The organism is Maritalea porphyrae, assembly GCF_027213965.1.
GTDB lineage: Bacteria > Pseudomonadota > Alphaproteobacteria > Rhizobiales > Devosiaceae > Maritalea > Maritalea porphyrae_A.
The window spans coordinates 514,154-571,824 of sequence record NZ_JAPWGX010000003.1 but is presented as its reverse complement, the minus strand read 5'-3'; the positions used below and the strand labels follow the sequence as shown (position 1 = coordinate 571,824).

The 57,671-nt window shown below is 49.2% G+C and carries 49 protein-coding genes and 3 tRNA genes (2 of these 52 running past the window's edge); 15 read left to right on the top strand and 37 right to left on the bottom strand.

The features are described from left to right. The 8 genes in view from nuoG to O4H47_RS11650 are tightly spaced (at most 10 nt apart) and all read right to left on the bottom strand, a layout consistent with a single transcriptional unit that may run on beyond the window. Window positions 1-1,719, bottom strand: partial view of an NADH-quinone oxidoreductase subunit NuoG gene (gene nuoG, locus O4H47_RS11685; protein ID WP_269394155.1) — the 5' portion only. It extends 378 nt beyond the left edge of the window; the window shows 1,719 of its 2,097 coding nt (coding positions 1-1,719); its start codon is at window positions 1,717-1,719; the stop codon falls past the left edge of the window. Between the two features lie 10 nt (window positions 1,720-1,729). Next, window positions 1,730-3,037 carry an NADH-quinone oxidoreductase subunit NuoF gene (gene nuoF / locus O4H47_RS11680; protein ID WP_269394154.1) on the bottom strand — a complete coding sequence of 436 codons (1,308 nt, stop codon included), beginning with the start codon at window positions 3,035-3,037 and terminating at the stop codon, window positions 1,730-1,732. Window positions 3,038-3,040: 3 nt separating this feature from the next. Continuing rightward, window positions 3,041-3,235 carry a hypothetical protein gene (locus O4H47_RS11675; protein WP_269394153.1) on the bottom strand — a complete coding sequence of 65 codons (195 nt, stop codon included), beginning with the start codon at window positions 3,233-3,235 and terminating at the stop codon, window positions 3,041-3,043. Next, a complete protein-coding gene (gene nuoE, locus O4H47_RS11670; RefSeq protein ID WP_269394152.1) occupies window positions 3,235-4,272 on the bottom strand; it encodes an NADH-quinone oxidoreductase subunit NuoE in 1,038 nt (345 codons plus the stop codon). The genes O4H47_RS11675 and nuoE overlap by 1 nt, the downstream gene beginning before the upstream one ends. After that, on the bottom strand, window positions 4,272-5,462 hold the full coding sequence (locus tag O4H47_RS11665; RefSeq protein WP_269394151.1) for an NADH-quinone oxidoreductase subunit D: 1,191 nt from the start codon (window positions 5,460-5,462) through the stop codon (window positions 4,272-4,274). Before O4H47_RS11665 ends, nuoE begins: the two co-directional genes overlap by 1 nt. 8 nt (window positions 5,463-5,470) lie before the next feature. Continuing rightward, window positions 5,471-6,073, bottom strand: coding sequence for an NADH-quinone oxidoreductase subunit C (locus O4H47_RS11660; RefSeq protein ID WP_269394150.1), 603 nt, complete (start codon window positions 6,071-6,073; stop codon window positions 5,471-5,473). A gap of 9 nt (window positions 6,074-6,082) precedes the next feature. Then, window positions 6,083-6,661: a NuoB/complex I 20 kDa subunit family protein gene (locus O4H47_RS11655; protein ID WP_269394149.1), complete on the bottom strand. Its 579-nt coding sequence runs from the start codon at window positions 6,659-6,661 to the stop codon at window positions 6,083-6,085. Next, complete coding sequence (locus O4H47_RS11650; RefSeq protein ID WP_269394148.1) at window positions 6,652-7,017, bottom strand: NADH-quinone oxidoreductase subunit A; 366 nt, start codon at window positions 7,015-7,017, stop codon at window positions 6,652-6,654. The genes O4H47_RS11655 and O4H47_RS11650 overlap by 10 nt, the downstream gene beginning before the upstream one ends. 410 nt (window positions 7,018-7,427) lie before the next feature. Here O4H47_RS11650 and O4H47_RS11645 point away from each other — a divergent pair, with 410 nt between their 5' ends. Further along, window positions 7,428-7,772, top strand: a complete 345-nt coding sequence (locus O4H47_RS11645; protein WP_269394147.1) for a hypothetical protein — start codon at window positions 7,428-7,430, stop codon at window positions 7,770-7,772. Between the two features lie 86 nt (window positions 7,773-7,858). On the opposite strand, the gene O4H47_RS11640 is transcribed toward O4H47_RS11645, so the two are convergent. The 8 genes from O4H47_RS11640 to O4H47_RS11605 all read right to left on the bottom strand — a co-directional run bounded on the left by O4H47_RS11640 (window position 7,859) and on the right by O4H47_RS11605 (window position 15,923). After that, the gene (locus O4H47_RS11640) at window positions 7,859-8,386 is read right to left on the bottom strand and encodes an outer membrane protein (protein ID WP_269394146.1); all 528 of its coding nucleotides are present in this window, start codon (window positions 8,384-8,386) and stop codon (window positions 7,859-7,861) included. 286 nt (window positions 8,387-8,672) lie between these two features. Then, window positions 8,673-8,749 (bottom strand) — tRNA-Asp (locus O4H47_RS11635). 233 nt (window positions 8,750-8,982) lie between these two features. After that, a tRNA-Val gene (locus tag O4H47_RS11630) sits at window positions 8,983-9,058 on the bottom strand. Between the two features lie 100 nt (window positions 9,059-9,158). Next, window positions 9,159-9,437 carry an HU family DNA-binding protein gene (locus O4H47_RS11625; RefSeq protein WP_269394145.1) on the bottom strand — a complete coding sequence of 93 codons (279 nt, stop codon included), beginning with the start codon at window positions 9,435-9,437 and terminating at the stop codon, window positions 9,159-9,161. A 174-nt stretch (window positions 9,438-9,611) separates the two neighbouring features. Then, on the bottom strand, window positions 9,612-12,044 hold the full coding sequence (gene lon / locus O4H47_RS11620; protein ID WP_269394144.1) for an endopeptidase La: 2,433 nt from the start codon (window positions 12,042-12,044) through the stop codon (window positions 9,612-9,614). Window positions 12,045-12,231: 187 nt separating this feature from the next. Further along, entirely contained in the window at window positions 12,232-13,512 is a 1,281-nt protein-coding gene (gene clpX / locus O4H47_RS11615; RefSeq protein ID WP_269394143.1) for an ATP-dependent Clp protease ATP-binding subunit ClpX, read from the bottom strand. 176 nt (window positions 13,513-13,688) lie between these two features. Further along, on the bottom strand, window positions 13,689-14,321 hold the full coding sequence (locus O4H47_RS11610; RefSeq protein ID WP_269394142.1) for an ATP-dependent Clp protease proteolytic subunit: 633 nt from the start codon (window positions 14,319-14,321) through the stop codon (window positions 13,689-13,691). Window positions 14,322-14,414: 93 nt separating this feature from the next. Next, entirely contained in the window at window positions 14,415-15,923 is a 1,509-nt protein-coding gene (locus O4H47_RS11605; RefSeq protein ID WP_269394141.1) for an NAD(P)H-hydrate dehydratase, read from the bottom strand. Between the two features lie 91 nt (window positions 15,924-16,014). Between O4H47_RS11605 and O4H47_RS11600 the strand changes: the two genes are divergently transcribed. Next, window positions 16,015-16,350, top strand: coding sequence for an MmcQ/YjbR family DNA-binding protein (locus tag O4H47_RS11600; protein WP_269394140.1), 336 nt, complete (start codon window positions 16,015-16,017; stop codon window positions 16,348-16,350). Between the two features lie 13 nt (window positions 16,351-16,363). Here the strand turns inward: O4H47_RS11600 and O4H47_RS11595 are convergent, their stop codons facing one another. The 3 genes from O4H47_RS11595 to O4H47_RS11585 form a co-directional block, all read right to left on the bottom strand. Next, window positions 16,364-17,017 carry a HEAT repeat domain-containing protein gene (locus O4H47_RS11595; protein WP_269394139.1) on the bottom strand — a complete coding sequence of 218 codons (654 nt, stop codon included), beginning with the start codon at window positions 17,015-17,017 and terminating at the stop codon, window positions 16,364-16,366. 182 nt (window positions 17,018-17,199) lie between these two features. Next, entirely contained in the window at window positions 17,200-18,582 is a 1,383-nt protein-coding gene (gene tig / locus O4H47_RS11590) for a trigger factor (protein WP_269394138.1), read from the bottom strand. A 60-nt stretch (window positions 18,583-18,642) separates the two neighbouring features. Next, a tRNA-Leu gene (locus O4H47_RS11585) sits at window positions 18,643-18,727 on the bottom strand. 342 nt (window positions 18,728-19,069) lie between these two features. On the opposite strand from O4H47_RS11585, the gene O4H47_RS11580 reads away from it, so the two are divergent. Both O4H47_RS11580 and glnA read left to right on the top strand, forming a co-directional pair. Next, on the top strand, window positions 19,070-19,408 hold the full coding sequence (locus O4H47_RS11580) for a P-II family nitrogen regulator (RefSeq protein WP_269394137.1): 339 nt from the start codon (window positions 19,070-19,072) through the stop codon (window positions 19,406-19,408). Window positions 19,409-19,456: 48 nt separating this feature from the next. Beyond that, window positions 19,457-20,866 carry a type I glutamate--ammonia ligase gene (gene glnA / locus O4H47_RS11575; RefSeq protein ID WP_269394136.1) on the top strand — a complete coding sequence of 470 codons (1,410 nt, stop codon included), beginning with the start codon at window positions 19,457-19,459 and terminating at the stop codon, window positions 20,864-20,866. A gap of 93 nt (window positions 20,867-20,959) precedes the next feature. Here glnA and O4H47_RS11570 read toward each other — a convergent pair whose 3' ends face one another. After that, window positions 20,960-22,204 carry an MFS transporter gene (locus tag O4H47_RS11570; protein ID WP_269394135.1) on the bottom strand — a complete coding sequence of 415 codons (1,245 nt, stop codon included), beginning with the start codon at window positions 22,202-22,204 and terminating at the stop codon, window positions 20,960-20,962. A 67-nt stretch (window positions 22,205-22,271) separates the two neighbouring features. On the opposite strand from O4H47_RS11570, the gene O4H47_RS11565 reads away from it, so the two are divergent. Beyond that, on the top strand, window positions 22,272-22,685 hold the full coding sequence (locus tag O4H47_RS11565) for a helix-turn-helix domain-containing protein (RefSeq protein ID WP_269394134.1): 414 nt from the start codon (window positions 22,272-22,274) through the stop codon (window positions 22,683-22,685). 155 nt (window positions 22,686-22,840) lie between these two features. Here O4H47_RS11565 and O4H47_RS11560 read toward each other — a convergent pair whose 3' ends face one another. From O4H47_RS11560 to O4H47_RS11545, 4 genes are all read right to left on the bottom strand, one after another. Continuing rightward, complete coding sequence (locus O4H47_RS11560; protein ID WP_269394133.1) at window positions 22,841-23,749, bottom strand: sulfotransferase domain-containing protein; 909 nt, start codon at window positions 23,747-23,749, stop codon at window positions 22,841-22,843. 98 nt (window positions 23,750-23,847) lie between these two features. After that, the gene (locus tag O4H47_RS11555) at window positions 23,848-24,636 is read right to left on the bottom strand and encodes an aminoglycoside 6-adenylyltransferase (RefSeq protein ID WP_269394132.1); all 789 of its coding nucleotides are present in this window, start codon (window positions 24,634-24,636) and stop codon (window positions 23,848-23,850) included. Window positions 24,637-24,654: 18 nt separating this feature from the next. Beyond that, window positions 24,655-26,175, bottom strand: a complete 1,521-nt coding sequence (locus tag O4H47_RS11550; protein WP_269394131.1) for an ATP-binding cassette domain-containing protein — start codon at window positions 26,173-26,175, stop codon at window positions 24,655-24,657. Window positions 26,176-26,452: 277 nt separating this feature from the next. Then, on the bottom strand, window positions 26,453-26,617 hold the full coding sequence (locus tag O4H47_RS11545; protein ID WP_269394130.1) for a hypothetical protein: 165 nt from the start codon (window positions 26,615-26,617) through the stop codon (window positions 26,453-26,455). Between the two features lie 310 nt (window positions 26,618-26,927). On the opposite strand from O4H47_RS11545, the gene parE reads away from it, so the two are divergent. The 3 genes from parE (at window position 26,928) to O4H47_RS11530 (ending at window position 31,745) form a co-directional block, all read left to right on the top strand. Beyond that, on the top strand, window positions 26,928-29,000 hold the full coding sequence (gene parE, locus O4H47_RS11540; protein ID WP_269394129.1) for a DNA topoisomerase IV subunit B: 2,073 nt from the start codon (window positions 26,928-26,930) through the stop codon (window positions 28,998-29,000). Between the two features lie 198 nt (window positions 29,001-29,198). Then, window positions 29,199-30,572 (top strand): DEAD/DEAH box helicase, encoded by a 1,374-nt coding sequence (locus O4H47_RS11535; protein ID WP_269394128.1) that lies wholly within the window; start codon window positions 29,199-29,201, stop codon window positions 30,570-30,572. A 111-nt stretch (window positions 30,573-30,683) separates the two neighbouring features. Continuing rightward, entirely contained in the window at window positions 30,684-31,745 is a 1,062-nt protein-coding gene (locus O4H47_RS11530) for a GGDEF domain-containing protein (protein ID WP_269394127.1), read from the top strand. Between the two features lie 41 nt (window positions 31,746-31,786). Here O4H47_RS11530 and O4H47_RS11525 read toward each other — a convergent pair whose 3' ends face one another. From O4H47_RS11525 to O4H47_RS11490, 8 genes are all read right to left on the bottom strand, one after another. Then, window positions 31,787-32,176, bottom strand: coding sequence for a HesB/IscA family protein (locus O4H47_RS11525; protein WP_269394126.1), 390 nt, complete (start codon window positions 32,174-32,176; stop codon window positions 31,787-31,789). A gap of 4 nt (window positions 32,177-32,180) precedes the next feature. Continuing rightward, entirely contained in the window at window positions 32,181-32,573 is a 393-nt protein-coding gene (locus tag O4H47_RS11520) for an SUF system Fe-S cluster assembly protein (RefSeq protein WP_269394125.1), read from the bottom strand. 12 nt (window positions 32,574-32,585) lie between these two features. Next, window positions 32,586-33,803: a cysteine desulfurase gene (locus O4H47_RS11515; RefSeq protein ID WP_269394124.1), complete on the bottom strand. Its 1,218-nt coding sequence runs from the start codon at window positions 33,801-33,803 to the stop codon at window positions 32,586-32,588. Window positions 33,804-33,808: 5 nt separating this feature from the next. Then, complete coding sequence (gene sufD / locus O4H47_RS11510) at window positions 33,809-35,014, bottom strand: Fe-S cluster assembly protein SufD (RefSeq protein WP_269394123.1); 1,206 nt, start codon at window positions 35,012-35,014, stop codon at window positions 33,809-33,811. Between the two features lie 14 nt (window positions 35,015-35,028). After that, the gene (sufC, locus tag O4H47_RS11505; RefSeq protein ID WP_269394389.1) at window positions 35,029-35,784 is read right to left on the bottom strand and encodes a Fe-S cluster assembly ATPase SufC; all 756 of its coding nucleotides are present in this window, start codon (window positions 35,782-35,784) and stop codon (window positions 35,029-35,031) included. A gap of 112 nt (window positions 35,785-35,896) precedes the next feature. Further along, window positions 35,897-36,058: a hypothetical protein gene (locus O4H47_RS11500; protein ID WP_269394122.1), complete on the bottom strand. Its 162-nt coding sequence runs from the start codon at window positions 36,056-36,058 to the stop codon at window positions 35,897-35,899. Window positions 36,059-36,062: 4 nt separating this feature from the next. Further along, a complete protein-coding gene (sufB, locus tag O4H47_RS11495; protein WP_269394121.1) occupies window positions 36,063-37,532 on the bottom strand; it encodes a Fe-S cluster assembly protein SufB in 1,470 nt (489 codons plus the stop codon). Between the two features lie 31 nt (window positions 37,533-37,563). After that, complete coding sequence (locus O4H47_RS11490; protein WP_269394120.1) at window positions 37,564-38,718, bottom strand: cysteine desulfurase family protein; 1,155 nt, start codon at window positions 38,716-38,718, stop codon at window positions 37,564-37,566. Window positions 38,719-38,985: 267 nt separating this feature from the next. Here O4H47_RS11490 and O4H47_RS11485 point away from each other — a divergent pair, with 267 nt between their 5' ends. Together O4H47_RS11485 and tyrS are read left to right on the top strand one after the other, a co-directional pair. Continuing rightward, window positions 38,986-39,648, top strand: a complete 663-nt coding sequence (locus O4H47_RS11485; protein WP_269394119.1) for an alpha/beta hydrolase — start codon at window positions 38,986-38,988, stop codon at window positions 39,646-39,648. 25 nt (window positions 39,649-39,673) lie between these two features. Further along, a complete protein-coding gene (tyrS, locus tag O4H47_RS11480; protein ID WP_269394118.1) occupies window positions 39,674-40,924 on the top strand; it encodes a tyrosine--tRNA ligase in 1,251 nt (416 codons plus the stop codon). A gap of 51 nt (window positions 40,925-40,975) precedes the next feature. Here the strand turns inward: tyrS and O4H47_RS11475 are convergent, their stop codons facing one another. Next, window positions 40,976-44,416, bottom strand: coding sequence for an AsmA-like C-terminal domain-containing protein (locus O4H47_RS11475; RefSeq protein ID WP_269394117.1), 3,441 nt, complete (start codon window positions 44,414-44,416; stop codon window positions 40,976-40,978). 205 nt (window positions 44,417-44,621) lie between these two features. On the opposite strand from O4H47_RS11475, the gene O4H47_RS11470 reads away from it, so the two are divergent. The 3 genes from O4H47_RS11470 to O4H47_RS11460 all read left to right on the top strand — a co-directional run bounded on the left by O4H47_RS11470 (window position 44,622) and on the right by O4H47_RS11460 (window position 47,121). Then, window positions 44,622-45,095 carry a peroxiredoxin gene (locus O4H47_RS11470; protein WP_269394116.1) on the top strand — a complete coding sequence of 158 codons (474 nt, stop codon included), beginning with the start codon at window positions 44,622-44,624 and terminating at the stop codon, window positions 45,093-45,095. Further along, window positions 45,095-45,907 (top strand): ferritin-like domain-containing protein, encoded by an 813-nt coding sequence (locus tag O4H47_RS11465; protein WP_269394115.1) that lies wholly within the window; start codon window positions 45,095-45,097, stop codon window positions 45,905-45,907. Before O4H47_RS11470 ends, O4H47_RS11465 begins: the two co-directional genes overlap by 1 nt. Window positions 45,908-45,978: 71 nt before the next feature. Further along, window positions 45,979-47,121, top strand: a complete 1,143-nt coding sequence (locus tag O4H47_RS11460; RefSeq protein WP_269394114.1) for a M23 family metallopeptidase — start codon at window positions 45,979-45,981, stop codon at window positions 47,119-47,121. A gap of 6 nt (window positions 47,122-47,127) precedes the next feature. Here O4H47_RS11460 and prfB read toward each other — a convergent pair. The 3 genes from prfB to O4H47_RS11445 all read right to left on the bottom strand — a co-directional run bounded on the left by prfB (window position 47,128) and on the right by O4H47_RS11445 (window position 52,145). Then, a protein-coding gene (prfB, locus tag O4H47_RS11455) for a peptide chain release factor 2 (protein WP_269394113.1) occupies window positions 47,128-48,244 on the bottom strand; the annotation gives its coding sequence in 2 pieces (ribosomal slippage) (window positions 47,128-48,174 and window positions 48,176-48,244; 1,116 coding nt in all). 102 nt (window positions 48,245-48,346) lie between these two features. Next, window positions 48,347-50,764 (bottom strand): penicillin-binding protein 1A, encoded by a 2,418-nt coding sequence (locus O4H47_RS11450; RefSeq protein ID WP_269394112.1) that lies wholly within the window; start codon window positions 50,762-50,764, stop codon window positions 48,347-48,349. 157 nt (window positions 50,765-50,921) lie between these two features. Then, on the bottom strand, window positions 50,922-52,145 hold the full coding sequence (locus tag O4H47_RS11445; protein ID WP_269394111.1) for an N-acetylmuramoyl-L-alanine amidase: 1,224 nt from the start codon (window positions 52,143-52,145) through the stop codon (window positions 50,922-50,924). Between the two features lie 620 nt (window positions 52,146-52,765). Between O4H47_RS11445 and O4H47_RS11440 the strand changes: the two genes are divergently transcribed. After that, window positions 52,766-55,555 (top strand): Rne/Rng family ribonuclease, encoded by a 2,790-nt coding sequence (locus O4H47_RS11440; protein ID WP_269394110.1) that lies wholly within the window; start codon window positions 52,766-52,768, stop codon window positions 55,553-55,555. Between the two features lie 33 nt (window positions 55,556-55,588). Here O4H47_RS11440 and O4H47_RS11435 read toward each other — a convergent pair whose 3' ends face one another. Continuing rightward, complete coding sequence (locus O4H47_RS11435; RefSeq protein ID WP_269394109.1) at window positions 55,589-56,749, bottom strand: pyridoxal phosphate-dependent aminotransferase; 1,161 nt, start codon at window positions 56,747-56,749, stop codon at window positions 55,589-55,591. A gap of 103 nt (window positions 56,750-56,852) precedes the next feature. On the opposite strand from O4H47_RS11435, the gene O4H47_RS11430 reads away from it, so the two are divergent. Continuing rightward, window positions 56,853-57,671, top strand: the 5' portion of a protein-coding gene (locus O4H47_RS11430; RefSeq protein ID WP_269394108.1) for a M48 family metalloprotease. 522 nt of this gene lie beyond the right edge of the window; 819 of the gene's 1,341 nt are visible here — the first part of the coding sequence; it begins with the start codon at window positions 56,853-56,855; its stop codon lies beyond the right edge, outside the window.

Here is a 57,671-nt window from a genome sequence, read left to right as displayed (position 1 = left end):
GTTTTTCTCGGTATATGTCACACCCGGCAAAATCACGTCAGCTGCATGTGCGCCAACATCACCGTGTGAACCGATATAGACAACAAAAGCGTCTTTATAGGCTTCAGCGTCAATATTGTCGGCACCGAGCAAGAACACAATGTCCAATTCGCCTTTTGCCGCCGCTTTGTCCATGCCCGCACGGTCAAGACCGCCCTTGGCTGGTACAAATCCAACGTCCAAGCCGCCAACCCGCGCTGCAGCATTGTGCAAAACAGCAAAGCCATTCCAGTCCGCACTCAATGCGCCGCTATCTTTGGCAATGGTTGAGGCCAAGCCCAAAACATCTTTTGCAGCAGGTCCGGTCAAAGCCCCCTCGCCCACAATAATCAACGGACGTTTTGCTTTTGCTAGCGTTTTTGCAAACTTCACATCACCAGCAGCTACAGCTGCAAGGCTTTCTGTGCCAGCACCTAGATACTCATAGTCAAACTTGAGATCTGCTTGCTCGCCAATCACACCGATCGGCATGCCTGTGGCGCGCCAAGCTTTGCGGATCCGCGCGTTCAAAATCGCTGCTTCTTTACGCGTGTTCGACCCGACGATCAAAATCGCGTCTGCATCTTCAATGCCAGCAATGCCGGGGTTGAAGATATAACTTGCGCGACCATTTGAAGGATTGAGCACAGAACCTGCAGGACGGCAATCAAGACTTGGAGCACCCAATTGGCTCATAACGCCTTTAAGCGCGAACATTTCCTCAACGGCTGCGAGATCGCCAGCGATAGCTGCAATCTTATCGGCAGAGGATTTTTTGACAGCACGAGCAATTGCTGCAAACGCATCGTTCCAGCTCGCAGCTTGCAGCTTGCGACCTTTCTTGACGTACGGCTTGTCTAAACGCTGTGATTTCAGACCATCCCAAATGAAACGAGATTTATCGGAAATCCACTCTTCGTTTACTGCTTCGTTGATCCGCGGCATAATCCGCATCACTTCACGACCACGGCTATCAACACGGATGTTTGAACCAACTGCATCCATCACGTCGATGCTTTCGGTTTTATTCAATTCCCAAGGACGCGCTGTAAATTCGTATGGTTTTGAGGTCAAAGCGCCAACTGGGCAAAGGTCAATCACATTGCCTTGCAACTCAGAGGTCATCGCGCTTTCAAGATAAGTGGTAATTTCCGCATCTTCACCGCGGCCAATAAGACCAAGTTCAGAAATGCCCGCCACTTCGGTTGTAAAGCGCACACAACGTGTACAGTGAATGCAACGGGTCATGATGGTTTTCACCAACGGCCCGATATATTTGTCTTCCACGGCGCGCTTATTTTCTTGGTAGCGCGAGTTGTCCACGCCATAAGCCATGGCCTGGTCTTGCAGATCACACTCGCCAGCTTGGTCACAAATTGGACAATCGAGCGGGTGATTGATCAGAAGGAATTCCATCACCCCTTCACGCGCTTTTTTGACCATTGGCGTATTGGTGAAGACTTCAGGTGCTTCGCCATTTGGCCCGGGGCGCAAATCGCGCACACTCATCGCACAAGATGCGGCAGGCTTTGGCGGCCCGCCCTTCACTTCAACAAGGCACATGCGACAGTTACCTGCCACAGAAAGCCGCTCGTGATAACAAAAACGAGGAACCTCAGCGCCCGCTTCCTCACACGCCTGCATTAGCGTGTAGTGGTCGGGGACTTCGATTTCCTGTCCGTCTACTTTAATATTGGCCATACTTGCCGCCCTATTCCGCTGCGATGGATGGAACAGCCCCATCCGCTTTGGCATTGTGGGTGTATTGATCGATCCGCTCTTCAATTACAGGGCGGAAGTTCTTAATGAGACCTTGGATCGGCCACGCGGCCGCATCGCCAAGCGCACAGATTGTGTGGCCTTCGACCTGCTTAGTGACTTCAAACAGCATGTCGATTTCACGCTTTTGCGCTTCCCCGCGCACCATGCGTTCCATCACTCGGTTCATCCAGCCAGTACCCTCACGACAAGGAGTGCACTGCCCGCAGCTTTCATGCTTGTAGAATGCTGAAAGGCGTGCAATCGCCGCAATAATGTCGGTGGACTTGTCCATAACAATAACCGCAGCTGTACCGAGCGAAGAACCAACGTCACGCAGCCCGTCAAAATCCATAATGGCATCGCGCATCTTGTCGCCTGGCACACATGGAACCGAAGAACCACCGGGGATAACAGCCAGCAGATTGTCCCAACCACCGCGAATGCCACCGCAATGCTTGTCGATCAACTCACCAAATGGAATGCCCATTTCTTCTTCAAATGTGGCCGGCGTATTCACATGGCCAGAAACGCAGAACAGTTTTGAACCTGTGTTGTTTTCCCGGCCCAAACCGGCAAACCAAGAACCACCGCGTCGCAGAATTTCTGGCACAACAGCAATTGATTCAACGTTGTTCACGGTCGTTGGGCAACCATAAAGGCCCATGCCCGCAGGAAACGGTGGTTTCAACCGTGGTTGACCCTTTTTGCCTTCAAGGCTTTCAAGCAGCGCTGTTTCTTCACCACAAATGTAAGCACCGGCACCGTGATGGACGATGATATCAAAGTCCCATCCGTGCACATTGTTCTTACCGATAAGGTTCGCGTCATAGGCTTGATCAACAGCTGCTTGCAGCGCTTCGCGCTCGCGAACAAACTCGCCACGCACATAAATGTATGCGTGATGCGCGTCCATTGCGCGGCCAGCCAACAAACACCCTTCAACAAGATGATGCGGATCATGGCGCATGATTTCGCGGTCTTTACAGGTGCCTGGCTCTGATTCATCAGCATTCACCACCAAATAGTGAGGACGACCGTCGCTCACCTTTGGCATAAATGACCATTTCAAACCTGTTGGAAAACCCGCGCCACCACGGCCACGTAGGCCCGAGGATTTCACCTCGTCTGTGATCCAATCGCGACCCCTATCGATAAACGATTTGGTTTGCGACCAAGAACCACGGCTAAGCGCGCCCTTAAGGCCCCAATCGCCCTGATTGTAAAGGTTTGTGAAAATACGGTCTTGATCTGACAACATATCTTAGCGCCCCCGCATGTAAGCTGCGAACAGCAAGAAACCGACAACAGCACTCACCACAAACCCCAAAAAGCCTGAGGTTAGAACAAGTGCAAACATGCCTACGACCCGAATGGCAAGATAAGTGGCAACCATGAACGCAATCGCGATCACAATGTTTTTGCCACTCATTTCAACGCCCAAAATCTTTTGTGCCATCAGCGTGGATCCTTACCAAAGACTTTGCGATATTCTTCGGCACCACCTTTGGCCAAGGCCTTGGCTTGTGCTTTCCAATCATCGCGCTCGATCCGGCCTTTAAAGCTCAACCGATCATCGACTTCTGTGATTTGTTTCTTGGTGAGTTTGGCCACTTGCGCGAATTGGGTGATGCCCAATTCGTTCAACTTGCGCTCAAGCACAGGGCCAACACCAGAAATCAACTTCAGATCATCCTTGTCACCAGCTGGTGCATCAAACAAAGGCGCATTTGCATCCGCGGGCTTTACTGCAGCTTTCGCTACAGGTTTTTTCACTGCCACCTTAGGCGCTTCAGCTTTTGCAGCTTTGGTCGCCTTTGGCTTTGATGCCGCAGCCTTGGCTGGTGCTCTCTTGGCAGGAGCTTTAGCAACCTTTGTTTCTTTGCGCGTAGGAACTTCCGTCAAAGTGACCATGCCACCTTCAGGAGCGGAAAACTGACGGTCAATCTGGGGGCCAACTTTTACGTCTTTGCCAGCTTCAAACTCGTTAATAATCTCTTCTAACCGCTCAGGGGTCAGGTCTTCATATGTATCTTTAAAGACCATCATCATGGGCGCATTCACACATGCACCAAGACACTCAACCTCTTCCCAAGACAAAGTGCCCGAGGCGTTGGTTTCAAACGGCTTATCGTTGATCTTGGATTTACAAACCTTGATCAAATCCTCAGAGCCACGCAACATGCACGGTGTGGTGCCACACACTTGAATATGGGCTTTCGTACCAACTGGCTTCAGCTGGAACTGCGTGTAAAAAGTCGCAACTTCTAATACCCGGATGTAGGGCATTTCAAGCATATCTGCCACATGCTCGATACAACGTTTGGTTACCCAACCATCTTGATCTTGCGCCCGCATCAACAACGGGATGACAGCCGACTGTTGTCGGCCTTCAGGATATTTAGCGATCGTTTGTTTAGCCCACTTCAAATTTTCTGCGTTGAACGCAAAACCTTCAGGCTGCACTTGATCCTCTGCGAGACGACGTACTGACATTACCTGTCCACCTCACCAAATACGATATCAAGGGTACCAATAATCGCTGACACGTCGGCGAGCATATGGCCCTTACTAATGAAATCCATCGCTGACATATGCGCGAAACCTGGGGCGCGAATTTTGCAACGATACGGCTTATTTGACCCATCTGATACGAGATACACACCAAACTCACCTTTTGGCGCTTCAACAGAGGCGTAAACTTCGCCAGCTGGAACTTTGTAGCCTTCGGTATAGAGTTTAAAGTGGTGAATAAGTGCTTCCATCGACTGTTTCATTTCATTCCGTTTTGGCGGAACAATTTTACCGTCGGTGGATGAAACAGGTCCCTGCCCTTCAGGCGCACGTAGCTTTTCAATGCACTGACGCATGATACGAACAGACTGCTTCATCTCTTCCATGCGGCACAGGTAACGGTCATAACAATCGCCGTTTTTGCCCACTGGAATGTCAAATTCCATCTCTTCATAGCACTCATAAGGCTGCGACTTGCGCAAATCCCATCGTGCACCGGAGCCACGAACCATCACGCCTGAAAAACCCCACTCCCAAGCATCATCAAGCGCCACGTTGCAAATATCAACGTTACGCTGCTTGAAAATCCGGTTGTCGGTCAAAAGACCTTCAATGTCATCACAAACATCAAGGAATGGATCACACCATGCTTCAATGTCATTGAGCAACTCAGGCGGAAGGTCTTGATGAACCCCACCAGGACGCACATAGGCCGCGTGCAAACGCGCACCACATGCACGTTCATAAAAAATCATCAGCTTTTCACGCTCTTCAAAGCCCCAAAGCGGCGGTGTCAACGCACCAACGTCCAAAGCCTGTGTCGTGATATTCAACAAGTGATTGAGAATGCGCCCAATTTCTGAATAGAGCACGCGGATCAATTGACCACGCCGCGGCACTTCAATGCCCAATAGCTTTTCGACAGCCAGAGCAAAGGCATGCTCTTGGTTCATCGGCGCCACATAATCTAGGCGGTCAAAGTATGGAACGGCTTGCAAATAGGTCTTTTGCTCTATCAGCTTTTCCGTACCACGGTGCAACAATCCAACGTGCGGATCACACCGTTCAACAACTTCGCCGTCCAGTTCCAGAACCAAACGCAACACGCCGTGCGCCGCAGGGTGCTGCGGGCCGAAGTTGATGTTAAAATTTCTTACCTGAGCTTCTGCCATGATAAACCTCAGCTCTGCGCTTTTTCGTCACCGGGCAGCACATAATCAGTGCCTTCCCAAGGTGAGAGATAATCAAAATTTCTGAATTCTTGCGCTAGTTTCACAGGCTCATAAACGACCCGCTTCAACTCTTCATTGTAGCGAACTTCAACAAACCCGGTCACCGGGAAGTCTTTGCGCAACGGATAACCTTCAAAACCATAGTCTGTCAGCAAGCGACGAAGGTCTGGGTGACCCACGAACAAAATGCCGTACATGTCATAGGCTTCGCGCTCGAACCAATCCGCACCAGGAAAAACTTCACAAATGGAATCAACGGGTGTTTTCTCATCTGTGGTCAGCTTCACGCGAATGCGCACATTCCGTGTAGGGCTGAGCAAATGATAAACCACATCAAAACGCTCTGGGCGGGCTGGATAGTCCACACCACATGCATCGATAAAACTGAAGAATTGGCATTGGCTATCTTCTTTTAGAAAGCGCATCACCGCAACAATAGAGGAGCGCTCGATATTCAGCGTAAGCTCGTCAAAGCTCATATCCGTTGAAAGGATGGCATCCCCCAACTTCGCTGCAATATACTCGCCAAGTTCGCTAAGCGTTGTATCCATTGTCACGCCCTATCGCTCAATTGTGCCGGTACGGCGAAGCTTCTTTTGCAGCATCAAGATGCCATACAAAAGCGCCTCAGCAGTTGGTGGGCAACCAGGAACGTAAATGTCCACTGGCACAACCCGGTCACAACCGCGCACCACAGAATAAGAATAATGGTAATAACCACCGCCGTTTGCACATGACCCCATAGAGATCACATAGCGCGGCTCTGGCATTTGATCGTAGACTTTGCGCAACGCCGGAGCCATTTTGTTGGTCAAAGTGCCAGCAACAATCATCACATCAGACTGGCGAGGCGAACCACGAGGCGCAGTGCCGAAACGCTCAACGTCATAACGGGGCATAGACATTTGGATCATTTCGACAGCGCAACACGCCAAACCAAACGTCATCCACATCAATGAACCCGTCCGCGCCCAGTTGATCAGGTCGTCGGTCGTGGTAACCAAAAAGCCTTTGTCGGCCAATTGATCGTTGATATCGAGGAAAAACGGATCATTTGATCCAAGCGGCTTACCCGTCTTTGGATCGATAATGCCCTTTGGTTGCGGCGCAACCAAAGTTGAATCGTTACTCAATCCCATTCCAGAGCCCCTTTACGCCATTCATAAACAAAGCCGATGGTCAAAACGCCTAAGAAAATCATCATTGCCCAGAAGCCGAACCAGCCCACCCCTTTGAAGGCAACAGCCCACGGAAAGAGAAAAGCAACTTCGAGATCGAAGATGATGAAAAGAATCGCAACCAGATAGAACCGCACATCGAATTTCATGCGCGCATCATCAAAAGGATCAAAACCACATTCGTAGGCAGATACTTTTTCAGGGTCTGGATTTTTTACAGCGATAAGGAAAGGCGCTACCAAAAGCGCGAGGCCGATAACGGCAGATAGCCCGATAAAGATAATTACAGGCAGATAATTGAGGAGCAATTCGTTCATAATTGCCTTGCCTTTAGTGTTGACTGGGTAATCCAGCCTAGGAATTAAAATGCATGAACCAAAGTCACATTTCGGCCCAATTCATCGTTGCTACGGCTTAACGTAGCGGTTTGCACGATTCAAGAGGAATTATTGTCCCACGCGATCTTTCTAGCCTGATTCCCACATGCTTGAGAAAAATCAATCATTTCAAATAAATATGAATATAATACTCATATTAAAAGCCACCCAAATTACGCCACTCGCCAACACTTGATTCGCACAAATTGATAGCACCAACTCAATTCGAACATGGCTTTGTGCATAGCTTCCACCCTTATTATGGGCAGGTGCTCTCACGTCTTTCCAGTTCTTCCCTACAAACAAACATTGCTTTACCAATTGATCGGCAAACAATGAGGTGGGCAAACATGGACAAACCAAAAATAGAACCAGGCAAAAACATTGCGATGAAAGTGCCGTCATTCAAATGGGCGGAAACTGTTTCGTTTTACCGCGACAAAGTCGGACTAAGACAAACTCACAAGACCCCAAATAGTATTGCCTTTGAATTTGGCGCGATGACTTTGTGGATCGATCGCGTCGAGAAGCAAAGCCAAACAGATATCTGGCTTGAACTGTTCACCCCCTCACCTGACGAAGCGCTATTGGCACTCGGAGGCCCCTCGCGAGATGAGTTAGAAGAACTAGAAGACAATAATGGACGCTGGACATCCGATCCCGCGGGCGTGGTTTTGCTGCTCCGAGATGAGTAACACTTTATCGATCTCAAGCTCCCTACAAACAAAATGGCCGCTGCAAACAAATGCAACGGCCAATATTCTAATTCAGTTTGGTCGTGCTAGTTGAAGTACCAGCGAACCTTGCCGTCAATTTCGTGGCCCAAACCGCCGCCAGAATTAAACAGGTAATTGTACTCCGCACCAAGAGTTACCTCTTGGGTCAAAGCAAATTCCATTCCTGCGCCAACAAGGCCAATTCCCGCCCCTTTGTCAAAGCCACCGCCGCCAACGCCATAAACAAGCATATCGTCGCTCACCAAATAACCAGCACGTGCACTCGCTTGAGACATCGCGCCAGTAAATGCGCCACTGGCCACCAAGGCATTCACTTCAAGTTCTGCACCATAAACAAGCGCGCCATCTTGGATATTCAGACCCGTTACACCACCAACAGCCCATTCAGCCGTACCAGTGTTCACGTAGCCCGTGTTTAGGCCCACATAAAAGCCATCCCAGTTAAAACCAGATGTTGCGTATGCAGCCGAAGGGTCACTTGCGTAGTTCGTCACAGGATCTGCTGCAAAAGCAGCTGCACTCATTGCAACACCCGCAAGAGCGGCAATAGAAATTTTCTTCAATATAGTCATTTTGGCCTCCGTGGATAACCATGCTCAAAGTTAAAAAACCGATGTAGGAAGCATACCATTTGAATCAATGTTTAGTGGCATCACAATCGTCAAATCGCGCGCTAAACTCATCAGTTGGTTAAGTATCTACTAACAAGCAGGCAATTTCGCGATAGAGCTGTGGCAACAATGGGGCAATCGCGCCATGATGCAATTTGTTCAATACTGGTAAGGAATGCGGTCAACAACAGGTTTGCCAAGAACACGAAGTTCGAGGCCAAAGAGTTCACAATGCCATGAAAGAAAATGGCGGGAGTGACGGGACTCGAACCCGCGACCTCTGGCGTGACAGGCCAGCGCTCTAACCAACTGAGCTACACCCCCAACGTTTCGCGTATCGTTGAGATCCGCTGAAGATGTGCGTTGTTTAAGAGTGATCTAGGCTCAAGTCAAGCACATAAATTACACTTTATGATGCTTTTTTTACAATCCATGCAAAGAACATCAAAAAGCCCCCACTCCGCCTGACTTTTGGCGACAAGACGCAGAAAAGACAAATCAAAACAATCGACTAAGCGATTATTGAGAATTCTGAGTTGTGAGATTTTAAGAGAGAATGGTGGGCGATGAGAGACTCGAACTCCCGACATCTTCGGTGTAAACGAAGCGCTCTACCAACTGAGCTAATCGCCCTCTTAATGAGGTGTGCATCGTTTAATTCGTATCAAACGCTACGTCAACAAAAAAGGTCCCGATTTTCATCGAGACCTTCAAAAAAATGCAATTTTTTTTGTTACTTGCCGTTCACAGCTTCTTTGAGCTGCTTGCCAGGCTTAAATTTAGGCACGTTCGTCGCAGCAATATCAATTTCTGCGCCAGTTGCAGGGTTGCGGCCTTTTGTTGCTTTACGGTGTGATACAGAGAAAGTACCGAAGCCAACCAAGCGAACTTCGCTACCATCTTTCAATGTGCCTTCGATTGCATCGAATACTGCGTCAACGGCTGAAGCGGCGTCAGCTTTGGTGATGCCTGCTTTTTCTGCAGCAACAGCAATCAGATCATTTTTGTTCATTTAACTATCCTCATATCTAAACCCATGGCTATTTGCCTGAGTATGCGCGAGTTACATTTCTTCGATTCTAAGACTAAAGCAAGGAAATCCGGTGCTTTCAGGCGTTTTTCGCCCAAAAAAAGGGCCGGAAACAATGTCCCGGCCCTCAAATATGCATTTTACTTAGCGTAAAAGTTAATGGGCAGTCAGATTCGGCGCAGAATCACGTTGCTGACGTAGGCTTTCAGCATAAGCCTCAAAGTCCCATTCGATTGCTTTTGGTGCTTCCACCAATGCATGGGCAATCACATCTTCCATTTTCGAAACAGGCACAATCTCAAGCCCCTCTTTCACAATGTCAGGTACATCGACCAAATCGCGTACGTTTTCTTCGGGAATCAATACTTTTTTGATTCCCCCCCGAAGTGCGGCCAAAAGCTTCTCTTTCAAACCACCAATCGGCAGCACACGGCCACGCAGGGTGATTTCTCCTGTCATAGCCACGTCATTGCGCACAGGAATACCGGTCATCACTGACACAATCGCCGTTGCCATGCCGACACCCGCAGACGGTCCGTCTTTTGGCGTTGCACCTTCAGGCACGTGTACGTGAATGTCACGCGCATCAAACAACGGTGGTTCAATGCCAAAATCAATAGCCCGTGACCGCACATATGTGGCGGCAGCCGAGATTGATTCTTTCATCACGTCCTTAAGGTTGCCAGTGACAGTTCGCTTGCCCTTACCGTAAGTGGTCACACCTTCAATGGTGAGAAGTTCCCCACCAACTGAGGTCCAAGCCAAACCATTAACGACCCCAACTTGTGGTTCATCATCGATTTCACCGTGACGGTGCCGTGGTGGACCTAGATATTCTTCCACTTTGGCCAAATCAAGCGTCACGGATTTGAGCTTTTTGTCCAAGGTCAATTCTTTGACCACTTTACGGAACAGATTCGCCAACTCGCGCTTCAAATTCCGCACACCTGCTTCACGCGTATAGCGCTGAATCAGGAATGTAAGTGATTCATCAGACAAAACGGCCTCATCTGCCTTCAATCCATGTTCTTTCATGGTTTCGGGAATCAGGTGACGTCGAGCGATTTCAGCTTTTTCTTCTTCTGTGTAGCCAGAAAGGCGAATGATCTCCATCCGATCCATCAAAGGACCAGGAATATTGAGCGTGTTTGCCGTTGTGACAAACATCACGTCAGACAAATCATAGTCAACTTCGAGATAGTGATCGGCAAATGTGTTGTTTTGCTCTGGATCCAACACTTCCAACAATGCAGAAGAAGGGTCACCACGGAAATCTTGACCCATTTTGTCGATTTCATCGAGCAGGAACAAAGGATTCGCTTTGCCCGCTTTTTTCATCGACTGGATCACTTTACCCGGCATCGAGCCAATATAGGTGCGTCGGTGTCCGCGAATCTCTGCCTCGTCGCGTACGCCACCAAGTGACATACGTGCAAACTCACGACCGGTTGCTTTGGCAATCGACTTACCTAGCGACGTTTTACCTACACCTGGAGGGCCAACAAGACATAGAATCGGCCCTTTTAGTTTCCCAGTGCGTGCTTGCACGGCAAGATACTCAACAATCCGCTCTTTGACTTTCTCAAGTCCATAGTGCTCGGTATCCAAAACATCTTGTGCAAACGCGAGGTCTTTCTTGATTTTTGACTTCTTGCCCCAAGGCAATCCAAGCATCCAATCAAGATAATTCCGCACCACAGTTGCTTCAGCCGACATTGGGCTCATCTGTTTGAGTTTCTTAAACTCAGCGGTTGCCTTTTCCTTAGCTTCTTTTGAAAGCTTCGTTTTGTTGATCCGCTCTTCGAGCTCCGTCAACTCGTCGGTACCGTCCTCAGAATCACCCAATTCCTTTTGGATCGCTTTCATCTGTTCGTTCAGATAATACTCGCGTTGGGTTTTTTCCATCTGGCGCTTAACACGCGTGCGGATACGACGTTCAACTTGCAGAACGCCAATTTCGCCTTCCATCAATTCAAGCACTCGGTGCAAACGTCCGGTAACTGAATTAATGGCCAAGATTTCTTGTTTCTCTTGGTTTTTCACTGCCAAGTGAGACGCAATCGTGTCAGCTAGTTTAGAATGGTCGTCAATCTGAGAAACCGCGCCCACCACTTCAGGCGAAATCTTCTTGTTCAGTTTGACGTAGTTTTCAAACTCATTGACTGCTGAACGCGCGAGCGCCTCAGCTTCAATTTCGTCATACGCTTCAACGTCAAAAGGAATGGCTTCGGCTTCAAAATACTCGTCAGCGCGCAAAAAGTTAGAAATCTTTGCGCGGGAGATGCCTTCAATCAGCACTTTGACGGTGCCATCTGGCAATTTCAACAACTGCAAAACAGAAGCAATTGTGCCGACATCAAAAACATCATCTGTAGTCGGGTCATCCTCTTGAGCGCTTTTTTGGGTCACAACAAGGATGTTCTTATCCTCGCGCATCACTTCTTCAAGCGCTTTGACGGACTTCTCTCGGCCAACGAACAAGGGCACAATCATGCCAGGAAACGCAACGATGTCGCGCAACGGCAGAACAGGGTAAACACGGCCTTCGCCGGGTTCGATTGAAGTGTCAGTTTTATCCTTATCGGACATAGATGATCCTTTCATCAACCGGCTGTGTAGTCCCAAGTTAAGCGGCAACGACACAACCGTTACTCGGCGCAAAAACATACGCCACGGTCATCAACCCAATGGGGTCAACGAAGACTCTATTGAAACTACTAGATAGGAAGTTTTGCCAGCCCGACAAGTACGCGTCGGGCTAATTAGCAAACTTTATTTACGCGCCTGCGCCTGCGTCCGCTTCTTCTTTGCGGTCCGCGTAAATGTAGAGCGGGCGAGCATCCTTGTCATTTACCACATCAGCACTAATGACCACCTCTTCAACGCCCTCAAGCGAAGGAAGATCGTACATTGTGTCGAGCAGAATGCCTTCCATGATCGAACGTAGACCACGGGCACCGGTTTTGCGCTTAATCGCATGCCGGGCAATCTCATTTAGCGCTTCGTCTTGGAAGGTCAATTCAACTTCTTCCATCGCGAACAGGCGTTGATACTGACGCACGAGCGCGTTTTTCGGCTTGGTCAGAATTTGCACAAGTGCATCTTCGTCCAAGTTTTCAAGCGTCGCGATAACAGGCAAACGGCCAATAAACTCTGGGATCAAACCAAATTTGGTCAAATCCTCTGGCTCAACCTCAGCGAAAATCTCGCCAAGTTGACGGTCAGTTGGGTCTTTCACTTCAGCACCAAAGCCGATGGAAGTCCCCTCGCCGCGCGCACTAATGATTTTTTCAAGACCTGAGAAAGCACCACCAACGATAAACAGAATGTTGGTTGTATCCACTTGCAAGAACTCTTGCTGCGGGTGCTTACGGCCACCTTGTGGCGGCACACTTGCAACAGTGCCTTCCATGATCTTAAGCAATGCTTGCTGCACGCCCTCGCCCGAAACATCGCGTGTAATGGATGGATTGTCAGATTTACGAGAAATCTTATCCACCTCATCGATGTAAACGATGCCGCGCTGAGCTTTTTCAACATTGTAGTCAGAAGACTGCAGAAGCTTGAGGATGATGTTTTCAACATCTTCCCCCACATAACCAGCTTCAGTAAGCGTTGTCGCATCTGCCATTGTGAACGGCACATCAATGATGCGCGCCAATGTCTGCGCCAAATATGTCTTACCGCAACCGGTTGGGCCGATCAGCAGAATATTTGATTTTGCCAATTCAATATCTTGGCTCTTAGATGAGTGGTTCAAACGCTTGTAGTGGTTGTGCACCGCCACAGATAGCACGCGTTTTGCTCGATATTGGCCGATTACATAATCATCCAACACCGCACAAATTTCTGCAGGTGCCATTACCCCGTCAGCCGACTTCACCGTAGAAGACTTGCTCTCCTCACGGATGATATCCATGCAAAGCTCAACACATTCGTCACAGATAAAAACAGTCGGGCCAGCGATAAGCTTTCTGACTTCATGTTGCGACTTGCCGCAAAATGAGCAGTAAAGTGTATTTTTTGAACTGTCGCCGTTGCCGGTGTCTTTTGTCATTCAAAGCACTCCTGAATGTGCATCTTTCATTCAGCTTATCTGCAAACCTTAGCATCTGCACATAAACAAACAGTAAGCTATTTTAGATCGTTAAACCGATCTTCGCTCACAAATTCCGCACAAAAGCTTAATTCAAAGCCCAATTGCGCGAAATTCAACATCTTGATTAACGAAATCTACGATGCGTCGGCGTCGTCCGCGCCACGTTTTGCGTAAACTTTATCAATCAATCCAAACTCTTTGGCAGCTTCAGCTGTCATAAAGTTGTCCCGATCAAGCGCGTTCTCAATCGTTTCATAATCTTGACCCGTGTGCTGCACGTAAATCTCGTTCAAGCGCTTTTTCAAATTCGCTGTATGTTCAGCGTGAATAAGAATGTCTGTCGCCTGCCCGCGGTAACCGCCAGAAGGCTGGTGCACCATAACAGAAGCATTTGGCAACGCGCCGCGCATGCCTTTGGTGCCCGCTGCCAACAGCAACGACCCCATAGAAGCGGCTTGGCCAACGCACAAGGTGGCAATCTCTGGCTTGATGAACTGCATAGTGTCATAGATCGACAAGCCCGATGTCACCACGCCGCCGGGCGAATTGATGTACATCGCAATTTCTTTCTTCGGGTTTTCCGATTCAAGAAAGAGCAACTGCGCAACAATCAAAGACGCCATATGGTCTTCAACTGGCCCCGTTACAAAGATGATGCGTTCGCGCAGCAAGCGCGAGAAAATGTCGAACGAGCGCTCGCCACGGTTGGATTGCTCAACAACCATTGGCACCAGCGTGCTCGTAAATGTATCAATCGGATCTCTCATACGTCTCATCCTTGGTGAATCGAATCGGCCTTATATCCGATAAAATATGATGCGTCTTAACGTGCGGTAAAACCGCTAGATAGGTTTTGCCCTCTATCGGTTCAAGATAGAGTTAATTTTTTGTCCGGCCGCAGCCAATGCACTAGGCACGAATTGGGGCAAATCGGTGGCGATCATCCCCGGCCCGCCAAACTGGCTAGCAGCCAGCCCATGCACATAAACCCCTGCGCACGCCGCGTCAAATGCTTCCATGCCCTGCGCCTGCAATCCGCCGATAATTCCTGCCAAAACATCACCAGAACCCGCTGTAGCAAGCCAAGGTGGCGCATTCGCATTAATTACCGCCCGACCATCGGGCGAAGCAATAACAGTATCAGCGCCTTTCAAAACAACCACCGCACCCGAACGTCGTGCAGCTTCTTGTGCCGCCTCTATTTTGCCATTGCTCAAGTCAATGTCAGCAAACAATCGATGAAACTCTCCAGCATGTGGCGTCAGCACAACATTTGAACTTGTATCCTTTATAGTGTCGAACAACGACTTTGGATCACTTTCGAATATAGTTAGGGCATCAGCATCCAATAACAAGGCGCGCTTGGCGTTAAGAGCAGTCAACACATTGTGAAGAGTTGCCGGCACAACGCCATTGCCCGGACCAATCACCACGGCGTTATAGCGCTCATCCTCAAGCACCGCCTCTAAAGGGTCCGCACGCAACATAATCGCGCTCAATTGCGCCCCATGCTCTGCAAGCGCATCCGTGTGCCCGTTTATCGTCACCAAGCCCGCCCCAGCGCGCAATGCTGAAAGCGCAGACATACGTGCAGCGCCCGTTGCCCCTTTCGGACCTGAAACAACCACACAATGCCCCTTGGAATATTTATGCCCGCCAACTGCCGCCTTTGGCAATTCCCACAAATCAGGATGGTTCTGGGCTACCTGAGGCTCAATTCTCTCTAGCACCTCATTACCGATACCGATTTGGCCCAGTTCAACTTCCCCACAGAGGTCGCGACCGGGTAATAACAAGTGTCCGGGTTTCTTGCGGAAAAATGTTACGGTTGCATCCGCTCTAATGGCGTCGCCCAAAACCTGCCCGGTTTCCCCATGCACGCCCGAAGGCATATCCAGACTCACTATCGGCGCATTAGTTTGGTTCGCTAACCGAATAATATCCAAGTAAGCGCCAGCAATTGGTCGATCTAACCCCGCGCCAAACAATGCATCTACCAAAACACCAGCGTCTCCAATAAGTTCAGGTGAAAAGGGGTCAGCTTCCCCCCAAAGGTTTAGGAAGTAAGTTGCCGCTTCACCATAGTGTGTTGGTTCACCACACACCGCCAAACGCACTGGCCAGCCGCGATCACGCAAATAGCAACCAACAACAAAACCATCTCCGCCATTATTGCCCGGCCCACACAAAATCGATACCGGTGAGCGCCGGAAGTGCGCAACGATATACCGCCCAACATTGCGGCCAGCATTGCCCATCAATTCAATTTCACTTGTCCCCGCCGCAATGGTCAGCGCATCGGCCTGCCCCATTTCAAATGGCGACAGCAAACAATGTTTGGAATCAGAATAGGTCATACTGCCAATCATGCGCTTTCCCTGAGTTTTGAAAACCCCGAATATCTTCACAACAACTCATCGGTTGTGCCATGATCTAGCGCAGCAACAAACGGAGAGGCAAATGTCCGAACCAGACCCAACACTCCCCATGCGCGAAAAAGCATATCTTTATCCCAATGTCGATAAGGGCACTGCCTGCACTCAAAGCTCATTCAAGGTCAAAGGCAAAGCATTCCTTTTCGCCGGCCCACAAGGCGGGCGATATAAGGCTATGTTCAAACTCAAAGAATCACGCGCTGAAGCGACCGATTTGGCAAACAAACATCCCGACAACTATCAAATCGGTTCAAACATTTGGGTGACAGCTCGATTTTCGAGTGAGGAACCCATGCCAGAGGATGTTTGGACGCGATGGTTGGATGAGAGCTATGCGTTGAGCGTGGCGAAGAAGAAGTAGCTTCGACGCAATTTTAGTCTTTCGGTCGAGGCGCCAACAAAATTTTGACCTGATCAACAGCAAATTCGGAGCCAGCATCAGAATCGGCAAGGACTTCTTTCGTGAAAAGAGCGTGATTTCGCACAGCCTTATCACTGCTCGCTAACGCCTTTTTGAGCACAGGCCGCACAGCCGACTCGCCAAGCGCCGCAAGAGAAATACTAAGGCTTCGTTGCAGTTCCCGGCCGCCTCGTCCGAGCAACGCGCCCAAATCTTTGGCCAAACCGCCCTTCTTGCCTGGTGGAACAAGCGTAACCGCAGCACGCCATGCTGCTTGCGCAACTTCATCACACGAGTCTTCGAGCAAATCTTTTGTAATCACATTCCAAGCGTCCGCACCTTCAATCTTTGAAAGACTATGCAACGCTTGGCTTCTAGCTTGATTGCTGCTCGACGACACCTCGGAGATCAGCTTTGGCACAATTAACTCCTTCGGAAACCGTATAAGGCTCCAAGTCAGTTGCTCGCGCACACCAAAATCTGGTTCGAGCGAACAGCGCTCTACCAACAAATCAAGCAAACTAATCTCTGGTTTCAAACCCGCAGCCATCGCTGCTTTTAACCGAACAGAGGCATCGTCTGCCTGGAGCGCTGCCGCAAGATTTGCTTTGTCTGTTCTTTCAATCATCAAAAAACCAAGGGTGCTGTTCCAATCAGAGCATGAAAACATAAACTGCACTTGTGGTGTTGATCTACCTCAAATTGACAACGCAATACCAACATGCAGTCAATTGATCTCAACCTCTAAACACAACAAAAAAGGCCGCCCCAACAGGACGGCCTTTTCATATTCTCTAAAACCAGAAAAACTTAGTCGTGGTTGTGAGGCTCGAGGTCTTCTTCTTCGCTCTCTTCAACCAGCTTAACCAACTCTTCTTTGGTCACTGTTTTGTCTTCAACGTCTGCCAATTCAACGACATAGTTTACAACTTTGTCTTCAAAGATTGGAGCGCGTAGACCGGCTAGTGCTTGCTGGTTGTTGCGGAAATAGTCATAAACCTGTTGCTCTTGGCCCGGGTATTTTTGAACTTCCGCGATCAACGCTTGTTGATGCTCTTCTTCGGTAACTTGAACGTCGTTTGCATTGCCGATTTCAGCAATAACCAAACCAAGACGAACACGACGCTCAGCAATCGCAGTATATTCTGCGCGTGCTTTTTCTTCTGTCGTGCCCTCATCTTCAAAGCTGCGACCATGGTGCTCGATGTCGTGCATCACGCGGTCCCAAATGCCTTTGAATTCTTGCTCAACAAGCTGAGAAGGAACGTCAAATTTGTGCAACTCATCTAGAGCATCCAACACCAAACGCTTAACGCGTGTTGCTGAAAGCTGTTTGAATTGGCCACCGATTTGATCTTTGATCATTTCGCGAAGTTGATCGAGCGATTCAAGGCCTAGACCTTTAGCGAACTCGTCATCAACTGCAACGTCTTTAGCCGCTTCAATGCCCAAAACTTCAACATCAAATGTTGCATCTTTACCGGCCAAGTTTTCAGCGCGATACTCATCAGGGAATTTAACTTCCACGACTTTCTTGTCACCAACTTTAAGACCAACAAGCTGCTCTTCAAAACCTGGGATAAATTGGTTTGAACCAATAACCAAAGGCGAACCGTCTGATGCGCCGCCTTCGAATGGCTCGCCGTCAACTTTGCCCAAGAACTTGATGTTCAACCGATCGCCTTCAACAGCCGCTTCGCCTTCAGCTTTCGCTTCATAAGGGCGGTTCTGCTCAACAATCGCGTCAAACTGCTGCTGAATGTCAGCTTCGTCAACTTCAACTGTAGGACGTTCGATTTTGATTTTTTTGAAATCGCCCAATTTCACTTCAGGCAAAACTTCATAAGACATAGAGAATTCAAGGTCTGCTTCGCCCTCAAATACTTTTGTCAAAATGGCTTCGTCTTCAGGAAGGTCGATTTTTGGCTGCATTGCAGCTTTTTCTTTGCGCTCTTCCAATGTTGATTGAACACCAACATTGATCGCATCTTGCATAACGTCGCCCATTACAGAGCGGCCATATGTCTTTTTCATGTGCGCAAATGGAACTTTGCCCGGACGGAACCCTTTAAGATTCACAGTGCTCTTAAGCTCATTAAGCTTGTCGTCTAGCTTTTTGCTAAGCTCGGCTGCCGGAATGCGCATTTCCAATGTACGCTTGAGCCCTTCATTGAGGGTTTCATTGACCTGCATTAGGAAATTCCCGTCTTCAATATCTATAATTCGATCGATCGAAATGTCTGCTGAGGATGATGGTGCGGGTGGAGGGACTTGAACCCCCACGCCGTGAAGCACTAGAACCTAAATCTAGCGTGTCTACCAATTTCACCACACCCGCCTTCAAAACCTCAGCGACGAAGTCGGGGCGGGTCTAACCCAATCTCGCAGAACAGTCAAAGCCCTTTTTTGATCTTTTTGCAAAAAACCGTTGAAAGTGCATTTCTTTTAGCGCCGCATGTACAATTCTCGGGCAATTGACAACTTCAAGCCCCTATCTGCACAAAAAATAATCAAGTTGCACAAAATTTGTGCACAGCAATTGCGAATAACATGCCTGCTGCTTCAGCACTAAAGCACTAACCCTTTATTAATGTTCAGTTTTCAGCCAATCCGTAAAACTGGCACGCAACCTGCATTCTGTTTGGCAGACGCAAGATCAGGTCCTTCGGAGTAAAGATCAGTGAAAAAAATTGAAGCCATCGTAAAGCCGTTCAAACTCGATGAAGTCAAAGAAGCACTTCAAGAAGCGGGCTTTCAGGGCATTACTGTTACTGAGGTAAAAGGCTTTGGCCGGCAAAAGGGCCATACAGAGCTTTACCGCGGTGCAGAATATGTCGTGGACTTTCTCCCGAAAGTAAAAATCGAAATCGTTGTTTCTGACCACACGGTAGACAAAGCCGTAGAAGCAATACGCGATGCAGCCCAAACGGGTCGCATTGGCGACGGAAAAATATTTGTCTCAACAATTGATCAGGCAATTCGCATCAGAACCGGGGAAACCGGCGACGAAGCTGTCTAAAATCAACGTAAAAACCCACAAAACACCACTATATAAGCGGGATAAATTATGACTACTGCTAAAGATGTAATCAAAAGAATCGAAGACGAAGACGTGAAATTCGTGGATCTTCGTTTTACTGACCCACGCGGTAAACTTCACCACATGACAATGGACGTTTCTGCAGTAAACGAAGACATGTTTGAAGATGGCGTGATGTTTGACGGCTCGTCAATTGCTGGCTGGAAAGCCATCAATGAAAGCGACATGGTGATGATGCCTGACCTTGATACGGTTCACTTGGATCCATTCTTTGGTCAAACAACAATGGTCATCAATTGTGATACATTGGAGCCAGGTACATACGAAGCCTATAACCGCGACCCACGCATGACAGCCCGCAAAGCCGAAGCTTACGTAAAGTCTTCAGGCATTGGCGACTCAGTGGTCGTTGGTCCTGAGCCAGAGTTCTTCATGTTTGACGACGTGCGATACAGCACTGACCCTCATCACTCAAGCTTCTCACTTGATCACACTGAACTGCCAACAAATACAAATTCTATGTATGAAGCAGGCAACATGGGTCACCACGTCGCCACTAAGGGCGGTTATGTTCCAGTTCCACCAGTAGACAGCGCACAAGACATTCGTTCTGAAATGCTTTCAGTTTTGAAAGAAATGGGCGTAACTGTTGAGAAGCACCACCACGAAGTGGCATCTGCTCAGCATGAATTGGGCATTAAATACAACACTCTAACTCGTAGCGCTGACGAAGTTCAGATCTACAAATATGGTGTTCAGCAAACTGCCCATGCGTACGGCAAAACAGCTACCTTTATGCCAAAGCCAGTTTTTGGCGATAACGGCTCAGGTATGCACTGTCACATTTCAATCTGGAAAGATGGCAAGCCAAACTTTGCTGGCGACGGCTATGCTGGATTGTCAGAGCAAGCGTTGCACTTCATCGGCGGCATCATCAAGCACGCTAAAGCAACAAACGCATTCACTAACCCTTCAACCAACTCTTACAAGCGTTTGGTTCCAGGTTATGAAGCACCTGTTCTGTTGGCTTACTCTGCACGTAACCGTTCAGCTTCTTGCCGCATTCCATTTGGTTCTTCACCTGCTTCCAAGCGTGTTGAAGTGCGTTACCCAGATCCATTGGCAAACCCATATTTGGCATTCTCAGCACTGTTGATGGCGGGCCTTGATGGCATCAAAAACAAAATCAACCCAGGCGATCCTATGGACAAAGATCTATATGAATTGCCAGCTGAAGAGCTAAAAGAAATCCCAACGGTAGCTGCATCACTTCGCGAGGCTCTAGAAGCTTTGGATGCAGACCGCGAGTTCCTTAAAGCAGGTGGCGTATTCGACGACGACCAAATCGACGCTTACATCGCCGTTAAGATGGAAGAAGTTGAGCGCTTAGACATGGCGCCGCATCCTGTCGAATTCGACATGTACTACTCTGCATAAGGATTCCCTCCTATCCCCTAGGTAGCAATACCTATACCTTAGGGCGCCTTCGGGCGCCCTCTTTTTTTGCCAAACAGACCTTGTCTCAGATTTCTAAACTGCAACTTGGCTTTTTTGACGCGCGCCAATTTCCAAAATAAACAACGCCAAAACAATAAATGCCGCATTGGTGAGAAAAACCAAACGAAACGCATCTTCAATTGCCGCAGGAGCAGCTTGCGCCAAACTTGAGGTGCCGGAGCCTAGAGAAAAAAGAATCGAAATAACCGAAGCGCCAATAATCAGCCCGCCATTGCGCGACATATTCAACACCCCAGAAACCAACCCTCGCCGTGAATCGTGCACATTGCTCATGACAGACATATTGTTGGCCGATAGGAAAAGCTGATACCCTGGCGTCAACACGACAAGCGCCACAATATACCCCGTTAGGCCCCACACACTGGGCAGGAATGCGAAAACAAGCGCTCCACAAAAAACCAGTATCAATCCTGAATTGGCCACGCGTTTTGCCCCGAACCGATCCGCCATCATGCCTGAAGGTAGTCCCGATAGAATCGAAATGATCGGGCCAACGGCCATGACCAACCCCACTGCCCCCGCGCTAAAACCAAGCACATAAGTCAGATAGAATGGTCCGGCGACAAATGTCGTCATCATAATCACTGCGACAAGACTATTTGCGATTGCGGGCGACACATATGGTCCGATACGAAAAGCGAGTGTAGGTGGCGCAACAATCTCATCTTTTATTCTGGGATCATCTTGTAGTGCCAGCGCAGCGATTATCGCACCGAACACTGAAACCGTAAGCAGCAACACAAATAGCGAACGCCAACCGAAATATTCAATCATGATGCCCCCAACTGACGGACCAAGCGCAGTACCGACCGCCGTCAGCGTACCCAACAGGCCCATAGCCCGCCCCACGGCATGTTTCTTTGCATTTTGTTTAGCAAGTGCAATGGCCACAACACCCAAAAAGGCAGCGCCCACCCCTTGCGCAATGCGTCCTACCACCAGTATCCACAATGCATCTGCGGACCAGCAAATCACAGCGCCGATAGAAAATATCCCATAGCCCAAATACAAAGATATTTTTGCCCCAATCAGGTCCACCATTCGGCCAGAAACAATTGAAAATACACTCAGCGCTAAAAGGTAAGCTGAAATAATCCACTGCACTTGCGTCAGCGGTGCCCCAAACTCCTGCGAAAAAAGCGGCAGCGCCACATTGGCAATGCTCATCCCAAATGTGGGCACCAAAGTTGCAATGCCAAGCGCTGCAAAACGCCAAAAATACTTCCATTTTTGTCCTGAAAAATCTACTGCGATCATCATTTTCTCCTTGATATAAGTCGAGCTGTGCGCAACGATACGACTTCAAGTCAACTTGAGGTCAAGGATGAAATTGTTAGACATTGGCGACGTCGCCAAAAGAACGGGAATAGCTCCCTCGACATTGAGATATTACGACGATGAGGGGTTGATTGATTCACTCGCAAGGCACGGTTTAAGGCGCCAATTTGACCCAAATGTTATCTTGCAACTGACTTTGATCAGCATGGGGAAAACCGCAGGATTTTCCCTCAAAGAAATCAAACAAATGCTGACGCCAGATGGCGCACCCAAAATCGATAAATCAGAAATTGTGGCCAAAGCCAGCCAATTGGATAAACAAATTGCACAATTGAGCGCCCTAAGGGACACATTAAACCACGTAGCAACATGCCCTGCACCAAGCCATATGGAGTGCAAATCATTTCGACGTCTGGTTTCTGTCGCCAGCAAACGACTGGCGACACATAAGACAAGATAAGGCCTAGCTCGTTACTGGCCAGTTTAGAACCAGTTCCGCGAGACATGTTTGGCAAGCGAACGATCTACACCAACACGCAGTCCAAATACAAAGACCTGCAAAGCCTTTTATTGGATGATTAAACCTTGGCGGAGGCCCTCACAGGGTCGTCTGATTTAAGCGTGGCCAACCGGCACAACGGGCATTCTAGCCAATTCTTCAAACTTGGCCGCCGAATTAAGCGCCACTTCCCGTGTAAGGCCTGCATAATTAAGAACATCATTGGTCAAATAGCCAAAGCGTGACATTTGGCGGGCGTGAACCTCAAGCAATGCCCGCACTTGATCTTTTGTCATTGCGCCTTTCCAGGCGTCAGATTGCGGTTTTTTGCCTGCCATTCCATGCACGGCCAAAGCAGCATCTGCTGCGGCAGCAATTTGTTTGTCATTCACTGGCATTTTCAAATGGTTTGCGATTCGACCAAGCTGGCCGTGTGGATCAGCAGCGATATCCTCAAAACGGATCAACAGGTCCCCATCAAGGTCGGCATTGGTCCAGCTCGCCACATTTTGCGACCAAGACCCCCAAGGCTCCAACGCATGTGTGTCACTTGTTGGCTGCCTAAACTCACTGGTTGCGAGTAGTTTCAGGGCCGTCACCACATCCTTTTTGCCCGCCATGGCAAAAATCGGCGCCAACATTAGCGGGTTGCGGATGAGATAGACAGATCCAACCGAAACATCAAAATTTATGCTCGGCACGCCGTAAAATTCGCCCCGTGGTGCGTGTGTTTTCACCACTGGAATCCCGGGATAGGTCTTTGAAATATATTCATGAATCTTGGGACGAGCTGCGGCAATTTCTTCCTCGCTCATATCACGCGGATGCGTGCCAATTACCGTTTCATAAAAATGTGCCAACACATCCCACGGCAAATCCCGATCAAGCAATTCAATTGCTGCAGGCTCTTGAGGGCGATAGCCAAAGTTTTTGGCCAAATGCTGCAAAAACGAGCGCACCAATTGGTCGCCGCTGTGCGGGTAAGATGCAATCCAAAAAAGCGGCGTGGCAGGTTTTTGCGACATGTAAGGTTCCTCAAACTAAACTCTGCCCCTATTTAAGGCGCAATCTGCCTATGGGCAACCCGCCTCCCCGTTTTCGTTCTAGTCCGCGCTAGCTTGGTCTAGAGCTGACAACCAAGCTCCTTTGCCAAATGCGAACGCGTTGCCATTTCAAATGCCTCGGGCCACTCCAATTTCCGAGCGCTGAATATCGGCTTTGAATAGGCAAAAAAGGCCAATGCCGTTTCAACATGTGCAGCTACGATTTGTTCCCGCTCGCCGTTAGCGACAGGTAACGCATTCAAAATGCGAAGTGTTTCTGGCGAAACCACACGGCTCAAGTGCAGTGCACCACCGTCATTCACTTTTTCCGCTTCAATAGCAAAATTCATAAACAAGTTGCGCAAGTGCCCCAACCCGATCGTGCATAAAAACCATTCTTTGCGACCTACCCCAATCGTAACCAATCCCAGAATGCGCAAGAACTCGTTCGCCATATGGCTCAACCGATCCTCAGAGACCTCATGCGGTATCGATGAGTTTTCCAGTTCAGCCAGCATTGGCATGCTCTCGAACAAACAGCCCAATTGATCTTGCGAACGGTTTTTGAACGCAAGTGGCTCTTCTAAAAACAAATCAATGCGCACCCAATCACTCGTAATCACATTGATAAGCCCCGAATGCCCCAACTGCTTTCGACAAAAAACAACGTCAAATAGCTGCCCCACAAGCGATTCCCACGCCGCCGCCACATAGGCCAATTGGTCGGGTGCAACCACCGCAACAAAGTCCAAATCGCTAAATTTGTCCGCGGTTTTTCGGCCGTGGCTTCCACCCAAATAAAGCCCCATGACACCGTCAACCAGCATAGCCTCTTTTGCGATGGTGTCGATCAAACGGCTTTGGTTCATGGTGACAATCCGTTGGCCCTATGAGGTCATACGTTCAAAAAATGGCTCGGGTGAAGACACTTCAACCAATCGCTTGCGCTTCTTTTCGATCTCAAAATATCGCGTACCTACGGATCGAGCGAATTCCCTATCATGCGAAACAATGATTGCGGTTGCGCCTTTTTCAATAATTTCTGTTTCCAGCATTTCACGGCCTGGAATATCAACATGGTTAGTTGGTTCGTCTAACAAATAAAAATTCGGCTCAATCAATCTAAGGCTAAGCAGCGCCAAACGAGATCGCTGACCATAAGACAAATGAGCTATAGGCTTAGACTGTTTTTCAAACTCAAAACCAATGTTTGCAAGCAATGAACGGCAGCGCGAGTTGCCAACACCTTTATGCTGTAGAATGAAACTCTCCGGACTTTCATCAATTGGCAACTGAGAAATTTCCTGATCTGCATAACCAAGAACGGTTGAAGGCGTCACCCAAATGCCCAGCTCCGCCCCTTCTTTTAAAAATGCGCGATGCACTTTCTTAATTAGCTGGGTCTTTCCCGCTCCATTTTCAGCCAAAACCACAATGCGGTCACCGGCATGTATCAACACTTTTTCGATACCGAACAATTTGTCGCCATTGGGCGCTGAAACCGTCACGTCCTCGAACGACAAGATAACCTTGGCGTGCGTACCGCGATTGGCCAACGTAATGTCGCCATGTCTTTCTTTGTGCAGATCTTTGAGGTTGTCCTCAATGTCACTCGCCCGCTTGCGCAACTGCTTGGCCTTAGTTTGCAAAAGGTCTGAGCCACTATTCAGGCCAACGTTGTTCAGCTTGGCCGCTTGCTCGCGCAGTTGCTTGGCCTGCTTTTGCTCTTTCACTAGCACTTTCTCTGCCGCCACATCTTCTTGTTCAAGCGCAACACGTGCCTCAGAATAGGGCAACGAGAAATAGCGGGAGATACCAGGTCGCAAAAACAAACTACGATTCGTGCAATTGTCCAAAAAGGCACGGTCGTGGCTAGCAACAATCATTGGCACCTGTGCAGATGTTTGCTTAATCCAGTTCTCAAGCTGCACAATTTTAGCAAGATCCAAATGGTTGGTGGGTTCATCTAGCAACAAAATGTCCGGCTCTGTTAGCCACACCCGTGCAATCATAATCAGTCGACGCCAACCACCGCTAAGTGTGCGCAAAGTCGCATGGTACTGATCATCGGGAAGCTGGAATTCAGCCAAAGCCACATCGACGCGCCAGCTTTCATAATCGCGCTGTTCGTCTGTCAGAGCCGAAGCAACAAAGTCATACGCAGTTAAGTCGAGCTGTTCTGGTTCAATTTCTTGCTCTACGTACCCTACCCGCGCGCCACGCGAAAAAATAATTTGTCCCGAGCTTGGTTCGCTTAGCCCCGCAAGAAAACGCAACAGCGTAGTTTTGCCGCGCCCGTTCGCCGCGATCAGCCCAACACTCTCGCCGTTTGAAACTGATAGACTGAGGTTCTTGAAAAGTTCACTTTGCGCAGTTGCGCCAACATTATTGAGTTGAATGGAAGCCATTTTATTGCCCTTGTCGACCTATATGTCGAATAGTCACGCTGCAAATTGCAGCCGATTGGGCAGACCTAAGAATGTCGAAACTGAATTGTCCGAACCCTTAAAGGTCAGCCCTACACATCAAAAGAAACGTGCAGGGCATTGCGCGGGCCAAACCATAATAAGCAAATACGATGCGCCATATTCATCTTGCTCTCCACACGCTCAAGGGCCGATCAAATTCGATCGCACGCTAGCCCAGCAAAACTAATCTGGCAAGATGTGGAGAAAAACTGAACAGTTACGCAAACACAAAGAACCCAACAAAGGTCCAAAGCAACATGCTACGAGAAATTGGCCAGCGGGCAAGCCGGTACGCAAAACTACCAAATCCGACTTGCGCCAACCAATAAAAAATCGCCTCAGCCGGGCGGTCTGTTACGCTGACCTTTGCTTTAGCGATCATATACGGGAACTCCATACTCTCAAACCGTATGACAATAGTTCTACCACCTCGTTGTTAAAAAAGTGCTGACGGCCCAGTTAGAATTTGTCAATAATTTCCGTCGCTTAACGGGACAGGTGATAAGAGTTTGTTTAGAAAGATGAACGCAAAGCACCGATCATTCGAGTGGCAAGAGGCACTTGGTTGCAGCACCTAAAGCGCCAGAATGCTTAGGGAAAACTGACAATCTCGGTTTGAAATCATCGCTAACAAATGGTGCTATTGTGGTAAACGAAATTCACACATTGATTCGAATTGATAAAGGCGCGGCATGGACAACGGTGATGATCTTTTCAAAAAATTTGACGCAGAACCGTCAAAAAAGAAAAGCGAGCCCAAATTAGCGCCAGCTGCGGCGTCAAATCCTGCTGCCAAAGCTCCAATGGCGGCACCTGCGCCCAAGTCAGCTTCAAACGATGGCAGCTCCTATACCGCAGACGACATTGAAGTTCTCGAAGGCCTCGAACCTGTGCGCCGCCGTCCGGGCATGTATATTGGTGGCACAGATATCAACGCGCTGCACCACCTGTTTGCTGAAATCATCGACAACTCGATGGATGAAGCCATTGCGGGCCATGCCTCGCGTATTGAAGTGCATTTGGATGCAGAAGGTTATCTGACCATCACAGATAATGGTCGCGGTATTCCGGTGGAGCCACACCCAAAGTTCAAAGACCGCTCGACCCTTGATGTCATTATGACCACCCTACACGCAGGCGGTAAGTTTGATTCTAAAGCTTACGAGACATCAGGCGGTTTGCACGGTGTAGGCGTTTCTGTTGTGAACGCACTGTCCGACGATATGATCGTTGAGGTTGCTCGCGACCAAAACCTTTACTCTCAAAGCTTCTCACGTGGCCTGGCCACAACAGGCGTTATCGATCATGGTCCAGTGCGCAACCGGCGCGGCACCAGCACAAAGTTTCACCCAGATCCACAAATCTTTGGCGACAAAGCCAAATTTTCGCCGAAACGCATACACGATATGGCGCAAGCAAAAGCTTATTTGTTTGCGGGGGTCGAAATCCGTTGGTCTTGCGACGAGAGCTTGGTTGAAGGCGCGGACATACCTGCAAAAACCACCTTTTTGTTCCCGGACGGGCTGAAAGACTATGTGGAAGGCCGAATTGAGGGACGCCCTCGCATTGTTGAAGAGATCTTTGCGGGACGCAAAGGCGGTGCGGGGAAACATGGATCAGTCGAATGGGCGATCGCCTTTACGCTTGGCGATGCCTTTATCAATTCCTATTGTAATACCGTGCCCACCCAAGATGGCGGAACCCACGAAGCGGGCCTTCGCTCCGCACTTTTGCGCGCAATTAAAGCCTACGCTGAACTTACCGGCAATAAACGCGCCGCTGTCATCACGGCAGAGGATATCCTAGCGAACTGTAGCGCTGTCATGTCTGTGTTCATTCGCGAACCAGAGTTCGTTGGCCAAACAAAAGACAAATTATCGAGCGGCGAAGCCACAAAAATTGTCGATGTGGCCATCCGCGATGCGTTTGACCATTGGCTAGCCGCCTCCCCCAATCAATCTGCCAAATTGATTGACTGGGCAGTTGATCGCGCAGAAGAACGCATTCGCCGCCGCAAAGAAAAAGAAATCGACAGGAAGTCTGCAACACGTAGGCTTAGGCTTCCTGGCAAACTTGCCGATTGTTCGCAAGGCGCAGCCCAAGGTGCAGAAATCTTCATCGTGGAAGGTGACTCCGCTGGCGGCAGTGCAAAACAAGCACGCAACCGCAAGAACCAAGCCATTTTACCCTTGCGCGGTAAAATTTTGAACGTTGCCGGCGCCACCCGAGAGAAAATTACTGCGAACCAACAAATTGGTGATCTGATTCAAGCTTTGGGCGCTGGAACGCGCGACCGCTACAATTCCGATGACCTTCGCTACGATAAAGTCATCATTATGACTGATGCGGACGTTGACGGCGCGCACATTGCTTCTTTGTTGATGACGTTCTTCTTTCAAGAAATGCCTGCATTGATTGATGAAGGACACCTATATTTAGCCATGCCTCCGCTTTACCGGATCACCCAAGGCGCAAAAACGCTTTATGCCAACGATGATGAGCATAAGGATAAATTGATGGACACGGAGTTTACCGGTCGAGGCAAAGTTGAGATCACTCGATTTAAAGGGCTGGGCGAAATGCCATTCCAGCACCTTAAAGAAACGACCATGAAACCGGGTTCACGCCGATTGGTGCAGATCAGCGTTGCCAATGAACATGTCGAAACCAAAGATTCCATCGACAGACTAATGGGCAACAAGCCAGAGTTACGTTTCCAATTCATCCAAGAAAACGCTGAATTTGCGAGCGACTTGGATATTTAGGCGCCAATTGGCTCAAATGCCTAGGTAAATTCAACTAGAAAGTGTGAGTTTAGCGCAACAATCATGTAATTCTCACACGATGCGTTAACAAAAATTCAACAAACGCATTGACTTACAGGTATCGCGCGCTATGGTCCTGTTCGCGGGGCCACTAATTATTTCTAGTTAGACCGTAATCGGCAAAGTGGACGTATTTACTTGAGTGAAAAATTCATAGAATTGGGGCTTAGCACAGCTGTTACCAACGCGGTAGTTGATGCTGGCTACACCACCCCAACAGATATTCAGCAAAAAGCCATTCCACACATTCTCCAAAAAAGAGACGTGGTTGGTATTGCACAAACCGGCACAGGCAAAACAGCATCGTTTGTCTTGCCCATGTTGACTCTGCTCGAAAAAGGGCGCGCACGAGCACGTATGCCGCGCACTCTTATTCTTGAGCCAACGCGCGAGCTTGCCGCGCAAGTGCACGAAAATTTCGAAAAATACGGCAAAAACCACAAATTGACCGTTGCCCTTTTGATCGGCGGCGTTTCATTTGAGGAACAAAACAAAAAGCTGGACCGTGGCGCAGATGTTCTTATTGCGACACCGGGCCGCTTGATTGACCATTTTGAACGCGGGCGCCTTCTCATGACGGGCGTAGACATTTTCGTCATCGACGAAGCTGACCGTATGCTGGACATGGGGTTTATTCCCGATATCGAAAAGATATCATCTTTGCTGCCCAAACGCCGTCAAACCCTTTTCTTCTCGGCAACAATGCCTGACGAAGTTGCTCGTTTGACTAAGAAGTTTCTAAACGATCCGGTTTCTGTAGAAACTGCCCGTCAGAATTCAACTGCCGAAACAATCACGCAAAAACTGCTAAAGGTTGGCAATAAACCATTTGAAAAACGCGCAGCGTTGCGTGAACAAGTGGATGCAGCCGAAGGCCTAAAGAACGCGATCATTTTCTGTAATCGCAAGCGTGACATTGCCACATTGACCAATTCAATGATCAAACACGGTTACAACACCGGTTCGTTGCATGGCGATATGGATCAAAAGTCCCGCATGGAGACCCTTGCAGGTTTCAAAAACAACGAGATTACGTTTTTGATCGCCAGTGACGTTGCCGCCCGTGGCCTTGATATTCCTGACGTTAGCCACGTTTTCAATTTCGATATTCCAACCCACGCTGAAGACTATGTTCACCGAATCGGTCGCACAGGTCGCGCGGGTCGCGAAGGGGTTGCAATTACACTTGTGGCGCCTGCAGACATGAAATACCTCGATCAAATCGAAAAACTCATCGAAAAAAAGCCCGAGTGGATCGAAAAGAAAAAAGAAGACAAACCTGCGAAACCTGCTCGCGAACAAAGGGCCAAGTCTAATAAGGCTCCAAAACCCGAGCAAAAATCATCAAAAGACAGGTCAAACGTCGAAAAACTTGATGTAAAAGAAAACAAAGTTTCCTCAAATCAAAACACTCGACAAAAATCACGCAATAAGAACCAAGACGCGCTGCCATTTGGTCAATCAGATCAAGTGCCTGCGTTCCTTCTGCGGCCCGTCCGACAGGCTAGTTAAACGTATCCTTAACCCAAAATTTAACCTTTTGGGACATTAAGGACTGCAACGAGATTAAAGACTCAATGCGTGTTTTCACGCATTTAGGTACTATGGGTGGAGCCAACAAAGATGCTTGTATCTGAGCATGATTACCAGCGAACGCTTGAGTATTCGTTCTCCGCATTGGGAATGCTTAAGCGCGCTAAGATCCCTCCCTACCCACATTTCTATGAGCTTTGCTATACTTATGCATCTGGCATCAACGAGCAGCTGAACGAGCGCTTGAACATGCTGCTGGGCAAAGACAATTCCCTTTCGATGGAAAACGTCTTGCAGGTTTACCGCGAGTTCTTCGACAACCCATCTGATCTAGAATCCCAACTGACCAACGTCAGTCAGGAAATGTCTCAAAAAATCGACTCCGTAAACCGGGCGATGGACGAGGCAATTGACACAGCTGAAGGCTACTCTGGTTCACTCGACAGCGCAGCCATCAAATTGGCCGGTGGCTTGGACGCACAAAGCTTGGAACGGTTGGCCGCAAAATTGTTATCTGAAACAAAGCAGATGCAAGAAGCCAATCAGAATCTTGAAGAGAAACTGAAAGTTTCCAAACAAGATATTTCAAGCCTCAAGCGCGATTTGGACACAGCACGTCGCGAGACTATGCTTGATGCCCTCACAAAGATTCCAAACCGCAAGAGCTTTGATCAGCGCCTCAAACAAGAATTCGAAACATTTGAAAAAGAAGGCAACCATTTCAGCCTGCTGATGATGGATATCGATCACTTCAAAGCCTTCAACGACAATTACGGCCACCAAACTGGTGATCAGGTTTTGCGCTTGGTTGCGGTAACGCTGAAATCCAACATCAAGGGTCGTGATCATGCTGCGCGCTACGGTGGCGAAGAATTTGCAGCCATTTTGCCAGATACTGACCTACGCGGCGCGCGCCTCATTGCGGAAAAAGTTCGAAAAGCGGTACACGCCAAAGAATTGTTAAAGCGTTCGACCAATCAAAAGTTGGGCAGAATCACAATTTCGATCGGCGCCGCTCAAGTTCACAGAGATGAGACAATCCATCAGCTCATCGAGCGTGCTGATGAATGCCTTTACACCGCGAAACGCGAAGGCCGGAATCGCGTGATTTGTGAAAATGACGAAGAGTTCCGAAACTCAAAAGTCGCCTAGTTACAAACACGTACGCGCAATCTTTAAAGTCTTGATTCGAATTAGGCACCGCTGCCAGAGTTTGCACGTGCCTTGGCAATTTCTTGCAAGTCAGCAGGCTCAAGCATCACGCTTTCACCACATCCACAAGAACCGGTTTGGTTTGGATTTTCAAATGTGAATTCTGATTTCAAAATGTCTTCTTTGAAATCCATTTGCGTGCCCAGTAAAAACATTGTGGCTTTGGGGTCGATATATACATCCACGCCATGCTCTGACACATGGTCGTCACCTTTCACCGGCTCGCTCACATAATCTAGCGTATAGGCCATGCCCGCACAGCCGGCATTTTTAACGCCGACACGCACAGCATTTATTCTTTCGTCTCCAGATTGGGCCAAGATTGTTTTCACTTGATCAGCGGCCGTTTGTGTAATGGAGAGAATTTTCATGTGGTTACCACCAATTTAGCGCAACCTGCGCTTCTTCTGACATACGATCTGGGCCCCAAGGTGGTTCAAACACCATGTTCACCACAACATCTTGCACGCCTTCAACGGTGCGTACTGCATTTTCAACCCAACCAGGCATTTCACCCGCAACGGGGCAACCAGGTGCGGTCAATGTCATGTCGATCGTAACATTGCGATCATCATCCAGATCAACCTTATAGATAAGACCCAATTCGTAAATATCAACCGGGATCTCAGGATCATAAATCGTTTTAAGCGCAGCAACGATGTCATCAGTAAACCGTTGGATTTCTGCTTCATTCATGCCCTTAGAAACCGAAATCTCCGCAGCATTTACAGCAACTTCTTCAACTGTGTTTGTGGCTTCTTCACTCATTGATACGCTCCTTTAAGCGAAAAACTTCTGCGCTTTTTCGATACCTTGAACCAAAGCATCTACATCATCTTTGCCATTATAAACGCCAAACGAGGCGCGACAGGTTGATGTTACCCCAAACCGTTGCAGCAAAGGTTGCGCACAATGTGATCCGGCACGAATGGCAATCCCATAGCGGTCCAAAATCGTGCTCAGATCATGTGCGTGCACGCCTTCAATTGCAAAAGAGAATATAGCACCTTTTCCCGGTGCATCGCCAATCAATCGCAAAGAGTTGATTTTGCTTAGCTTCTCACGAGCATAAGCGCCAACCTCAGCTTCGTGCGCTTTGATGTTTTCACGCCCAATCGCGCTAATATAGTCTAGCGCTGCGCCGAGGCCGATCGCTTGTACAATTGGTGGCGTACCTGCTTCAAACCGATGCGGGGGCTCGTTATATGTAACATCTTCCAACGTCACATCACTGATCATTTCGCCGCCACCTTGGTAAGGCTGCATTTGCGCCAACAAGTCGGCTTTGCCATAAAGCACGCCAATTCCTGTGGGCCCATAGAGCTTGTGGCCCGTCATGATGTAGAAATCGACGTCCAAATCCTGCACGTCCACCAGTTCGTGCACCGCCCCTTGGCTGCCATCCACGACAACGGGAATGCCCCGTGCGTGAGCGATCTCACAAACCTGTTTGATCGGCACAACCGTACCCGTAACATTTGACATGTGGGTAATGGAGACAACTTTTGTTTTGTCGCTTAGCACTGCAGCAAACAGCTCCAAATCAAAACTGCCATCTTCAGCAACATCAACCCATTTGATCACCGCGCCTTTGCGTTCCCGGTGGAAATGCCAGGGCACTATGTTTGAATGGTGCTCCATCTTGGAGATGACAATCTCGTCGCCTTCACCAACACGGGGGCCAGCAAAACTGGCTGCAACCAAATTCAGCGCTTCAGTTGCAGAACGAGTAAAGACAACCTGGTCAACACTGGGGGCATTGATAAAAGCGCGCACTTTTTCGCGCGCCTCTTCAAAGGCTTCGGTCGCACGATTGGAAAGCGTATGCAGCCCACGGTGCACATTGGCATATTCGTGAGAATAGGCATGCATAATCCGATCCAGCACTTGCTGCGGCTTTTGTGCCGAAGCGCCACTGTCCAGATAAACAAGCCTATTGCCGTGGATTTCTTCCTTTAGAATCGGAAAATCTGCCCGTACGCGTTCCAAATCAAACATTTGGCCTAAGCCTCTTCTTGTTCCTGCAACCAACTATCCACACGCGCTTCAAGCACATGCACAACAGCCTCAACGTCGACCGGCTCGAACACTTCTGCCAAGAACGCTCTGATCAACATAGCCTTTGCCTCAGTGCGTGGAATACCCCGGCTCATCAAATAGAACATTGAGTTTTCATCTAGCTCACCACATGTCGCACCATGCGCGCAAAGCACGTCATCAGCGAAGATCTCAAGTTCAGGTTTCACCAAAACTTCGCCACGTTCTGACAAAATAAGCCCTTGGCACATCATTTGTGCATCAGTTTTTTGTGCAGGTTGCGCAACATCAATCTTGCCTTGGAACACAGCCTTGCCGCGTCCATTCACAATATTCTTGAACACTTCAGTGCTTGTGGTGTCAGCGACAAGGTGGCGCAGATGAACGGTAATATCGCCGTGCTGCGTGCCCGAAAGCATGTTCAATCCAGCGAAATCAGCATGTGCACCACCACCAACAAAGCTTGCGCTAACGGTCGTGCGGCTAACTTGAGGTTCAGATTGCTGTACAAATGTGCTCAGCTGCGCGTCGGCGTTCAATTCATAGCGATTGTTTGCGAAATGACGCGTTGCAGATGAGTTGCCATCAAGCTGAAAATGGGAGAATTCAGCGCCTTCACCCAATACAACCTCTGTTGTCGCCAACCGTAAATGCGCTGCATCAGAACCATTGTATGTTTCAACCAATGTCGCTTTTGCGCCATCTTCCAGCGTAACAGACACTTTGTCCGCATTGATCGCTGCATCGCCATCAATGATCCGGTCAATATGAAGCACTTGGTCAAGTTCACCAGAGATCTTGATCTCTACAACATCACCAACAAGGGCTTCGCTAAGCAAAACAACGCTGTCGTCACCAGTGCCAGTATTGCCACTTGTTGCAACACTTACGCCTTCCACATCAAAATCGCCGGCCAATTGGCCGTTGACGATTTCAATGCGCGCCACGCCATCAAAGTTTGAACGCTTTGCAGAGGCACCATCGTTTGCGACAGCCAGAGCGCTCGGCACTTCGCGCAACAAGCTCTTCAAGTCGGTATAGTGATATGCTTCAATCCGACGCGTTGGCAAACCATTTGCAGCAAATTGCGCCGCTGCTTCTTTGTTGCCATGCGATAAAAGCAGTGCTTGCAACTGCTCCTCAGCCCCACTCAATTTGATATCTTTATTCATCTGCTTGCCCCGCCTTATGCCGCGTGATTGTCAAAACCGGCATAACCTTTGCTCTCAAGCTCAAGTGCCAAATCGCGATCGCCACTTTCTACAATGCGTCCGTCCGAAAACACATGCACACGATCAGGTACAATGTGGTTCAACAAGCGTTGATAGTGGGTAATCACGAGCATTGAACGATTTTCAGAACGCAAGTGGTTCACGCCTTCTGAAACAATTTTCAATGCGTCGATATCAAGACCAGAATCAGTTTCATCAAGCACGCAAAGCGAAGGCTGCATCAATGCCATTTGCAAGATTTCTGCACGTTTCTTTTCGCCACCAGAAAAACCAACATTCAATGGTCGTTTCAGCATCTCTTGTTTAATTTCAAGCTTTGCTGCTGCATCCTTCACCATTTTCATGAATACAGGAATTTTTAGCTCTTCTTCGCCGCGAGACTTGCGCTGGGCGTTCAATGCCGCTTTGAGGAAAGTCATGGTTGCAACACCCGGAATTTCAATCGGATATTGGAAGGCCAAGAACAGGCCAGCTGCAGCACGTTCGTGCGCGTCCATTTCCAGCAGGTCTTCGCCGTGGAACAGGATTTGACCCTCAGTTACCTCGTAACCGTCCTTACCAGCGAGCACATAGGAAAGGGTCGACTTGCCAGAACCATTGCGGCCCATGATCGCATGAACTTCTCCGGCAGGTAGCGTCAAATTCACGCCTTTGAGGATCTCTTTGTCTTCTTCCTCGACCTTTACGTGCAGATTTTTAATTTCAAGAATTGGCGTAGTCATCGTATTTGTCCTTCTGTGCGGCCGTCATCCCGGTCGGCCTGTCATCTATTTGCCCTTTAGGGCGTTGTTCAATTCGCGGCAATTGCCGCCTTAATTTTGGCTACCAAACAAAAACTGCAACGGCCCACACAACGCCAGCGGCAATCGCGCCAGCGATCAAGCCAATTTGCTTGTACATTTTGGGCTCGTCTTTTTTTACGTGACCAGCGACCAACCAGCCCATACCCGCGCCAACAGCAATCGCAAATAGCAGTTTTTCCATTGGATTAGCCCACGCTACCTTCAAGGCTGATGCCAATCAGCTTTTGGCTTTCCGCCATAAATTCCATGGGCAAATGCTGAAGAACTTCTCGCACAAAACCGTTCACGATCAAGGCAACCGCCTCTTCTTCGTTCAGGCCACGTTGTTGGCAATAAAACATTTGATCATCTGAAATCTTCGATGTTGTGGCTTCATGTTCAAACACGGCGCTTGAATTCTTGCTTTCAATGTAAGGCACCGTATGCGCACCACATTTGTCACCAATCAACAAGCTGTCACACTGGGTAAAGTTGCGTGCGCCGGTTGCTTTCGCATGGGCTGAAACTTGACCGCGATAAGTGTTTTGCGACACGCCGGCCGAAATACCTTTCGAGATAATCCGGCTAGAGGTGTTCTTGCCCAAATGGATCATTTTGGTGCCACTATCAACTTGCTGGTGACCGTTAGAAACCGCGATTGAATAGAATTCACCAACAGAATTGTCACCGCGCAAAATGCAGCTTGGATACTTCCAAGTAATCGCAGAACCGGTTTCAACTTGGGTCCAAGAGATTTTCGAATTCTTGCCGCGACAATCGCCACGCTTGGTCACAAAGTTATAAATACCACCCTTGCCGTCTTTATCGCCCGGATACCAGTTCTGTACGGTTGAGTATTTAATCTCAGCATCATCCAATGCAACAAGCTCAACAACTGCGGCGTGCAGTTGGTTCTCATCGCGCATCGGCGCGGTACAGCCTTCAAGATAGCTCACATAGGAGCCCTCTTCAGCAATAATGAGCGTGCGTTCAAACTGGCCAGTTTTCTCTTCATTGATCCGGAAATAGGTCGACAATTCCATTGGGCAACGCACGCCTTTTGGAATGTAAACAAATGAACCATCAGAAAACACAGCCGCGTTCAATGTTGCATAATAATTGTCCGTCACCGGCACAACAGATCCAAGATACTGCTTCACCAGCTCTGGATATTCTTTTAGCGCTTCAGAAATTGAACAGAAAATCACGCCGTGCTTTTTCAATTCCTCGCGGAACGTGGTCACAACAGACACACTGTCAAACACCGCATCAATCGCAATTTTTGCGCCTTCAACGCCTGCCAACACAGCTTGTTCTTGCAACGGAATGCCAAGCTTTTTGTATGTTTCAAGCAACTCAGGATCAACTTCATCTAGGCTTTTGGGCCCAGGTGTCGATTTTGGAGCAGCATAGTAATAAAGGTCTTGGAAGTCGATTTCAGGATAATTTACCCGCGCCCACTTTGGCTCTTCCATCTGCAACCAACGGCGATAGGCATCAAGACGCCACTCAAGCATCCATTCCGGCTCACCCTTCTTGGCAGAAATGAAGCGCACAATGTCTTCACTTAAGCCTTTTGGCGCCATATCCATTTCGATATCGGTTTTGAACCCATATTTATATTTGTCGACTTCGATCTCTTTAACGTGATCAATCGTCTCTTGAACCGCTACCATTCTTTAAGCTCCTTAACGCTTTCCAATCCTACTACGCAGCAGCGCCGCGAGTTGATTGGTGACGCGCAACAATTTTCTTTGTCACGGTCAAAAATCTCTCAATATCATCCCCTGTGGAGTTCCACCCCACGCTCAGCCGCAGCGCACAATCCGCAAGCGCGTCATCAACGCCCATTGCAGACAAAACATGCGACCGAGAAACTTTACCCGACGAACAAGCAGAGCCCGCCGATAGTGCCACATTTTCAAGATCATAATTGATCAGGCTAATGTTATTTTTCAATTCTGGAACGGCAAAACACATGGCGGTGCCTGTGCGCTCCACATCAATGCCAAAGATGGTGGCATTGGGTGTAATTTTCAACAGCCCTTCCTGGGCCAATTCGATCAATTTTGCGGCACGAACCGCATCAAATCGCGTTTTTGCATCTTCGGCTGCAACACCAAATCCCGCAATCAGCGCAGCGCTTTCGGTGCCGCCACGACGGCCCTGCTCTTGCCCACCACCCGGGATCAGTTTTGCACTGTCCATTGCAGGTTTCACAATCAACGCACCAACGCCAACCGATCCGCCAATTTTGTGGCCAGAAATCGCCATTGCATCAACTCGTGACGGGTCGAAGAAAAACTGGGTTTTGCCAAATCCCTGTGCTGCATCCAATATCAGCAAATGTCCAGTTTCAGCCAGAAGGTGTTCAATATCCGCAATCGGTTGAATTACGGCTGTTTCATTGTTAACTTGCTGCACAACGATCATTAGACGCTCATCAGCGTCGTTGGCCGCACTGATTTCAGCTGCCAACCACTCAAGGTCATAAAGACCGTTCGTCAACATCGGGATCGTTTTGGCCGCTTTGCCCGTCGCTTCAACGGCACGCACAACAGCCATATGTTCACCCGCGCCATAAACAATGCGCGAAACATCGCCACTTTGTGCACCACCAACAATGGCTTGCGTTAAAGCTTCAGTTGCGGACCCTGTAAACACCACGCGCGAACGAATGGTGCCTGCGGCAAGCGCCAATTTGTCTCTCGCCGTCTCAATAGCTGCCCGCAATTTGCGGCCATTTGCATGTACAGAAGACGGATTTCCAACAATTTCGAGCATATCAATCATCGCGTCGCGCGCTGCAGGCAGCAGCGGCGCAGAGGCATGATGGTCAAGATATGTGACAAGTTTGGTCATTTTATCGAAATTCATTCACTCATTTGGCTAAATAATCCAATCAGTTCTTGAAATTTCGTCCCCTAAATAGGTAAAAGGATCGCTCAAGTCGGACTAATTGGACCAAAAACTAGTTTTGAATAATTCTAAACTGGTATTTTGCCCTCACGTTTTAGGAAGCACGCAACCATTCGTCAACCTTTTTCCCTACAACCCACACCCAACTTTTGTGTGAGTTAGTTGCAAAAAGTCAAAGACAAGAATTAAGCGCGAAAGAAGGTCGAGTTTATGCCTGAAGTTTTTTTCAATGGCCCATCCGGTCGCCTAGAAGGTCGTTACCAACCCTCTAAGGAGCCAAACGCGCCTGTCGCCATTCTGTTGCACCCGCACCCAGAATTCGGCGGAAACATGAATAACCAGATCATCTACAACTTGTTTTACATGTTTGTGAATCGTGGTTTCTCCGTATTGCGCTTCAACTCACGTGGTGTGGGTCGCTCGCAAGGTGCATTCGATCATGGCCTGGGCGAACTATCAGACGCCGCCGCTGCTTTGGATTGGCTGCAAACGCTGAATAAAGAAAGCCCCGGCGTTTGGATCGCTGGCTTTTCATTTGGTGCCTGGATTGGCATGCAATTGCTTATGCGCCGTCCAGAGGTTGAAGGCTTCATCTCGGTTGCTCCACCCGAAAACCTTTACGACTTTTCGTTCCTTGCGCCTTGCCCCTCTTCTGGTCTGATCATTCACGGCGAAAACGACCGGGTTGCACCACCTGAATCAGTTCAAAAACTGGTGGACAAATTGCAGATGCAAAAAGGCATCACCATCGAACAACAAATCGTGGAAGGTGCGAACCACTTCTTCCAGGACAAAATTGATGTTCTGACGGAACAGTGTTCCGAATACCTTGATCGCCGACGCGCAGATATCGCTTCTGGCGGCGGTCGTTAGTTTAGTAAATCTTAAGGATACCAATATGACCTACAAATCCGAATTCTTGAGCACTCTTGAGAGCCGTGGATTTTTGTATCAACTTTCAGATGCAGAAGCCTTGGACAAGAAACTGTGTGAAGGTCCGGTATCAGGTTATATCGGGTTTGATGCAACAGCCAAAAGCCTGCACGTGGGCAACCTCGTGCAGATCATGCTTTTGTATTGGCTGCAAAAAACCGGCAACAAGCCGCTTGTTCTAATGGGCGGCGGCACCTCAATGGTTGGCGACCCTTCTGGCAAAGAAGAGACACGCCAGATCATGACGCCCGAAATCATTGATGGCAACAAAGCCAGTATCCGCGAAATCTTTGACGGCTTGCTGGAGTTCGGCGATGGCGAAACTGATGCAACGATGCTCGACAACGCTGAATGGTTGATGAAACTCAACTATGTCGAATTCCTGCGCGAAGTTGGCTCCAAGATCTCAGTCAACCAAATGCTTGCTCGCGATTCTGTAAAGCAACGTCTTGAGCGTGAGCAATCGCTGACATTCCTTGAATTCAACTACATGATCTTACAGGGTTACGATTTTGCAGAACTCAACCGTCGTTACGGTTGTACGTTGCAAATGGGTGGCTCAGACCAGTGGGGCAACATCATTTCCGGCGTTGATCTCGCGCGCAAGTTAAACGGCGCAGAGTGTTTTGCAGTAACAACACCATTGATCACCAAGTCTGATGGCTCAAAAATGGGCAAATCAGTTTCTGGTGCCGTGTGGCTAAAACCGGACATGTTCTCCGTTTATGATTACTGGCAGTTCTGGCGCAACACAGGCGATGCGGACGTAACAAAATTTGCCCGCATGTTCACCACCATGCCGTTAGACGAGATTGCCCGTTTTGAAGGTCTTGAAGGTGGCGAACTGAACGAAGCCAAGAAAGTTTTGGCAACGGCTGCAACAGCCCTTATCCACGGCCAAGAAGCTGCAGACGCCGCGGCAGAAACCGCTCGACAAACGTTTGAGCAAGGCGCTATCGATTTGTCTTTGCCAACCGTTGAAGTCACCACTGCCGATCTAAATGCGGGAATTGGCATTCTGGCGGCTGCCGTGTCGGCGGGCCTGGCGGGATCAAACGGTGAAGCTCGTCGCTTAATCAAATCGGGTGCACTCAAACTCAATGACAATAAAATTGATGATGAGCGCAGCACGGTTTCACAAAGCGATCTATTGCCTGAAGGCGTGGTCAAAATCTCAGCGGGCAAAAAACGTCACGTTTTGATTAAACCAGTCTAGGTTCCAAAGAGAACAAGCATATTGAAAGGCGGTACATTTGTGCCGCCTTTTTTAATTGCCTGTTTGCGCATCAACGGCTTCAAGCGCTTTCTTTGCTTCAGCATCGCCGCCTTTGGCCTTAAACTCAAATATCCGCCTAAACACGCCAGGCGCTAGAATAGAGGCTGGGTTGATCGAGAACTTGGGATTGTCCAAATCGCCACGAATGGCAAACGTCACCCCAATCAGCCCTTCCCCGTCACGTCCGCCAAGTAGCTTGCCGAACAGAGGTAGTTTTTGGAAAATATTGTTCAGCCCGAACAGTGGAATATAGGTTCCAACCAAATCATATTGACGTGTGTTGGTCAGGATATTTCCGCGCAATGTACCGCCTATGGTCCCACCATCCAGTGCACCATCACTGATCGTAATAACCCCATTGGCACCTTCAAACTTGGCCTCTCCGCGTTTGAAGTTCACCCGGTTCTCGCGCTGGATTAGCGCACGGCTGTCTTTGTGATTGCCCATAACTTGGGCCACACGATCTTCATCCACAATCGAAAACTCATTTAGCACAAACGCACCATCGACTTTCCAAGGCGTGTTCTGCAAATTCAGGACAAGACTGCCATCCCCGTTAAGCAACTGGGAATACATACCGATAAACCGTAGCAAGGTGCCAAGGTCATTGGACGCGGCTGACATCGAGCGGCCATTATTAAGCGGATTAGTCGCAATCGAAACGACCTTTGCGTTACCCAAAGACGCCTGCAAATCCACCCTGATGAAATCGGCACCTTTAAACCGCAGGTGCGCGTTCACCCCAAATGCAGTTGTCTTGTAAAAGCCCAATGCGCGATCAAGCTTTACCTTGATGTCTATAATCTGGTCTTTGGCGTTCGACGTCGCCTTGCCACTGGCTGTCTCGCCCAGCCCCAAGAAACGCTTCAACATCGGCTTGAGGTCCAATTGTTCCCCAATAACCTCCACAGCAAACCCCTCATCAATTGGCACCAAGGAAACACTAGCGCGGTCACCTTCATTGAGCACCAAATCAACAATATCAGCAGACAATAGCCCCTGCTTCATGTCGTATTTCAAAGACCCCGCAACACGCACTTTGCCAAACCGCATGTCCAAGGTTTGCGCATCCACCAGATCTCCATCCAGCAAGAGCGTTGCGTTCAATTGTCCGTTGGTGCCTTTTTTCTTATCAATACCCAACTCAGCAAATTTCACTCGCGCATCACTCAAATCCACGGCAAGTTGAATGGTTTCCCCAGAAGGTCGACCCACAATGCGAAGTGGTCCTTCGATGAACTGGCTTAAATCCAAGCCGAGCGATTTACGATCCGCCTCAGTCAACGTGGCACTTGCGGTGATAACAGGGTCCCCACCATCCGATGCCAACACCAAAATATCTGCCCCAAGACCATCAATATTGGCACGCCCGGCTATCCGATACCCGGATTGTGACGCCGTGAACTGGACCGCACCATCAGATACCACATGCCCCTCAATAGGAAATTTGGAGGTAAAATCTGCGACTGTGCCATTTAGCGTATAATCAAGCCCTTTAGGCTTTCCGCCTTCGTCTCGTGAAACTGTGGCAATCACTTGAACGTTTGCTTCACCCTCAAGGTCTTCGGGTCGATACTCGACGTCAAAATCCTTGAGGAGATTCAACGGCTCCTTATTCGCAATCGATACAAGAGTTGAAACTGAACCCTTCAGTTGACCTGAAATTTCAAAAAGCTGTTCTTTGGCACCACTATCTTTATTCAAATAGGCAGCGTTCTCAATAACAACTTCTCCGCTATCGTCACGCACCAAAGCCTTGTCAAAGCCCATCACCATATAGTGGTCTTTAACGCTGACATTTGTGGTGCCAACAATTTCAATCGTTGGAAAGCCCGGCAAGGGGATCAGTTCCACATTGTTGGCTGTGCCTTCAATCGACACCCCACCCGCTGGAATGCGCCTATCTTCTCCAGGCTTACCAACAGTGCCAACAGGAAAGTTGAAGCGCATTTTGGCTTCTTCAATCCGCCCACCAGAAACGTTCTGCACAAACCAAGCGCGGGCTTCTGTGGCCAAAAAGTATGGCCATATCCGCTTCAAATCGTCGGCCGATGCACCTTTACCGAACAGCGTAAGGTCAAATCCCAACCCTTTTTGCAACACATCGATACGCCCCTGACCATCCAACTCCATTTGGTCATCGCGAAACGAAATCTTGTCGATTCCCATTGCGCCATAAAGCGGTGCGGACCAACCAGACACTGTGATTTCGTCCAAAACATTGGACGGCGCATCCAAATCATTTGGCCGCAAATATGTATCGCGAAGTCGCATGGAATAGCCCAATGTTGGGCCGTAGTTATTGTCTAGCCCAAGCAAAAACTCGCCATCGACCAAACTTGACGACTGTCCAATTCGGATAGCAAAGGGCGCAAGCACATAACGCGCATCACGCGGAAACCATTCAATTTGCGCGGGCTTACCTTCAACTTCAAAAAGGTCACCTTGGATTGACGCCTGAGTTTGCGAAATGTCGATGCCAAACGCGCCGTGTTCTACCCCGTCCGCGCCATAATCGACATCAAAGGACATATTGGTGCCGCCCTTCAAAGCAATCAAACCATCTTGATCATCTAAAAACGGCAGTACCAACGCCAAATCGATATTCTCAAATTTGCCGCTGATGTGCCGAACTTGTGGCGCTGCTGTTTGCCACAGCATTTCACCAAAAGTCCGTCGACCGCCCGTGGAAAACTCAAGGTCCATTTGAACATCAGCGCCAAACGACTCCATTTTCACATCAACATCATCAAGTTGGCGGTAGAGTTGATAAATCCGATCAACAACTTCTAGGTTCGCGTTTTGAATCTCAAGCGTACGAAAAGATGCGTCTGCAGACTCTTGAGCAAACAGCGCAAAAACGCGCTCAAGAGATTCAACACTCTCAATTGCCCATGCATTGTCAGACTTGATTTGTGCACTGGTTTGCGCCCCTTCCTCCTCGGAAACAACGCCATCATTTGTCACCTTGATGCTTGGCGCAGTGTCACTTTCAGACTGCAGACGAATTATGGGCTCGCCAGCATCCGGATCATCAAATTCAACGCGCGCCAGCCGAACACCACTATAATCTTGCACCAGTTGGATATTTGGTCGCTCAACAAGCAACTCAAGCGCTGGCTTTCTAGAAACAATGGAGGGCGTATACCAACTCAACTGGATCCGCTCTACATCAACTTGCGCGCCGCTGGGCAAATGCACCACGCCGACTTTGTCCAGCAATACGGTGGGCATCCAGCCATATTTTAGTTGAATGCCCGCCTTTTCAAATACCATCTGGTATTCGTCGTTTGGCACCTGCGCAGAAAACTGCCGTTTAATAATGTCGTCGATGAGAGGCAGACTGAACGGCGCGCTTATCACCCGAACCAGCAAAATAACAATCAGCAGCACCAACAGCACCGGCCATACGAATCGATGTCTTCTCCACATCGGTTTTCGTGCCGTTTGCTTTAGATTTTTCTGTGCTGAGTTCTTTGTCATTTAGCCCGTAACGTCGCCATTCCCCACTCCCTTGTTAGCCAATAGGTGCCATTGACCACAAGTGACATCTCTGGCTTGAAATATTGTCCGTTCTAAGGCACTGATTATATTATCGAATATTCCGCATCAATCGACCACGAAGGAGATCAACCCAATGAGTGAACTAGTGGTAGGCCAACCAGCACCCAAATTCGAACTCCCAACCGATTCGAATGGCACCTTCTCACTCGCCCAGCAGCTGGGCAAAAACGTTGTCATCTTCTTTTACCCAAAAGACGACACAAGCGGCTGCACAATCGAAAACGTAGATTTTACCGCTTTGGTTTCTAAGTTCGAGGCTGCAAATACCGTTCTCATTGGCATCTCCGCAGATAGCATCAAGCGTCACGAAAACTTCCGCAAAAAGCATGATCTTGAAGTCATACTTGGCTCAGACCCAGACAAAAAAGTTATCGAACAATTTGGCGTTTGGGTAGAGAAGAAGATGTATGGCAAAATCCACTTCGGTATCGAACGCGCCACATTTCTGGTGGATGAGCACGGCAACCTCGCCCATATTTGGCGAAAAGTAAAAGCCAAGGGCCACGCCCAGGCCGTATTAGATGAGATTATTTCACGACAAGCATAATGCAGCCACATAATCTATTTGACGGCGCAGTTGCAATCGTTGCACAGCCCGACTTGAACCTCAAAACTGAATTGGCACTGCAGTTGGGCTCAGATTGGTTCCACCGCCGCTTGGGCAAGGGACGATTTGATGCAGCCAATTTACCCCTTATACCCGGCCGACCTGATAAGCCCATTTTGCTACATCCCACCAAGATGCCGAAACGCAACTTGAGTACTGAAAAAGGCCGACAGGCACACATTCACGCCCTCGCCCACATCGAGTTGAGCGCCGTGGACCTGACTTGGGATTTGATCGCCCGCTCGTGTGGGACCAACCTGCCCAAGTCCTATTTCGATAATTGGGTACAAGTGGGCATGGAAGAGGCAAAGCACTTCCGCCTCCTTGATATGCGCCTAAAAGAAATTGGCATGCAATATGGCGATTTGGCCGCCCACGACGGCCTTTGGCAGTCCTGTGCACAAACCGCGCACAATCTACTGGCGCGCTTGGCAATCATCCCCTTGGTGCTAGAGGCGCGCGGGCTCGACATTACGCCGCCAATGATTGAGAAAACCAAGACTCATGGCGATTTTGCAACCGCAAAAATCCTGCAAACCATCTATAATGATGAAAAGCGTCACGTCGCTTTTGGCGCGAAATGGTTCCGCTACATGTGCGACCTTGAAGGCAAAAAGCCAGTCGATACTTTTCAAAGCTTAGTGCGCAATCATTTTCGAGGAGCGCTCAAACCACCGTTTAACGACAAGGCCCGAAGCGCAGCCGGCCTGACGCCTCAGTTTTATAAACCTCTTGCCCCAATCATCGGCTAAGCTTTCGCGCTTTATTAACTATAGTCATTCACAATCAAAACCAATGATTTGATCAGTTCAGTGAGTAGCTTGTGCGCAGTTTTTCAGCCACCGGCCAGAAGGCCATCCCAAACCCCTATCTCGATTTTTTGTCGAGCGAAAAGTTTAAACACTTTTGGATATACACGCTGGTCGCCGTTCTATTTTCTAGCAACATCATGCTGGCAATTGCCCTTTACAAAAGTCCAAAAATTGCAGACGCCCTGTCTTCCAAATCCGCTATCCAACTGGCGGCATACGAGAACAGAATAGCGCATTTGCGCACCGAACTCGATCGGTTGCAGTCTCGCCAATACGCAAAATCGGGCGACATCAACCTTCAATTACAAGAACTTGCCGCCCAACAAGAACTCCTGATCGAACAGCATGATTACGTGAAGTCGCTGGCTGAAAAAGCAAAATCTTTAGGGCTGGACGTTAAGACCAAAAAAAGCGCTGCGCTGCGCACAAATGCGCTTCCTCTCATCACTGGCACAGATCAAACCGATATTTCCAATGCAAGTGAGAGCATTCTTGAGATGCAAGAGGAAAGCCTTTCGGCACTAAATGCCATCGCCCAATCTGCTGACAGCAGTGCGGACATTATAACGAACGAACTAAAGCGCGCTGGCCTCACCATAAAAGCTCAACCAGCGACAGGTGGGCCCTATCTGTCGCCGCGCCCCGATATGGAATATACCGACCACGTTGATGCGGCAAACGCTGCAATCGGCGCGCTCACCAGATTTCAAAGCGCGAAGCAGGCAGTTCAATCAGCCCCCATCCATCGCCCGCTGGCAAAGAAATACAGGTTTAGCTCGCGTTTTGGCAATCGCCGCGATCCATTCACCGGCAAGTCTGCCTTTCACTCTGGGCTTGATTTTGCAGCCCCCAAAGGCACAAGCGTAAAAGCAGTTGGGTCAGGCAAAGTCACTTTTGCGGGCACTAAAGGCGGATACGGCAATGCGGTCGAGATCACGCACCCAAGTGGCCTAGTATCCCGCTATGCACATTTGTCGGTCATTCGCGTATCAAAGGGGCAAACAGTCACGGCCAATAGCACAATTGGTTTAGTCGGTTCTACTGGCCGCAGCACCGGCGCACATCTACATCTAGAAGTTCGTCAGAATGATAAACCAATAAACCCCGACCGTTTTTTAACAGCCGGGGCAAAACTCGCTAAGTTCTTGAACTAGAAAACACTAGTCTTCGTCGTCGTCTTTGCCAACGCGCAACGCCAGTGCTGCTTCCATGAAACGGTCCAAATCGCCGTCAAGCACGTCAGCAGGCTGTGTGCTTTCAACGCCTGTGCGCAAGTCTTTGACCATTTGATAGGGCTGTAAAACATAAGAGCGAATCTGATGCCCCCACCCAATGTCAGACTTTTGCGCGCTTTCAGCGTTGGCCGCTTCTTCGCGCTTTTGCAATTCAGCTTCATAAAGCCGAGCACGCAGCATTTGCCAGGCTGTAGCCTTGTTCTTGTGCTGTGATCGATCGTTCTGGCATTGCACCACAATACCAGTCTCCAAGTGCGTAATCCGCACAGCACTGTCTGTGGTGTTCACATGCTGTCCACCAGCACCAGAGGCGCGGTATGTGTCGATCCGAACTTCAGATTCGGCCACTTCAATCTCAATACTATCGTCAATAACTGGATAAACCCAGATTGACGAGAAACTGGTGTGACGTCTTGCTTGAGAATCATATGGCGAAATCCGCACCAACCTGTGCACGCCGCTCTCAGTTTTCAACCATCCGTATGAGTTGATGCCTTTGATCAGCAAAGTCGCAGACTTAATGCCCGCCTCTTCGCCATCATGCATTTCCATCACTTCAACTTTGTGGCCACGCCGTTCCGCCCAACGGGTATACATGCGCAAGAGCATATTGGCCCAATCCTGGCTTTCCGTACCGCCAGCACCTGCATGCACCTCAATATAACAATCATTGGCATCAGCTTCGCCAGAAAGCAGAGTTTCCACCTGCTTGCGGTCTGTGATGGACTTGAGTTCAATCAGCGATTTTTCGGCTTCTGCAATTACCTCATCGTCGCCTTCCATCTCACCCAATTCAATGAGCTCAATATTGTCGCTAAGCGTTGCTTGCAGTTCAGCTAGAGCGTTGATCTGGCCCTCAAGGTAAGTGCGATCACGCATGACAGCTTGCGCTTTTTCCGTGTCGCTCCAAAGATCAGGGTCTTCGGCTTTTTGGTTTAATTCATCAAGGCGTGTCTGGGCCGTATCCCAGTCAAAGATGCCTCCTCAGCAGGCTCATCGCCTGCTCAATTTCATCCACTACGGATTGTATTTCTGCGCGCATAAGATCGTTTTAAAACTCACATTGGATTGAAGGTGTAGGTCTAACCAGTTTCGTTGGTTGGGGCAAGAACAGCCACAACCAACGTCATATAAATCCACTTGGTCAGAACAGGCCACCGCGTCCCGCGTTGAAGTCTTGGCTGGTGCCACCTTCAAGTTCTTGGAACACTTCAGAATCAATGCCAATAACCGACGTAATCAAGTTCGGACCAGTTCCGGGTTTAAAGGCTTCAACAATCGCTCCTTCACCACCAGAAACTTTCACACCGGTTTTTGGGTCAATCCAATAAGGGGTCATGCCTGCCGGTATGTTGAATGGCGTCGGGGGCTTTCCAGCTAGTGCTTTTTCCATAAAGGAAACAAATATCGGCGCAGCCAATTCGCCGCCCGTTGCAGCACGTCCCATGTTTTTGGGCGTGTCATATCCAACATAAACACCAACGGCCATTTCAGGCGTAAAGCCAACAAACCACGCATCCTTGTAGTCGTTCGAAGTGCCTGTTTTTCCTGCAACAGGGCGCCCAAGTGCCCTTACCCGTGCGCCCGTACCGCGCTTGACAACACCTTCCATCATTGAAGTGATTTGATAGGCGGTCATTGGGTCAAGCACTTGCTCGCGCGTATCGATAACCAATGGCTCGGCTTGGTTTTGCCATCCATCAGCATTGCAGCCATCACATATCCGCTCGTCGTGTTTAAACACGGTTTTTCCGTAGCGGTCCTGCACACGGTCAATTAGCGTTGGATTAATCTTGCGTCCACCGTTTGCAATCGTTGCATAGGCAGCTGTCATGCGCATAACACTGGTTTCACCCGCGCCGAGCGCCATCGCCAAATAGGGCGGTAAATTATCGTGAATACCAAACAAGCGAGAATATTCAGACACAAGCGGCATACCAATATCTTGCGCCAATCGCACGGTCATCACGTTTCGAGACCGTTCAATCCCACGGCGCAATGTCTGCGGACCATAGAAATTTGTCGAATAGTTTTCTGGTTTATAAGTCGAACCATCAGCATTCTGGATTTCCAACGGCGCGTCCAACACCACTGACGCTGGCGTATAGCCATTATCAAGCGCTGCAGCATAAACAAATGGCTTAAACGACGAACCAGGTTGGCGCTGCGCTTGTGTGGCGCGGTTAAACTCGGAACTCGCAAAAGAAAAACCACCAACCAAAGCCAAAACACGCCCAGTCCTCGGATCCATGGCAACCAATCCGCCTTCAACCTCCGGTGGCTGGCGTAATTGATAGACACCTTCTTGTCCCTCAACGGCTTCTACATAAATGACATCGCCAATATTCAGCACTTGCGAAAGCGGCTTGCTGATCCATTTCTGCTCTTTGCCGGGCAATAGCCCCGTTTCTCTTTCCGGGTTTACATTGCCTTGGATATCTTTTCCCGGATAAAGGCCCACAACGGCCGCATTTTGTTCCAATTCGATTACCACACCCAAGCGCCACTCGGGCACATCAGCAAGCGGTTCAATCTTAGACAAATTGCCGCCCCAATCACCTTCCAACTCAATGGTAGCAACGGGTCCGCGATAGCCTTTCTTTTGATCGAAGTCGACCAAACCATCCATTAGTGCTTTGCGGGCGAAAGCCTGAAGCTTTGGCTCCATAGTGGTGCGTACAGACAAACCACCGCCATAAAGCTGATCGTCACCATAAATGCGCGAAAGCCGACGCCGCACCTCTTCAGCAAAATACTCGGCTGAAAAAATCTGAGAACCCGATGTGCGCGGAAAAACGTTCAATGGTTCTTTTTGCGCCTCTTGTGCTTGTTCTTGGGTGATGTAACCTTCTTCAGCCATCCGTTCGATAACATAATTACGTCGCGCAATCGCTGCTTCGGGATGACGAATTGGGTGATAATTCGCAGGCCCTTTTGGCAATGCTGCAATGTAAGCCGCTTCTGCAATGGTTAGTTCGTAAAGCGCTTTATCAAAATAGTTGAGCGCCGCAGCGGATATCCCATAAGAATTCAACCCCAAGAATATCTCATTGAGGTACAACTCCATGATCTTGTCTTTGGAAAAGGTTTGCTCAATACGAATGGCGAGCAACATTTCTTTGATCTTACGATCCCAGGTTTGATCAAGGGTCAGCAAAAAGTTCCGCGCGACCTGCTGGGTAATTGTTGACGCACCAACCAGCGGGCCAGTCGAGCCATCAAGTTTCTTTTGCACGTTGTCGCGTAACGCCCGCACAATGCCGTCAAACGCCAAACCGCCGTGCGTATAAAAGTCTTTGTCTTCAACAGAAATAAACGCCTGCACGACAAGCGGGGGAACGGTTTCGATGGGTTGGAACAACCGGCGCTCGCGCGCATATTCGCCCAGCAAGGTGCCGTCGGCAGCATGTACACGAGTGGTTACGGGCGGCTGATAGTCTTTAAGCACGGTGTAATCAGGTAGGTCCTGAGAAAGGTTCCATAAGAACACACCAACAGCACCAAGCGCCAGAAAACCGACGAAGACGCCAAAGCCAAACAACCAACCCAAAAATCTTAGCATATCGTCAAAAGTTCCTGATCAACTGAGCGCGCTTTGTTGGATGCGCACAGAGTTTTCGCTTCTTTGTCATTTCGCCCTTGCTGCCCATGCGATACTGCTACGATTTGACCAGATTGTGGCCAACAACACTTAACACAGACATTTGGGGGCGCTTTAATCATGGTTGAACGCTAACGTCAAAATATTTGGCGATACCTAAAGAGAGCGTATGGGCAACCTTTTGCTGCCATTCGGCCTGAGAAAGATTGTTCAAATCAGCCCGGTTTGACAAAAAGCCCAATTCAATAAGAACAGAGGGCACCTCTGGCGCCTGCAAAACAAAAAAGTCAGCCTGCCGCAAAGGATGAGGCCGCATAGGCACCCGCCCACTCAATTGACGCACCACCTGCTGCGCCGCCACATAGGACTGGCGGCGCGTTTCCCGCCGCATCAGGTCCACCAAAATGTCGACCACAGCGTTATCAACTTCAGGTGGGCTAAACCCTGCCACCAGATCGGCTTGGTTTTCATTCTCTGCCAACACTTTGTCCAAAACGTCAGTCGCGTTCTCGTCCCGCGTATAAACACTGCCGCCGCGCACCTCAGGTTGATCAAAGGAATCTGCGTGCAAGGAAATGAATAGATTTGCTTGGTTGTCCCGCGCCAGCTGCACACGCTCGTTAAGGGTCAAAAAGGCATCGCCATCACGCGTCAACGCAACATCAAAACGATCAAGAGCAACCAGTTCGGCCTGCAATCGTTTAGCTACCTGCAGCACAATATTCTTTTCAAACTCACCATTTACACCTTCGGCCCCCATATCAATCCCACCGTGACCCGGGTCAATGATAATTAAAGGCCTCGTGCTGTTGCCGTTTGCAACCTTTGGCGTCACAGGCACAGTTTCTGGTTGTGGTTGTGCGGCTTCCGCCTGACGCTGCTGCTTGATCGCATCAACTGCCGCGTCAAACACTTCGCGCGTCCCCGGCTCCAACTCTATTACCAAACGCGCAGGTTGGTTGCCTTCGGCAGCCAACAAGTTGATATCGGCAATTTGAACTGGTTCGTTTAAAAAGATCACCGCGCGCGCCAACCCATCATCAATCATGCCAACGCTCATTTTTGACAAGAGCCCACTTCCTTCAACGGTTGTGGGTGCCAATTCGGCCAAACCATTCACGCTAAACTCGACAACAAGTCGGTCGGGCTCGTCTATTGGAAACGTGGAATACCCCACTTCAGCTGACAAATCGAAGACGATACGGCTACGTTCAGGCGCAGAAGCAATCCTGACATCCAGAATTTGTGATTCAGTCGCAGCAGTCTGCGCGAAGGCGCCCCAACACAACAAAACACTCAAGATGAATGCGGCGAAATATCTGCCTAAACCCCAATGCCGCATGGGCACCTCACTAATTCTGTTTCTCATCTCTATAAATGATTCTTTGAAATTCCACGTATCGTTGCAAGAAACTGATCCGGCAACAAAGTCCTTGTGCACAACAAAAGCGCCCAAATCCGGGCAATGGCCTGCGCACAAACCCATTTCACGAACATATTTGTTGCTAAAAACTCAATTCGAACGTAAACACTTAAAATGTGGACTGGTGCATTTTTGCCCAATGTTCGTGTCATTGCAGTAACTTCTACTAACATGGCCAACCATTGAAGCGTGTACCCAAAACCCTATATTCGGGCCAAAAGATGTGACGCTAGCACCCAGCTAGTCCACTGAAATGTAGAAGAATTCGGCCGAACGGCCAGCTCTTAATTGCGGACCTCCCTTCGTTATCGAGAGCATGAAGAAAGAAATTGTGATGAGGCATCTCAATCAAATTAGCGAACGCACGCAAAGCGCGCGACGGGCTAATATTGTGTGCCACACATTTTCCCCAAACAATCGCCCCGCCGCTAACTCCGGCTGTGGCTTACAAATGGAATACGCACCGAAGCGCACTGGCCGTCAGTCCCTCCTAAGTGGATTGAAACGCAGAAGCGCACGGCGGCGTGGAGTAACTTTATATGGCACCAAGAAAAATGCTGGTGGATGCAATCCACTCAGAAGAAACACGAGTAGTAGTAACTAGCGGTTCTCGTATTGAAGAATTCGATTTTGAGAGCGCCGCACGGCGGCAATTGCGCGGGAACATTTACCTCGCAAAAGTAACACGGGTAGAGCCTTCGTTACAGGCTGCATTTGTGGATTACGGTGGCAATCGTCACGGCTTCTTAGCATTCTCAGAAATTCACCCAGACTATTATCAAATCCCCCAAGCTGATCGCGATGCGCTTTTGGCTGAAGAGGAAGAAGACGAAGTTGTTGGCGCACAATCGGATGATCTGAGCAGCGCAGACCAACCAAGCATTCTAGATATTGAAGAGCCTGCCGACGAGCCAACTGGCGATGAAGCATCACCTGCGCAAGCTACAAAGGTTGAAACACCAAGCGTTGCGAGCGACGAAGTTGAAACGCCAAAAGCTGATCTAGAAACTGCAGCCGACAAAATCCTTGAAGCGGATGCGGACGCAGATGCGGATTCGACCAAGTCTGAAGAAGACGAAGTTGAACAAGTGGGTGCTGAAGATGCAATGGAAGAAGTTCCGCAGCGTCGCCGCAAGAAAAAAGCCAAAACCTACAAAATTCAAGAAGTGATCAAACGCCGTCAGGTGTTGTTGGTGCAAGTGGTCAAAGAAGAGCGCGGCAACAAAGGCGCAGCGCTGACTACTTATCTTTCACTAGCTGGTCGTTATTCTGTTTTGATGCCAAACACCGCACGTGGTGGTGGCATTTCGCGCAAAATCACCAACGCAGCTGACCGCAAGCGGCTTAAACAAGTCGCCAGCGAGCTGGACGTGCAAAAAGGCATGGGCGTTATCCTGCGTACAGCAGGCGCAAGCCGCACAAAAGCTGAAGTGAAGCGCGACTTTGAATATCTCCTGCGCTTGTGGGAAAATGTGCGCAGCCTTACCCTTGAATCAAGTGCGCCATGTCTTGTTTATGAAGAAGGCAGCTTGATCAAACGCTCCATCCGCGATCTTTACAACAAAGACATTGATGAAGTTCAAGTTTCAGGCGAAGAAGCATACCGTGAAGCCAAAGACTTCATGCGCATGATCATGCCATCGCACGCCAAAAACGTACAACCTTATCGCGAAGAACAACCAATTTTCTCCCGCCACGGCGTGGAACAACAATTGGATTCAATGTTCTCACCACAGGTAACATTGCCTTCCGGCGGCTATTTGGTGATCAACCCTACTGAAGCCCTTGTTTCAGTAGACGTGAACTCTGGTAAAGCCACCAAAGAACATAATATTGAAGATACCGCTCTTCAGACAAACCTTGAGGCCGCTGCCGAACTTGCACGTCAATTGCGTTTGCGCGACATGGCCGGCCTTGTAGTTATCGATTTCATCGATATGGAAGAGAAGCGCAACATCCGTGCGGTTGAACGCAAGCTTAAAGATAGTTTGAAAACTGATCGCGCGCGCATCCAAGTTGGTCGCATCTCGCACTTTGGTTTGCTTGAGATGTCACGCCAACGCATCCGCTTTGGTGTGCTTGAAAGTTCAACCATCACCTGCCCAGTTTGTACCGGCACCGGACTTGTGCGTTCAGTCGACAGTTTAGCACTAATGGTCATGCGCGCCATCGAAGACCAAGTGATGCGTAAGCAAGGTCAATCGATCAATGTTAAGGTACCAACTGAAGTTGCGCTTTATCTGTTGAATGCAAAACGCAGCCAATTGCTTGTTCTTGAACAACGTTTTGGTTTGGCAATTGCAATCACGGCGGAAAACCATCTGCTTGGCGATCAATTCACCATCGAAAAAGGCGACCCTTACGAAACAAGCGTTGCCCGCCAAACCAACCACGTCAAAGTCGACTCTGCGCCAATTCTCGCAGAGATTGAAGAAGATGATGTCGTGGTTGAGGACGAAGTTGAAGAAGTCGAAGCAGAAGCAACCACCGAACAAGAAGATGACCGTTCAAACCGTCGCCGCGGCAAACGCCGCCGCCGGGGCGGACGCGACCGCGATCGCAACAACCAGACAACGGAAGTTGCTGCATCTGACGAAGATAAGCCGGCCGCTGCAGAAAATGGTGATGATGAAGACGGCGATGATGATCAGCCCAAAAAGCGTCGTCGTCGGGGCCGTCGTGGTGGTCGCCGCAACCGTCGCGTTCAAGAAGATGGCGTAACAGCAACAAATGATGGTGAAACAGCAAGCGAAGAAGCTTCTGGTCCATCAGAAGGCACACAAGCACCAGCAATGGACGCAGAAGCTGCTGCAGCTATTGAATCAGCGCCAAGTGTAAGCGAAGCCGCACCCGAAGCTGAAACCGCTGACGAGAAACCGAAAAAGCGCACCCGTCGCCCACGGCGCAAAAAGACTGATGAACAGTCTGAAGTCGTGGCGCAAGAAGGCGCAGAAGTGGCACAAACTCCAGAAGCTTCCAAACCCGAAGCGGTTGAAGCCACAGAAGAAAAGCCAAAACGTCGTCGTGGTCGCAAATCAAACGCTGAAAAAGCGGCGGAAGCCTTGGCTGCTGAGAATGCTGCAAAGGCTGCTGAAGAAAAGCCCGCGAAAGCAGAGCCAAAAGAAGAAAAGCCTGCCGAGGTTGCGCCGATTGAAGTGAAAACTGAAGAAAAGCCAAGCAAACGGCCCGAGCGCGCTGAAAAGAAACTACCTGAAGAGGGTATTATCGTGACCTCATCTTCTCCGGCCAAGTCCGAAGAAGACACACCAGCAGAGCCTGAAAAGAAGGTGAAAAAGGGCTGGTGGCAGCGCAACATTCTAGGCAACTAGAAGAGCGCCACGCTCAATGACAATGTTTGAATATTACAATGGTCGGCTTAAAAAGCCGGCCATTTTTTCTATGGCATCTTCGATCGTTTCCCGCGAGCCAGCATACGAAAACCGCACAAACTTATTGCCATTCACCCGGTCAAAATCAACACCGGGCGTTGCGGCCACATCAGCACGCTCCAAGAGCTTTTTACAGAACTCGACGCTGTCATCGGTAAAGCTTGAAACGTTCGCATAAGCATAAAACGCGCCGTCGGACTGACAAACATCGCCAAAGCCCATTTCCTGCAATGCCCGGGTCAAAAGCAGACCATTGGTCAGATAGTGGACTTTTTGCGCGTCATAATAGTCCCTGCATTTCAACGCCACCTCACCCGCCAATTGGGACATGCTGGGCGCAGAAATAAACATATTCTGCGCCATAATCTCGGTGCGCCGCGCCATATCTTTTGGCAAGACCATCCAGCCCAATCGCCAACCGGTCATACAATAGTATTTTGAAAAACTATTGATGATGATCGCATCGTCGCCAAATTCAAGCGCTGATGTTTCAGCCATGCCATGGCTGAGCCCGTGGTAAATCTCGTCCGAGATAAACCGAACACCCAAATCACGGCAGGTCTTGATGATCTCTTCAAGTTCCTCACGTTCAATCATAGCGCCAGTGGGATTGGCAGGCGACGCCAACAATAATCCTGCAAAAGGCTGTTTCTCATATGCCGAACGCACTTCATCCGCATCCAAGCGCCAACTCTTTTCGGCAAACAACTCGATTTCAACAGGTTCAAAACCCAAGCTGGACAAAATGTTTAAATAGGCGGGATAACCAGGCCGCGTTACTGCAATCTTTGCACCGCGTTCGAACCCTGCCAAAAAGGCCAATATGAACCCAGCCGACGACCCGTTGGTCACAAGAATGTCTTCAGGATCCACAATTGCTTTGTGCTGCTGGCGATAATAATCGACCAAACCTTCTCGAAGCGACGCATTGCCTTTGGCATGTGTATAGCTTTGTGGCTCATTCTGAATCGCTGCGGCCACCGCCTCACGAACTTGCGGCGCAGCGCGAGCATCCGGTTCTCCCACTTCCAAATGGCAAACTTTGGTGCCCTGCGCTTCTTTTTGCTTTGCGAGAGCCAAAATCTCCATCGCATAAAACGGTCGCAACGCATCAAACTCTTGTGATTTCGCCATTAAAGTGCCCAACTTTCTTGCATTAGGTGCCATAAAGGTATGACGTCAAAAACTATCTTGCATCAGGCCATAATTCGATTGGGGCGCAAAGGTCAATTCAACAATGGTAAGAATTCTCTCCACACTTCTTTTTGGACTGGCCGTTCTCCTCGCCCCGATAGCCGCCAAAGCCCAAACCCTGCGATTGATTACGGACGCTGAAACCCAGTCCATGATCCGAGACTTTTCCGCCCCCCTGATGAAAGCGGCTGGCATCAACAACCGCGACCTACCAATCTATTTGGTCAACGACCGGCGGTTTAATGCCTTTGTGATCGAAAACGGCTCGCTCTTCATCAATTACGGCACCATCATTGACGCGAAAACACCCAATGCCCTCAAAGCCGTTTTAGCTCATGAAATTGGACATTTAGCAGGTGGTCATTTGCAAAGATTGCGCGAGCAGGCCGAGGTGCAAGCCAAAGTGCAGGCAGTGTCGATGTTGTTGGGTGTGGGCGTACTTGCCGCGGCTGCGGGGCAAGAAAACCGTGAGGATCTGGGGCGCATGGCCAGTGCCTTCATAATTGGGGCATCCTCTGCCAGCCAAAACGCCTTTATGGCCTATCGCCGATCAGAAGAAAGCGCCGCCGATGCTGCAGCCATCTCCTATCTTGAGCGCACCAAACAATCGCCCGAAGGATTGATCGATGTCCTTAATACGCTGAAAAGTAATCAGGGTCTAAGCGCGGGCGCATCGGGGTATTTGGGTACACACCCCCTCGCCCAAGACCGCATCAACCAAGTTCAAAACCGCGCCTCAGGCAGCCCGTTCCGCAAAAAACGAGATAGTCAAAAAGACATCATGCGGTTTGAACTGGTCAAGGCGAAACTGACAGGTTTTCTCGAACGAAGCCAAACAGTGCTGAACCGATATCCAAATACA

Bases quoted from the DNA above. Each gene is read 5' to 3' on its own strand.
- O4H47_RS11655 (WP_269394149.1), bottom strand. From the start codon at position 6,661: ATGGGATTGAGTAACGATTCAACTTTGGTTGCGCCGCAACCAAAGGGC.
- O4H47_RS11570 (WP_269394135.1), bottom strand. From the start codon at position 22,204: ATGATCGCAGTAGATTTTTCAGGACAAAAATGGAAGTATTTTTGGCGT.
- O4H47_RS11525 (WP_269394126.1), bottom strand. From the start codon at position 32,176: ATGAAAATTCTCTCCATTACACAAACGGCCGCTGATCAAGTGAAAACA.
- O4H47_RS11645 (WP_269394147.1), top strand. From the start codon at position 7,428: ATGGACAAACCAAAAATAGAACCAGGCAAAAACATTGCGATGAAAGTG.
- O4H47_RS11520 (WP_269394125.1), bottom strand. From the start codon at position 32,573: ATGAGTGAAGAAGCCACAAACACAGTTGAAGAAGTTGCTGTAAATGCT.
- clpX (WP_269394143.1), bottom strand. From the start codon at position 13,512: ATGACAAAAGACACCGGCAACGGCGACAGTTCAAAAAATACACTTTAC.
- O4H47_RS11660 (WP_269394150.1), bottom strand. From the start codon at position 6,073: ATGGATACAACGCTTAGCGAACTTGGCGAGTATATTGCAGCGAAGTTG.
- O4H47_RS11485 (WP_269394119.1), top strand. From the start codon at position 38,986: ATGCCTGAAGTTTTTTTCAATGGCCCATCCGGTCGCCTAGAAGGTCGT.
- tig (WP_269394138.1), bottom strand. From the start codon at position 18,582: ATGCAGGTCAATGAAACCCTCAATGAAGGGCTCAAGCGTACATTGGAA.
- O4H47_RS11500 (WP_269394122.1), bottom strand. From the start codon at position 36,058: ATGGAAAAACTGCTATTTGCGATTGCTGTTGGCGCGGGTATGGGCTGG.
- O4H47_RS11595 (WP_269394139.1), bottom strand. From the start codon at position 17,017: ATGATTGAAAGAACAGACAAAGCAAATCTTGCGGCAGCGCTCCAGGCA.
- O4H47_RS11465 (WP_269394115.1), top strand. From the start codon at position 45,095: ATGCAGCCACATAATCTATTTGACGGCGCAGTTGCAATCGTTGCACAG.
- O4H47_RS11555 (WP_269394132.1), bottom strand. From the start codon at position 24,636: ATGAACCAAAGCCGTTTGATCGACACCATCGCAAAAGAGGCTATGCTG.
- O4H47_RS11605 (WP_269394141.1), bottom strand. From the start codon at position 15,923: ATGATTGGCAGTATGACCTATTCTGATTCCAAACATTGTTTGCTGTCG.
- O4H47_RS11610 (WP_269394142.1), bottom strand. From the start codon at position 14,321: ATGAGAGATCCGATTGATACATTTACGAGCACGCTGGTGCCAATGGTT.
- O4H47_RS11475 (WP_269394117.1), bottom strand. From the start codon at position 44,416: ATGTGGAGAAGACATCGATTCGTATGGCCGGTGCTGTTGGTGCTGCTG.
- glnA (WP_269394136.1), top strand. From the start codon at position 19,457: ATGACTACTGCTAAAGATGTAATCAAAAGAATCGAAGACGAAGACGTG.
- O4H47_RS11490 (WP_269394120.1), bottom strand. From the start codon at position 38,718: ATGACCAAACTTGTCACATATCTTGACCATCATGCCTCTGCGCCGCTG.
- tyrS (WP_269394118.1), top strand. From the start codon at position 39,674: ATGACCTACAAATCCGAATTCTTGAGCACTCTTGAGAGCCGTGGATTT.
- lon (WP_269394144.1), bottom strand. From the start codon at position 12,044: ATGTCCGATAAGGATAAAACTGACACTTCAATCGAACCCGGCGAAGGC.
- O4H47_RS11675 (WP_269394153.1), bottom strand. From the start codon at position 3,235: ATGGCACAAAAGATTTTGGGCGTTGAAATGAGTGGCAAAAACATTGTG.
- nuoF (WP_269394154.1), bottom strand. From the start codon at position 3,037: ATGTTGTCAGATCAAGACCGTATTTTCACAAACCTTTACAATCAGGGC.
- O4H47_RS11450 (WP_269394112.1), bottom strand. From the start codon at position 50,764: ATGCTAAGATTTTTGGGTTGGTTGTTTGGCTTTGGCGTCTTCGTCGGT.
- O4H47_RS11640 (WP_269394146.1), bottom strand. From the start codon at position 8,386: ATGACTATATTGAAGAAAATTTCTATTGCCGCTCTTGCGGGTGTTGCA.
- O4H47_RS11560 (WP_269394133.1), bottom strand. From the start codon at position 23,749: ATGTCGCAAAAACCTGCCACGCCGCTTTTTTGGATTGCATCTTACCCG.
- O4H47_RS11435 (WP_269394109.1), bottom strand. From the start codon at position 56,749: ATGGCGAAATCACAAGAGTTTGATGCGTTGCGACCGTTTTATGCGATG.
- O4H47_RS11650 (WP_269394148.1), bottom strand. From the start codon at position 7,017: ATGAACGAATTGCTCCTCAATTATCTGCCTGTAATTATCTTTATCGGG.
- O4H47_RS11515 (WP_269394124.1), bottom strand. From the start codon at position 33,803: ATGTTTGATTTGGAACGCGTACGGGCAGATTTTCCGATTCTAAAGGAA.
- sufB (WP_269394121.1), bottom strand. From the start codon at position 37,532: ATGGTAGCGGTTCAAGAGACGATTGATCACGTTAAAGAGATCGAAGTC.
- O4H47_RS11440 (WP_269394110.1), top strand. From the start codon at position 52,766: ATGGCACCAAGAAAAATGCTGGTGGATGCAATCCACTCAGAAGAAACA.
- O4H47_RS11545 (WP_269394130.1), bottom strand. From the start codon at position 26,617: ATGATCGCTAAAGCAAAGGTCAGCGTAACAGACCGCCCGGCTGAGGCG.
- parE (WP_269394129.1), top strand. From the start codon at position 26,928: ATGGACAACGGTGATGATCTTTTCAAAAAATTTGACGCAGAACCGTCA.
- O4H47_RS11565 (WP_269394134.1), top strand. From the start codon at position 22,272: ATGAAATTGTTAGACATTGGCGACGTCGCCAAAAGAACGGGAATAGCT.
- O4H47_RS11665 (WP_269394151.1), bottom strand. From the start codon at position 5,462: ATGGCAGAAGCTCAGGTAAGAAATTTTAACATCAACTTCGGCCCGCAG.
- O4H47_RS11445 (WP_269394111.1), bottom strand. From the start codon at position 52,145: ATGCGGCATTGGGGTTTAGGCAGATATTTCGCCGCATTCATCTTGAGT.
- sufD (WP_269394123.1), bottom strand. From the start codon at position 35,014: ATGAATAAAGATATCAAATTGAGTGGGGCTGAGGAGCAGTTGCAAGCA.
- nuoE (WP_269394152.1), bottom strand. From the start codon at position 4,272: ATGTCAGTACGTCGTCTCGCAGAGGATCAAGTGCAGCCTGAAGGTTTT.
- O4H47_RS11530 (WP_269394127.1), top strand. From the start codon at position 30,684: ATGCTTGTATCTGAGCATGATTACCAGCGAACGCTTGAGTATTCGTTC.
- O4H47_RS11600 (WP_269394140.1), top strand. From the start codon at position 16,015: ATGTCCGAACCAGACCCAACACTCCCCATGCGCGAAAAAGCATATCTT.
- O4H47_RS11625 (WP_269394145.1), bottom strand. From the start codon at position 9,437: ATGAACAAAAATGATCTGATTGCTGTTGCTGCAGAAAAAGCAGGCATC.
- O4H47_RS11550 (WP_269394131.1), bottom strand. From the start codon at position 26,175: ATGGCTTCCATTCAACTCAATAATGTTGGCGCAACTGCGCAAAGTGAA.
- O4H47_RS11470 (WP_269394116.1), top strand. From the start codon at position 44,622: ATGAGTGAACTAGTGGTAGGCCAACCAGCACCCAAATTCGAACTCCCA.